At 72.3% G+C, this 57,225-nt stretch carries 47 protein-coding genes, 1 tRNA gene and 1 pseudogene; 30 read left to right on the top strand and 19 right to left on the bottom strand.

The genetic code is table 11. The features are described from left to right. Positions 1-209: 209 nt before the first annotated feature. The gene (gene crgA, locus ACFRFC_RS12475) at positions 210-470 is read right to left on the bottom strand and encodes a cell division protein CrgA (RefSeq protein WP_382682696.1); all 261 of its coding nucleotides are present in this window, start codon (positions 468-470) and stop codon (positions 210-212) included. Between the two features lie 142 nt (positions 471-612). Here crgA and ACFRFC_RS12470 point away from each other — a divergent pair, with 142 nt between their 5' ends. The 5 genes from ACFRFC_RS12470 (at position 613) to ACFRFC_RS12450 (ending at position 4,695) form a co-directional block, all read left to right on the top strand. Next, entirely contained in the window at positions 613-1,404 is a 792-nt protein-coding gene (locus tag ACFRFC_RS12470) for a DUF881 domain-containing protein (protein WP_382682699.1), read from the top strand. Between the two features lie 218 nt (positions 1,405-1,622). Beyond that, positions 1,623-1,784 (top strand): hypothetical protein, encoded by a 162-nt coding sequence (locus tag ACFRFC_RS12465; RefSeq protein WP_382682701.1) that lies wholly within the window; start codon positions 1,623-1,625, stop codon positions 1,782-1,784. Then, a complete protein-coding gene (locus ACFRFC_RS12460) occupies positions 1,781-2,419 on the top strand; it encodes an aminodeoxychorismate/anthranilate synthase component II (RefSeq protein ID WP_382682704.1) in 639 nt (212 codons plus the stop codon). The genes ACFRFC_RS12465 and ACFRFC_RS12460 overlap by 4 nt, the downstream gene beginning before the upstream one ends. Positions 2,420-2,889: 470 nt before the next feature. Next, the gene (locus ACFRFC_RS12455; RefSeq protein ID WP_382682882.1) at positions 2,890-3,891 is read left to right on the top strand and encodes a class E sortase; all 1,002 of its coding nucleotides are present in this window, start codon (positions 2,890-2,892) and stop codon (positions 3,889-3,891) included. A gap of 6 nt (positions 3,892-3,897) precedes the next feature. Continuing rightward, a complete protein-coding gene (locus ACFRFC_RS12450; RefSeq protein ID WP_382682707.1) occupies positions 3,898-4,695 on the top strand; it encodes a class E sortase in 798 nt (265 codons plus the stop codon). Positions 4,696-4,813: 118 nt separating this feature from the next. On the opposite strand, the gene pknB is transcribed toward ACFRFC_RS12450, so the two are convergent. From pknB to ACFRFC_RS12420, 6 genes are all read right to left on the bottom strand, one after another. Next, the gene (pknB, locus tag ACFRFC_RS12445; RefSeq protein ID WP_382682710.1) at positions 4,814-6,820 is read right to left on the bottom strand and encodes a Stk1 family PASTA domain-containing Ser/Thr kinase; all 2,007 of its coding nucleotides are present in this window, start codon (positions 6,818-6,820) and stop codon (positions 4,814-4,816) included. Positions 6,821-6,990: 170 nt separating this feature from the next. Continuing rightward, complete coding sequence (locus ACFRFC_RS12440; RefSeq protein ID WP_382682713.1) at positions 6,991-8,460, bottom strand: peptidoglycan D,D-transpeptidase FtsI family protein; 1,470 nt, start codon at positions 8,458-8,460, stop codon at positions 6,991-6,993. Further along, entirely contained in the window at positions 8,457-9,896 is a 1,440-nt protein-coding gene (locus ACFRFC_RS12435) for an FtsW/RodA/SpoVE family cell cycle protein (protein WP_382682715.1), read from the bottom strand. Before ACFRFC_RS12435 ends, ACFRFC_RS12440 begins: the two co-directional genes overlap by 4 nt. A 27-nt stretch (positions 9,897-9,923) precedes the next feature. Beyond that, positions 9,924-11,489, bottom strand: a complete 1,566-nt coding sequence (locus ACFRFC_RS12430) for a Stp1/IreP family PP2C-type Ser/Thr phosphatase (RefSeq protein WP_382682885.1) — start codon at positions 11,487-11,489, stop codon at positions 9,924-9,926. 140 nt (positions 11,490-11,629) lie between these two features. Further along, positions 11,630-12,139, bottom strand: coding sequence for an FHA domain-containing protein (locus ACFRFC_RS12425; RefSeq protein WP_382682718.1), 510 nt, complete (start codon positions 12,137-12,139; stop codon positions 11,630-11,632). A 10-nt stretch (positions 12,140-12,149) separates the two neighbouring features. Then, positions 12,150-13,019 (bottom strand): FhaA domain-containing protein, encoded by an 870-nt coding sequence (locus ACFRFC_RS12420; protein WP_382682720.1) that lies wholly within the window; start codon positions 13,017-13,019, stop codon positions 12,150-12,152. Positions 13,020-13,654: 635 nt separating this feature from the next. Between ACFRFC_RS12420 and ACFRFC_RS12415 the strand changes: the two genes are divergently transcribed. Next, a tRNA-Leu gene (locus ACFRFC_RS12415) sits at positions 13,655-13,741 on the top strand. 115 nt (positions 13,742-13,856) lie between these two features. On the opposite strand, the gene ACFRFC_RS12410 is transcribed toward ACFRFC_RS12415, so the two are convergent. After that, positions 13,857-14,501: a response regulator gene (locus ACFRFC_RS12410; protein WP_382682722.1), complete on the bottom strand. Its 645-nt coding sequence runs from the start codon at positions 14,499-14,501 to the stop codon at positions 13,857-13,859. Next, the gene (locus ACFRFC_RS12405; protein WP_382682724.1) at positions 14,489-15,784 is read right to left on the bottom strand and encodes a sensor histidine kinase; all 1,296 of its coding nucleotides are present in this window, start codon (positions 15,782-15,784) and stop codon (positions 14,489-14,491) included. Before ACFRFC_RS12405 ends, ACFRFC_RS12410 begins: the two co-directional genes overlap by 13 nt. A 258-nt stretch (positions 15,785-16,042) precedes the next feature. On the opposite strand from ACFRFC_RS12405, the gene ACFRFC_RS12400 reads away from it, so the two are divergent. From ACFRFC_RS12400 to ACFRFC_RS12365, 8 genes are all read left to right on the top strand, one after another. After that, on the top strand, positions 16,043-16,780 hold the full coding sequence (locus ACFRFC_RS12400; protein WP_382682726.1) for an ABC transporter ATP-binding protein: 738 nt from the start codon (positions 16,043-16,045) through the stop codon (positions 16,778-16,780). Then, entirely contained in the window at positions 16,774-19,278 is a 2,505-nt protein-coding gene (locus ACFRFC_RS12395) for an FtsX-like permease family protein (protein ID WP_382682729.1), read from the top strand. Before ACFRFC_RS12400 ends, ACFRFC_RS12395 begins: the two co-directional genes overlap by 7 nt. 157 nt (positions 19,279-19,435) lie before the next feature. After that, positions 19,436-20,911 carry a DUF2252 domain-containing protein gene (locus ACFRFC_RS12390; RefSeq protein ID WP_382682731.1) on the top strand — a complete coding sequence of 492 codons (1,476 nt, stop codon included), beginning with the start codon at positions 19,436-19,438 and terminating at the stop codon, positions 20,909-20,911. A gap of 263 nt (positions 20,912-21,174) precedes the next feature. Beyond that, positions 21,175-21,972: a J domain-containing protein gene (locus ACFRFC_RS12385; RefSeq protein ID WP_382682734.1), complete on the top strand. Its 798-nt coding sequence runs from the start codon at positions 21,175-21,177 to the stop codon at positions 21,970-21,972. Between the two features lie 80 nt (positions 21,973-22,052). Continuing rightward, positions 22,053-22,382 (top strand): rhodanese-like domain-containing protein, encoded by a 330-nt coding sequence (locus ACFRFC_RS12380; RefSeq protein ID WP_382682887.1) that lies wholly within the window; start codon positions 22,053-22,055, stop codon positions 22,380-22,382. A gap of 1,243 nt (positions 22,383-23,625) precedes the next feature. Further along, positions 23,626-24,540 (top strand): DUF5819 family protein, encoded by a 915-nt coding sequence (locus ACFRFC_RS12375; protein WP_382682739.1) that lies wholly within the window; start codon positions 23,626-23,628, stop codon positions 24,538-24,540. Then, complete coding sequence (locus tag ACFRFC_RS12370; RefSeq protein WP_382682741.1) at positions 24,537-25,835, top strand: HTTM domain-containing protein; 1,299 nt, start codon at positions 24,537-24,539, stop codon at positions 25,833-25,835. The genes ACFRFC_RS12375 and ACFRFC_RS12370 overlap by 4 nt, the downstream gene beginning before the upstream one ends. Beyond that, a complete protein-coding gene (locus ACFRFC_RS12365; protein ID WP_382682744.1) occupies positions 25,832-26,614 on the top strand; it encodes a TrmH family RNA methyltransferase in 783 nt (260 codons plus the stop codon). Before ACFRFC_RS12370 ends, ACFRFC_RS12365 begins: the two co-directional genes overlap by 4 nt. A gap of 167 nt (positions 26,615-26,781) precedes the next feature. Here ACFRFC_RS12365 and paaN read toward each other — a convergent pair whose 3' ends face one another. Next, positions 26,782-28,476 (bottom strand): phenylacetic acid degradation protein PaaN, encoded by a 1,695-nt coding sequence (gene paaN, locus ACFRFC_RS12360; protein ID WP_382682747.1) that lies wholly within the window; start codon positions 28,474-28,476, stop codon positions 26,782-26,784. 160 nt (positions 28,477-28,636) lie between these two features. On the opposite strand from paaN, the gene ACFRFC_RS12355 reads away from it, so the two are divergent. Then, a complete protein-coding gene (locus ACFRFC_RS12355; protein ID WP_382682750.1) occupies positions 28,637-30,166 on the top strand; it encodes a 3-hydroxyacyl-CoA dehydrogenase in 1,530 nt (509 codons plus the stop codon). Beyond that, complete coding sequence (locus ACFRFC_RS12350) at positions 30,163-30,753, top strand: TetR/AcrR family transcriptional regulator (RefSeq protein ID WP_382682752.1); 591 nt, start codon at positions 30,163-30,165, stop codon at positions 30,751-30,753. The genes ACFRFC_RS12355 and ACFRFC_RS12350 overlap by 4 nt, the downstream gene beginning before the upstream one ends. A gap of 70 nt (positions 30,754-30,823) precedes the next feature. Here the strand turns inward: ACFRFC_RS12350 and ACFRFC_RS12345 are convergent, their stop codons facing one another. Beyond that, positions 30,824-31,462 (bottom strand): hypothetical protein, encoded by a 639-nt coding sequence (locus ACFRFC_RS12345; RefSeq protein WP_382682755.1) that lies wholly within the window; start codon positions 31,460-31,462, stop codon positions 30,824-30,826. 214 nt (positions 31,463-31,676) lie between these two features. Here ACFRFC_RS12345 and ACFRFC_RS12340 point away from each other — a divergent pair, with 214 nt between their 5' ends. Further along, on the top strand, positions 31,677-32,816 hold the full coding sequence (locus ACFRFC_RS12340) for a sensor histidine kinase (RefSeq protein ID WP_382682759.1): 1,140 nt from the start codon (positions 31,677-31,679) through the stop codon (positions 32,814-32,816). After that, positions 32,813-33,481: a response regulator gene (locus ACFRFC_RS12335; RefSeq protein ID WP_382682762.1), complete on the top strand. Its 669-nt coding sequence runs from the start codon at positions 32,813-32,815 to the stop codon at positions 33,479-33,481. The genes ACFRFC_RS12340 and ACFRFC_RS12335 overlap by 4 nt, the downstream gene beginning before the upstream one ends. 60 nt (positions 33,482-33,541) lie before the next feature. On the opposite strand, the gene ACFRFC_RS12330 is transcribed toward ACFRFC_RS12335, so the two are convergent. Then, positions 33,542-34,060 (bottom strand): Lrp/AsnC family transcriptional regulator, encoded by a 519-nt coding sequence (locus tag ACFRFC_RS12330; protein ID WP_382682890.1) that lies wholly within the window; start codon positions 34,058-34,060, stop codon positions 33,542-33,544. A gap of 191 nt (positions 34,061-34,251) precedes the next feature. Here ACFRFC_RS12330 and pdhA (ACFRFC_RS12325) point away from each other — a divergent pair, with 191 nt between their 5' ends. The 5 genes from pdhA (ACFRFC_RS12325) (at position 34,252) to ACFRFC_RS12305 (ending at position 41,332) form a co-directional block, all read left to right on the top strand. Continuing rightward, the gene (pdhA, locus tag ACFRFC_RS12325) at positions 34,252-35,448 is read left to right on the top strand and encodes a pyruvate dehydrogenase (acetyl-transferring) E1 component subunit alpha (RefSeq protein ID WP_382682764.1); all 1,197 of its coding nucleotides are present in this window, start codon (positions 34,252-34,254) and stop codon (positions 35,446-35,448) included. Further along, positions 35,448-36,455 carry an alpha-ketoacid dehydrogenase subunit beta gene (locus ACFRFC_RS12320; RefSeq protein WP_382682767.1) on the top strand — a complete coding sequence of 336 codons (1,008 nt, stop codon included), beginning with the start codon at positions 35,448-35,450 and terminating at the stop codon, positions 36,453-36,455. Before pdhA (ACFRFC_RS12325) ends, ACFRFC_RS12320 begins: the two co-directional genes overlap by 1 nt. Next, positions 36,455-38,092 carry a 2-oxo acid dehydrogenase subunit E2 gene (locus tag ACFRFC_RS12315; RefSeq protein ID WP_382682769.1) on the top strand — a complete coding sequence of 546 codons (1,638 nt, stop codon included), beginning with the start codon at positions 36,455-36,457 and terminating at the stop codon, positions 38,090-38,092. The genes ACFRFC_RS12320 and ACFRFC_RS12315 overlap by 1 nt, the downstream gene beginning before the upstream one ends. A 781-nt stretch (positions 38,093-38,873) precedes the next feature. After that, complete coding sequence (locus tag ACFRFC_RS12310; RefSeq protein ID WP_382682772.1) at positions 38,874-39,938, top strand: NTP transferase domain-containing protein; 1,065 nt, start codon at positions 38,874-38,876, stop codon at positions 39,936-39,938. Further along, positions 39,935-41,332 carry a molybdopterin molybdotransferase MoeA gene (locus ACFRFC_RS12305; protein ID WP_382682774.1) on the top strand — a complete coding sequence of 466 codons (1,398 nt, stop codon included), beginning with the start codon at positions 39,935-39,937 and terminating at the stop codon, positions 41,330-41,332. The genes ACFRFC_RS12310 and ACFRFC_RS12305 overlap by 4 nt, the downstream gene beginning before the upstream one ends. A gap of 94 nt (positions 41,333-41,426) precedes the next feature. Here the strand turns inward: ACFRFC_RS12305 and ACFRFC_RS12300 are convergent, their stop codons facing one another. Next, positions 41,427-42,539: a potassium channel family protein gene (locus ACFRFC_RS12300; protein ID WP_382682776.1), complete on the bottom strand. Its 1,113-nt coding sequence runs from the start codon at positions 42,537-42,539 to the stop codon at positions 41,427-41,429. A 160-nt stretch (positions 42,540-42,699) separates the two neighbouring features. On the opposite strand from ACFRFC_RS12300, the pseudogene ACFRFC_RS12295 reads away from it, so the two are divergent. Then, positions 42,700-43,386: pseudogene (locus ACFRFC_RS12295) on the top strand (potassium channel family protein); the annotation flags it as partial. 30 nt (positions 43,387-43,416) lie between these two features. On the opposite strand, the gene ACFRFC_RS12290 reads toward ACFRFC_RS12295, so the two are convergent. Together ACFRFC_RS12290 and ACFRFC_RS12285 are read right to left on the bottom strand one after the other, a co-directional pair. Continuing rightward, positions 43,417-44,265, bottom strand: a complete 849-nt coding sequence (locus ACFRFC_RS12290) for an ABC transporter permease (protein WP_382682778.1) — start codon at positions 44,263-44,265, stop codon at positions 43,417-43,419. After that, positions 44,262-45,287, bottom strand: coding sequence for an ATP-binding cassette domain-containing protein (locus ACFRFC_RS12285; RefSeq protein ID WP_382682781.1), 1,026 nt, complete (start codon positions 45,285-45,287; stop codon positions 44,262-44,264). The genes ACFRFC_RS12290 and ACFRFC_RS12285 overlap by 4 nt, the downstream gene beginning before the upstream one ends. Positions 45,288-45,518: 231 nt before the next feature. Here ACFRFC_RS12285 and ACFRFC_RS12280 point away from each other — a divergent pair, with 231 nt between their 5' ends. Next, positions 45,519-46,502, top strand: coding sequence for an NAD(P)H-quinone oxidoreductase (locus tag ACFRFC_RS12280; RefSeq protein ID WP_382682783.1), 984 nt, complete (start codon positions 45,519-45,521; stop codon positions 46,500-46,502). Positions 46,503-46,533: 31 nt separating this feature from the next. Here ACFRFC_RS12280 and ACFRFC_RS12275 read toward each other — a convergent pair whose 3' ends face one another. Beyond that, on the bottom strand, positions 46,534-47,049 hold the full coding sequence (locus tag ACFRFC_RS12275) for a hypothetical protein (protein WP_382682786.1): 516 nt from the start codon (positions 47,047-47,049) through the stop codon (positions 46,534-46,536). Positions 47,050-47,270: 221 nt separating this feature from the next. Here ACFRFC_RS12275 and ACFRFC_RS12270 point away from each other — a divergent pair, with 221 nt between their 5' ends. Further along, positions 47,271-47,795, top strand: a complete 525-nt coding sequence (locus tag ACFRFC_RS12270) for a bacterial proteasome activator family protein (protein WP_382682788.1) — start codon at positions 47,271-47,273, stop codon at positions 47,793-47,795. 120 nt (positions 47,796-47,915) lie between these two features. Here the strand turns inward: ACFRFC_RS12270 and ACFRFC_RS12265 are convergent, their stop codons facing one another. Beyond that, positions 47,916-49,637 (bottom strand): protein kinase, encoded by a 1,722-nt coding sequence (locus ACFRFC_RS12265; RefSeq protein ID WP_382682791.1) that lies wholly within the window; start codon positions 49,635-49,637, stop codon positions 47,916-47,918. 460 nt (positions 49,638-50,097) lie between these two features. Here ACFRFC_RS12265 and ACFRFC_RS12260 point away from each other — a divergent pair, with 460 nt between their 5' ends. Continuing rightward, the gene (locus ACFRFC_RS12260; RefSeq protein WP_382682893.1) at positions 50,098-51,669 is read left to right on the top strand and encodes a protein kinase; all 1,572 of its coding nucleotides are present in this window, start codon (positions 50,098-50,100) and stop codon (positions 51,667-51,669) included. A gap of 85 nt (positions 51,670-51,754) precedes the next feature. On the opposite strand, the gene ACFRFC_RS12255 is transcribed toward ACFRFC_RS12260, so the two are convergent. Together ACFRFC_RS12255 and ACFRFC_RS12250 are read right to left on the bottom strand one after the other, a co-directional pair. After that, positions 51,755-52,192 (bottom strand): pyridoxamine 5'-phosphate oxidase family protein, encoded by a 438-nt coding sequence (locus ACFRFC_RS12255; protein ID WP_382682794.1) that lies wholly within the window; start codon positions 52,190-52,192, stop codon positions 51,755-51,757. 135 nt (positions 52,193-52,327) lie between these two features. Continuing rightward, a complete protein-coding gene (locus ACFRFC_RS12250) occupies positions 52,328-52,984 on the bottom strand; it encodes a response regulator (RefSeq protein ID WP_382682797.1) in 657 nt (218 codons plus the stop codon). A gap of 358 nt (positions 52,985-53,342) precedes the next feature. Between ACFRFC_RS12250 and pdhA (ACFRFC_RS12245) the strand changes: the two genes are divergently transcribed. The 3 genes from pdhA (ACFRFC_RS12245) to ACFRFC_RS12235 are packed head-to-tail and all read left to right on the top strand — an operon-like array spanning position 53,343 to position 57,076. Further along, positions 53,343-54,521, top strand: a complete 1,179-nt coding sequence (gene pdhA, locus ACFRFC_RS12245; RefSeq protein WP_382682799.1) for a pyruvate dehydrogenase (acetyl-transferring) E1 component subunit alpha — start codon at positions 53,343-53,345, stop codon at positions 54,519-54,521. 1 nt (position 54,522) lies between these two features. Further along, entirely contained in the window at positions 54,523-55,503 is a 981-nt protein-coding gene (locus ACFRFC_RS12240) for an alpha-ketoacid dehydrogenase subunit beta (RefSeq protein ID WP_382682801.1), read from the top strand. A 10-nt stretch (positions 55,504-55,513) separates the two neighbouring features. Continuing rightward, a complete protein-coding gene (locus ACFRFC_RS12235) occupies positions 55,514-57,076 on the top strand; it encodes a dihydrolipoamide acetyltransferase family protein (protein ID WP_382682803.1) in 1,563 nt (520 codons plus the stop codon). Positions 57,077-57,225: the final 149 nt, after the last annotated feature.

Raw genomic sequence — 57,225 nt, 5'->3', positions numbered from 1 at the left:
GAACAGCTGTGCCCCCTGTCACCGACCAGTGTTTATGCAGGTCAGGCAGGGGGCGAACAAGCTTGCGGGGCGTGGTCCGACAGTCGTACCGGCGTCAACCCCCGAGAGGTTATCCACAGATCTTCGTCTTTTCCCCAGGCGAGATGTGGAAATTCCGCAAGGGCTGTGGATAACTCAGCGGATACCCCTGGGCAGAGGTATGGCCGGTGCTACTTCCACTGGGTGGAGACACCGAATCCGGCGGCGATGAAGCCGAAACCGACCACGATGTTCCAGTTGTCCAGCTGATCGATGGGAAGTGAGCCGTCGGTGACATAAAAGACGACAATCCAGGCCAGACCGATGAGGAACATCGCCAGCATGACGGGCGCGACCCAGGCACGGCTGTTGAGCTTGATGGTCGTCGTCTGCTTCGTCGACGACGGCGGCGGCGTGTAGTCGGCCTTCTTGCGGATACGTGACTTCGGCACGAGGGTCTCTCCTGTCGATGCGCTGCGTGGCCGCGCAGGGAACTCGGGTCGGGCTCGGGGCAGCGTACAAGGGGACACTGAGTGCTCCCCCGGGCGTCCGTTAGCGTAGTGCTTCCGTGGCTCCGAAGGAGATAAGGGTACGTTGAGCAATTCCGCCGACTCCCCCGAGGGCGGCTCCGCGAATGGCTCCGGCGCCGGCCGCAGGGGCCGTTTCCGCCCGGTGCGGGTCCTTACGGTAGGCGTCTTCGCACTCGCGGGCCTTATTTTCTTCACCAGCTTCAATACTGCCAAGGGTACGGACATCCGCACGGACGCCTCCCTGCTGAAGCTCTCCGACCTGATCCAGGAGCGCAGCCGGGAGAACGGCGAGCGGAGCGATGCCAACGCGGCCCTGCGTGACCAGGTGGAGTCGCTGGCCGAGCGGGACGACGGCCGGACCGAGGCGCAGGACGACGCACTCGCCGCCCTGGAGCACGACGCCGGCACCCAGAAGCTCACAGGCGAGGCCCTCACGGTCACGCTGAACGACGCCCCGCCCGACGCCACCGCCAAGCTTCCCGGGTATCCCGAGCCGCAGCCCGACTACCTGGTGATCCACCAGCAGGATCTCCAGGCCGTGGTGAACGCCCTGTGGCAGGGCGGCGCCGAGGGCATCAAGGTCATGGACCAGCGGCTGATCTCCACCAGCGCCGTGCGCTGCGTCGGCAACACCCTGATCCTCCAGGGCCGGGTCTACTCACCGCCGTACAAAATCACCGCGATCGGTGACCCGGAGAAGCTTCAGCAGGCGCTGTCCGAGAGTGAGGCGATCCAGAACTACATGGTGTACGTCGATGTGTACGGGCTCGGCTGGGAAGTCGAGGAGAACGGCACGGTGACTCTTCCCGGCTACTCGGGCACGGTGGACCTGCACTACGCGGAGCCCGTGGAATAGCGCCTGGTTTCACGTGGAACAAGCCGGTCCTTGAGAGGGCGGGTACCTCGCGCTGCCCACCTGCGAACCCGAGCGGGGGCACAGCCACCGGCTGATCGTCTGTACGCAGCCGGACTCGACCCAGCCTGCGGGAGGCCGGGAAACCGGGGGCCCTGCGCCGTTAGTCTGGTGCGGGTACGGCGTGAGCGGCGGTGCCGTGGGTCGACGGAAGGGACGGCATGTACGGCTGGATCTGGCGGCATCTGCCGGGGAACGCGTGGGTGAAGGCGCTGCTGTCACTCATGCTGGTCGTGGCCGCGGTCTACGTTTTGTTCCAGTACGTCTTCCCGTGGGCGGAACCGCTGCTTCCCTTCAACGATGTGACGGTGGACAACCAGTGAGCGCGCGCATTCTCGTCGTCGACAACTACGACAGCTTCGTCTTCAACCTGGTCCAGTACCTGTACCAGCTGGGCGCCGAGTGCGAGGTCCTGCGCAACGACGAGGTCGCCACCGCGCACGCGCAGGACGGCTTCGACGGCGTCCTGCTCTCCCCCGGCCCCGGCACCCCCGAGCAGGCCGGTGTCTGTGTCGACATGGTCCGGCACTGTGCCGCCACCGGCGTCCCCGTCTTCGGCGTCTGCCTCGGCATGCAGTCCATGCAGGTGGCGTACGGCGGGGTCGTGGACCGCGCGCCCGAGCTGCTGCACGGCAAGACCTCACCGGTCGAGCACGAGGGCAGGGGTGTCTTCGCCGGGCTGCCCTCGCCGTTCACCGCGACCCGCTACCACTCGCTGGCCGCCGAGCCCGCCACCGTCCCGGCCGAGCTGGAGATCACGGCCCGCACCCACGACGGGATCATCATGGGCCTGCGCCACCGGGAACTGCCCGTCGAGGGGGTGCAGTTCCATCCCGAGTCGGTGCTGACCGAGCACGGGCACCGGATGCTGGCCAACTGGCTCGTGGACTGCGGCGACCAGGGTGCGGTGGCCAGATCGGCGGGGCTGGCCCCGGTGGTGGGCAGGGCCACGGCGTGACCGCCCTGCGCCCCGAGCGCGAGTCCGGCACCGGCTACGGGGACGACCCCGGGTACGGCGCCGACGACCAGGGCACCTCGTACGGGCAGCAGCCGTACGGGGGGCCGGGTGCGTTCGGGAGCGCGTACGACGGTTCGGCGGTGCCGTACGACTATGGGGGCCGGCCCTCCCGGCCCGACCAGCCCGCTCAGCCCGACCAGCCCGCTCAGCCCGCTCAGCCCCAGCAGCCCGGGCCCGCTCAGCCCGCCCGGCTCGGCCGCCCTGACCAGCCCGCCCGGCCTGACCTGCGCGCCCAGCCCCAGCAGCCCGCTCAGGCTCAGCAACCGGCGCCGACTCATCCGTACGAGGAGACTCCGTCCGGCACCCGGATCCTCCCGACGATTCCGGCGGGCGAGGGCCGGCCCCGGCACCACCGCCCGCCACGGCCTCGCCCCCAGCCGCAGCCGCAGCCGCAGGCCCAGGCCCACCCCCTGCCCCAGCCTCACCCCCAGCCCCACCCGCACGCCCACCCCCGGCCCCACCCCCGGCCCGCCCCCCCGCCCGCCGACGACGAGACCGTCGCCCTCCGGATAGCCGAGCCTCCCGGCGCCGACGGGGCCATATCCGTCTCTGGAGCCTCAACGGCCCCCTCCGGCACCGATCCCGCGCTCGGCGGCCGTGCGGCCCGCAGGAAGGCCGCCAAACGGCGTAGCGGGCGCCGCGGCGGCAATGGCGCGGTCGCCGGACAGCCCACCGGGGACGAGACTCCCGCCGCCCCCCTCTCCCGGGTGGAGGCCCGCCGGCAGGCCCGCGCCCGCAAGGCGAGCCCCGCCGTGCTCGCGAGCCGGGCCGTCGGCGAGGTGTTCATCACGACCGGCGTCCTGATGCTGCTGTTCGTCACCTACCAGCTGTGGTGGACCAACGTCCGCGCGCACGCCCAGGCCGGACAGGAGGCCAGCGATCTCCAGGAGGACTGGGCCAGCGGCAAACGCGCCCCCGGCACCTTCGAGCCCGGCCAGGGCTTCGCCATCCTGCGCATCCCCAAACTGGACGTGGTCGTGCCGATCGCCGAGGGCGTCAGCACCGAGAAGGTCCTCGACAAGGGCATGGTCGGCCACTACGCCGAGGGCGAGCTGGACACCGCGATGCCCGGCGACCAGACCGGCAACTTCGGGCTCGCGGGCCACCGCAACACCCACGGCGAGCCGTTCCGGTACATCAACAAGCTCCAGCCCGGCGATCCCATCGTGGTCGAGACCCAGGACACGTACTACGTCTACAAGATGGCCTCGATCCTGCCGGAGACCGCGCCGAGCAACATCGGCGTCCTCGACCCCGTCCCCAAGGACGGGGGCTTCACCGAACCGGGGAGGTACATCACGCTGACGACCTGTACGCCCGAGTTCACCAGCACGTACCGGATGATCGTGTGGGGCGAGATGATCGAGGAACGGCCGCGCAGCGAGGGGAAGCCCGATGCGCTCATCAGTTAAGGGCAGATGACAGTGGCAGCGACCACCGACGACACCGAGAAGCACACCGACGCGCCCGGGTCCGGGACGGCGACCGCACCACCGCGCCGCAGGGCCGGCCGGCTCGCCCTGGCGGTCAGCGTCTTCGGTGAACTCCTCATCACGGCCGGGCTGGTGCTCGGCCTCTTCGTCGCCTACTCCCTGTGGTGGACCAATGTCCTGGCCGACCGCAAGGCGAGCGAGGAGGGCGACAAGGTCCGCGACAGCTGGACCGCCGAGGACCCCGGTGGATCCGGCGGATCCGGCGGATCCACCGGGCCCGGCGCGCTGGACACCGCGGACGGCGTCGGCTTCCTGCACGTCCCCGCGATGAGCGACGACGAGATCCTGATCAAGAAGGGCACCGACACCCAGCTCCTCAACGACGGTGTCGCCGGGTACTACACCGACCCGGTCAAGGCCGCCCTGCCCACCAGCGGCAAGAACGGCAACTTCTCGCTCGCCGCGCACCGCGACGGGCACGGCGCGAAGTTCCATGACATCGACAAGATCGAGAAGGGCGACGCGATCGTCTTCGAGACCAAGGACAACTGGTACGTCTACAAGGTCTACGCCCTGCTCCCGGAGACCTCGAAGTACAACGTCGACACCATCGGGCCCATCCCCGAGGAGTCCGGCAAGACGGAGGCCGGCAAGTACATCACGCTGACCACCTGCACCCCGGTCTTCACCAGCCGCTACCGGTACATCGTGTGGGGTGAGCTGGACCGGGTGGAGAAGGTGGACGAGAACCGCACACCGCCGGAAGAACTGCGCCAGAGCTGAGCGGCCCGCGAGGAAACGCCCCCCACGGGTTCGCGCCCCGCAAGAAAGGGCCCCGCCGGAAAAATCCGGCGGGGCCCACTCACTCTCCAGAATCTTCGGGCCAGTCAGACACCCGAGGTCAGTCGCCCCCGTCCCCGCCCCCGAGGAACCCGCCGCCGTCCCCGTTGCCCCCGCCGTTGTTCTGGCCGATCCCGGCGGTCGTCAGGGTGATCTGGGTGGCCGCGGGGTCGTCCACCTCGTTGCCGCCGCCCGGGTCCTGGCTGAGCACGAACGCCGTGTCGCTCTGGTCGCTGCCCGGGGCGAACTGGATGTTGGTGAAACCGGCCTGCTGGAGCAGCTGCCGGGCCTCGGCGACCGTACGGTTGGTGACGTCCGGCACCTGGACCTTCTGCTGCTCGAACTTGCCGACCTGGATCGTCACCGTCGAGCCCGGGTCGGCCGGGGTGCCGCCCGCCGGCGTGGTCGTGAGGACCTTGCCGTCCTGGTTCTGGTCCTGCGTCGGCACCTCCGTGCAGGTACCGGTGAGGTCGCTGGCCCCCATCTGGGCCACCGCCGCGTCACAGCTCTGGCCGATCACGTTCGGTACGACCGACTGCTCGACCTCCTTGGCGATGACCAGGGTGATGGTCGACCCCTTCTCCACCTCGGTGCCCAGCTCCGGCTTCTGTTCGAGGACGGTGTTCGGGTCCTCCGAGGACTCCTGCGTCTCCGTCTTGATCTCGAACTGGTACTCGTCGGCCTCCAGCTTCGACGTGGCCTCGTCGAGGCTGTCGCCGAGCACACTGGGCACGACCACCTTCGGCGCCCCGGTCGACACCACCAGACTGACCGTCGTGTTCTTGTCGACGCTCGTCCCCTGCGCAGGGTCCTGGTCGCAGACATTGCCCTTGGGCTGGTCCTCGCAGGGCTTGCTGCTGACCGAGATCTCCAGCTCGGCGTTGGTCGCCTGTTTCCGGGCGTCGTCCTCGGTCAGCCCGATGAAGTTGGGCACCGCGACCGTGTTGTTGCCGACGCCGTCGCCCGCGAACACCCACCGGCCGATCAGGATCGCGCCGACCAGCACCAGTACGGCGGAGACGGCCAGCAGGATCGTGGAGGTGCTGTTGCTCTTCTTCTGGCGGCGGCGGTCGGGGCGTTCGTCGTAGCCGTAGCCGCCGTCGTCCGGGTTCATCGGCGGCAGCATCGTCGTCACGCCGGCGTCCGCGGAGCGCAGGGCGGTGGTCGCCTGGTCGTCGGGATAGCCGCCGTAGCCGACCGAGCCCATCGCGGCCGTCGCCGCCACCGGCTGGCCGTCCAGACACGCCTCGATGTCGATGCGCATCTCGTCGGCCGACTGATAGCGGTAGTTGGGGTCCTTGACCAGCGCCTTCAGCACGATCGCGTCCATCTCCGGAGTGATCTCCGGGTCGAACACGCTCGGCGGCTGCGGCTCCTCGCGCACATGCTGATAGGCGACGGCGACCGGGGAGTCGCCGACGAAGGGGGGCCGTACCGTCAGCAGCTCGTACAGCAGGCAGCCGGTGGAGTACAGGTCGGAGCGGGCGTCGACCTGCTCGCCCTTGGCCTGCTCCGGGGAGAGGTACTGGGCGGTGCCGATGACGGCCGAGGTCTGCGTCATCGTCATACCGGAGTCGCCCATCGCACGGGCGATGCCGAAGTCCATCACCTTGACCTGGCCGGTGCGCGTCAGCATGACGTTCGCCGGCTTGATGTCACGGTGGACGATCTGGTTGCGGTGCGAGTACTCCAGCGCCTGGAGGATGCCGATGGTCATCTCCATCGACCGCTCGGGCAGCAGCTTGCGCCCGCTGTGCAGCAGCTCACGCAGGGTGGAACCCTCGACGTACTCCATCACGATGTACGGGATCGAGACCCCGTCGATGTAGTCCTCGCCGGTGTCGTAGACCGCCACGATCGCGGGATGGTTGAGCGAGGCGGCCGACTGGGCCTCCCGGCGGAACCGGGCCTGGAAGGACGGGTCGCGCGCGAGGTCCGCGCGCAGCGTCTTCACCGCCACGGTGCGGCCGAGCCGGGTGTCGTGCCCGAGGTAGACCTCCGCCATGCCACCACGACCGAGCACCTGGCCCAGTTCGTACCGGCCGCCGAGGCGACGCGGCTCTTCCATAGCTTCCTACCAGCCCTCTCCGTCGGTCCCGGTCCGCACATCTGTACGACCCGGAGGCTGCCGTCCGGGCCTACCGTACCCGGCTGGAATGGTGTGCCCCGGCCAAGCCCGTGACCCGATACCGGACCGGTATCGCACCGGGCACCGAGGTGAAAGGGACGTGACCGGGGTCACTGCTCGGCATCGATGACCGCCTCCATCACGCTCTTCGCGATCGGCGCCGCCAGACCGCCACCGGAGATGTCGCCGCGGTTGGCGTTCTCGTCCTCGACGACCACCGCCACCGCCACGGGGGAACCGGAGTCGGTCTTGGCGTAGGAGATGAACCAGGCGTACGGCTTCTCGCTGTTGTCCACACCGTGCTGGGCGGTACCGGTCTTGCCGCCGACGGTGACGCCGTCGATCTGCGCGGACTTGCCGGTGCCCTCGCTGACCACGGTCTCCATCATCGACTGGAGGATCTGCGCGTTCTCCGAGGAGAGCGGCCGGCTCAGCTCCTCCGGCTCGGTCTGCTCGATGGTGTCCAGGCTCGGCGCCTGGAGCTTGTCGACCATGTACGGGTTCATCAGCTTGCCGTCGTTGGCGATGGCGGCGGCGACCATCGCCATCTGGAGCGGGGTCGCGGCGGTGTTGAACTGGCCGATCGAGGACAGCGCCGTCTGCGAGGGGTTCATGTCGTCGGAGAACACCGAGGCGGTCGAGCGCACCGGCGTGAACTGCTCCGACGTGAACCCGAACTCGGTCGCCGTCTCCAGCATCTTCTCGTTGCCGAGGTCGGCGCCGACCTTGCCGAACACGGTGTTGCAGGACCACTGGAGCGCCACCCGCAGGGTCGCGTCCTCGCACGGGATGTTGCCGTCGTTGGGCAGCTCCGTGGTGGTGCCCTCCATGACCCACGGGTCCGGCGAGTCCGTCTTTGCGTCGGCGTCCTCGTACAGCCCGTGCTCCAGCGCCGCCGCCGCGGTGACCACCTTGAACGTCGAACCCGGCGGGTAGACCTCGCGCAGCGCCCGGTTCAGCATCGGGTCGTCGGGGTTCTCGTCCTTCTGGAGCTTGCCCCACGCCTCGGCGTCGGAGTCCGAGTAGCCCGCGATGGACGCCGGGTCGTACGACGGGTACGACGCCAGCGCCAGGATCTTGCCGGTGGCCGGCTCGATCGCGGCGACCGCGCCCTTGCCGCGCTCGGCGAGCCCCTCGTACGCCGCCTTCTGCGCGGCGGCGCTGAGGGTGGTGACGACGTTGCCGCCCTCCTTGGGCTTGCTGGTGAGCATGTCCAGGGTGTTGCGGAAGAACAGCCGGTCGTCGTTGCCGGTGAGGATGCCGTCCTCGATGCTCTCCAGCTGGTTGGCGCCGAACGCCTGCGAGGTGTAGCCCGTCACCGGCGCCCACATGGGGCCGTCGGTGTAGGTGCGGATGTACTGGAAGTCGCCGCCCTCGGCCTCGCGGTGGCCGGTGATCGCCTTGCCGTCCACGATGATGTCGCCGCGCGGGGTGGCGTACCGCTCGATGGCGACCCGGCGGTTCTTGGGGTCGCTCGCAAGTTCGTCGGCCTGGACGTACTGGAGCCAGTTGTCCCGCAGCAGCAGGGTCAGCACGAGCAGTCCGCAGAAGATCGCGATACGGCGCAGGGGCTTGTTCATGACGGGCGGACCACCTGGGTCATCTCGGCGTCGGGGTGGGGCGCCGGGGCCGGCGCCGGGCGGCGGGCGGTGTCGCTGATCCTGATCAGGATGGCGATCAGCGCCCAGTTGGCGATCACGGAGGAACCACCGGCCGCGAGGAACGGCATGGTCATACCGGTCAGCGGGATGAGGCCCATGACACCGCCGGCGACGACGAAGACCTGGAGCGCGAAGGCACCGGACAGGCCGATGGCGAGCAGCTTGCCGAACGGGTCGCGGGCGGCGAGCGCGGTGCGCACCCCGCGCTCCACGATCAACGCGTAGATCAGCAGGACGGCCATGAGCCCGGCCAGGCCCAGCTCCTCGCCGAAGGTGGCGAGGATGAAGTCGGAGTTGGCGGCGAACCGGATCAGATCGGAGTGGCCCTGCCCCCAGCCGGTACCCAGCGTGCCGCCGGAGCCGAACGCCCACAGCGCCTGCATCGCCTGCTCGGAGTGGCCGGCCACGCCCTCCTGGCTGAGCGTGTACTCGCGCATCGGGTCCAGCCAGGCGTCCACGCGCTGCTGGATGTGTGTCTCGAAGGAGGCCACGCCGACCGCGCCGACCGCGGACATCAGCAGACCGAAGACGATCCAGCTGGTCCGCTCGGTGGCGACGTACAGCATGATGACGAACATTCCGAAGAACAGCAGCGAGGTGCCGAGGTCCGTCTCGAAGACCAGGATCAGGATCGACATCGCCCAGACCACCAGGATCGGGCCGAGGTCGCGCCCGCGCGGCAGATACAGGCCCAGGAAGCGGCGGCTGGCCAGCGCCAGCGCGTCCCGCTTGACCATCAGATAGCCGGCGAAGAACACCGCCAGCACGATCTTGGCGAACTCACCGGGCTGGATGGAGAATCCGGCGACCGAGATCCAGATCTTCGCGCCGTACAGATCCTGGCCGAGCCCCGGCACCAGCGGCAGCAGCAGCAGGATCAGCGCGCCGACCATGGAGATGTAGGTGTAGCGCTGGAGGACCCGGTGGTCCTTGAGGAAGATCAGCACCACGATGGCGAGCGCGATGCCGAGCGCCGTGTACATCAGCTGGTTCGGTGCCGCGCTGCCCGCCTGCCCGATCTCCTGGAGCAGCGGCGACTGGTCGAGCCGCCAGATGGCGACCAGCCCGAGTCCGTTCAGCAGGGTGGTCAGCGGCAGCAGCAGTGGATCCGCGTACCGGGCGAACTTGCGTACGACGAGATGGGCGACGCCCGCCAGCAGACCCAGGCCCAGACCGTAGCCGAGCAGGCCGGCCGGCACCTCGTCGTTGATCGCGAGGCCCACATTGGCGTAGGCGAAGACCGGGATGGCGACGGCGAAGACCAGCAGCGCCAGCTCGGTGTTGCGCCGGCTGGGCGCGCCGATCGCGCCGATCGTGGACGTGTGCTGCGTCGACGGGTTGGTAGTACTGCTCATCGTGTGACAGGGCCTCTCACGGCGTGCCTACTGCGTACCGCAATTGGAGACGACCTTCTGCTCTTCCTCCGACAGGCTCGGGCCGGGGCTGGGAGTGGTCGCGGGCGGGGACGTGGACTGGTCGGGGTTCGGGGACGACGACTCCGCCGGTTCGGTCGATGGACCGGCCGACGGGGTCGGCGTCGGTGTCGCCTTTGACGTGAAGGAGGCAGGCGTGGTTCCCGTGGTTCCGCCGGCCTCGCCCTCGCCGGTCTCGGCGTTCTGCGCGCTCTCGGCCGCCTGGCGCTCCGCCTGCTTCTGGCACGCGGACGCCTGGAGGGCCAGCTCGTCGATCTTCGCCTGGGCGTTCTTCAGATCGCCCTCGGCGATGGTGGCCTCCACCATCTTCTGCTGGTAGGGCGGCAGGTACTTGAGTTCGATCTCGGGGTGGTCGCGCTCGACCTCCGACAGCGAGACCCAGGCCAGATCCTGGCTGATGCCCCGGTACAGGGCGACATGCTCGCCGTTGGTGCCGACGTAGTACTGGGTCTGGGTCCAGCGCCAGCCGCCGTACAGCCCGCCGCCGATCACCGCCAGCGCCAGCACCCCGTAGATCGAGCGCTTGAGCCAGCGGCGGCCCTTGCGGGGCTTGATGAAGTCGTCGTCGCCGTACTCGCCGAAGCCGTCGGTGGGGACGTAGCCGGTGGTGTCGCCGGAGCCGGGCGGGCCGAACTCGCCGCCGCCCTGTCCGGGCACCTGGCGGCCGAGGCCGGAGGCGCGGCCGGCCGGGGTCTGCATGATGCCGTTGTCGTTGAGCTGGTGCTGGGTCTCGGCGACCGCGCCGACGATCACCGGGGCGTCGGAGAGCTGCCCGGCGAGGGTGTCGGGGGTGTCCAGGTCCAGCACGTCGGCGATGATCACCGTGATGTTGTCGGGGCCGCCGCCGCGCAGCGCGAGCTGGATCAGCTCGTGCACGGTCTCCTGCGGGCCCTGGTAGCTGGCGAGGGTGTCCTCCAGCGTCTGGTGCGAGACCACGCCGGACAGCCCGTCGGAGCAGATCAAGTACCGGTCGCCCGCCCGGACTTCCCGGATCGACAGATCCGGCTCGACATGGTCGCCGGAGCCCAGCGCCCGCATCAGCAGGGAGCGCTGCGGATGGGTGGTGGCCTCCTCCTCGGTGATCCGGCCCTCGTCGACGAGCCGCTGCACCCAGGTGTGGTCCTGCGTGATCTGGGTGAGGACGCCGTCGCGCAGCAGATACGCGCGCGAGTCGCCGACATGGACGAGACCGAGGCGCTGGCCGGTCCACAGCAGGGCGGTGAGCGTGGTGCCCATGCCCTCCAGCTGGGGGTCGTCCTCGACCATCGCGCGCAGCTGGTCGTTGGCCCGCTGCACGGCGGTGCCGAGCGAGGTGAGGATGTCGGAGCCCGGGATGTCGTCGTCGAGGGCGACGATGGTGGAGATGGCCTCGGAGGAGGCGACCTCCCCGGCGGCGGCGCCGCCCATGCCGTCGGCGATGGCGAGCAGCCGCGGACCGGCGTAACCGGAGTCCTCGTTGCCCTCCCGGATCATGCCCTTGTGCGATCCGGCGGCGAAGCGCAGTGACAGGCTCATGCCCACCTCGCCCGTCGGCTCCGGGTACAGCCGGTCGTGTCGAGCCACACTGCCCACCCTCCGGTCGGGAGCGTGCGAGGGTCCCGGGTGAGGGCCGCCGCCGCGCGCTCGCTCCGCTCGCGCTCACTCATGATGTAGCACTACTTCCGCAGCTCGATGACCGTCTTGCCGATGCGGATCGGCGCACCCAGCGGAATCGGCGTGGGGGTCGTCAGCCGGTTCCGGTCGAGATACGTGCCATTGGTGGAGCCGAGGTCCTCCACGATCCACTGGCCGTCCCGGTCCGGGTAGATCCTGGCATGGCGGCTGGAGGCGTAGTCGTCGTCCAGCACGATGGTGCTGTCGTGCGCGCGGCCCAGCGTGATGGTCTGGCCCTGGAGCGCGACGGTGGTGCCGGTGAGGGTGCCCTCCGTCACCACCAGCTTGGTCGGTGCGTTACGGCGGGACCGGCCGGCGGCCGGCTGCTGGCGCTGCTGCGGAGGCGCCTGGCGGGCCGCTTGCTGCGGCCGGCCGGAATCTCGTCGGGACCCGCGCTGAGTGACGCGCGTACCGAACAGATCGCTGCGGATGACCTGCACGGCCACGATCACGAACAGCCACAGTACGGCCAGAAAACCCAGCCGCATGACCGTGAGGGTCAGCTCTGACATTGCCCCCGGTTCACCCTTCGGCTTGCCTATAGATAACGGTGGTACTGCCCACGACGATCCGCGAGCCGTCGCGGAGCGTAGCGCGGGTGGTGTGCTGCCCGTCCACCACGATGCCGTTGGTGGACCCGAGATCCTGGATCGTCGAGGGCGTTCCGGTCCGGATCTCGCAGTGCCGGCGGGAGACGCCGGGGTCGTCGATCCGCACGTCGGCTTCGGTGCTGCGGCCCAGCACGAGCGTCGGGCGGGAGATCTGGTGGCGGGTGCCGTTGATCTCGATCCAGTGTCTGGTACGGCCGCCCGCGCCGGCGCCCGTGCTCGGTCCGGCGGGGACCGCCGCGGGCGGCGGATACCCGTACCCCCCGCCCTGGCGCGCGCCGCCGGGTGGCGGGGCGGCGGGCATGGGGGGAGCGCCGGCGGGCTGGGCCGGATAGCCGGGGCCGCCGGCGGGCCGCTGCGGGCCGGGGGGCGGAGGCGTGATCGGCCCCGAGGGGCCGGGCTGGCTGGTGGAGGAGGCGAGCGTCCGGCTGCGCACCCGGTACAGGCCGGTGTCGAGATCCTCCGCCTTCTCCAGATTGACCTTGATCGGCCCCAGGAAGGCGTACCGCTGCTGCTTGGCGTAGTCGCGCACCATCCCGGCCAGCTCGTCCCCGAGCTGCCCGGAGTAGGGGCTGAGCCGCTCGAAGTCCGGCGCGCTCAGCTCCACGATGAAGTCATTGGGTACGACGGTCCGGTCCCGGTTCCAGATCGTGGCGTTGTTGTCGCACTCGCGCTGGAGCGCACCGGCGATCTCCACGGGCTGGACCTCGGACTTGAACACTTTGGCGAAGGTGCCGTTGACCAGACCTTCGAGACGCTGCTCGAATTTCTTCAGGACTCCCATGGGGCACCTCCTCCGTCGTTGCCACTGTGGGTACTGCGGGTACTACGGGTGTTGCATGAAATACGGGTACTGCGAGTAGTGCGGGTGTCACGGACGGTGCGCGCGGTGCGCGTGCCGCTCTGTGTGGTGCTCTGCTTACCAGTACTGCTTACTTGGTAGTGCTTACTGATCGTATCCACGCGCGGCTCAATCGGCTGGTTCCCCCTGTCGGGCCGGTCGACGGGTTTCGTCGACGGATTGTCGACGCCTGCGACCGTTCCCGCTGGAGCGCCTCTTCGAACTCCTTCCGGCTTCCCCTCCGGCCCTTTCCGGCTCCTTCCGGCCCTTCCGGGGCGTGGCCCTGCCCAAAGGATCGTAGAGGCGGCCGGTGACCAGTGTCCCGCACTGGGCTGTGGAGACCGCCCGGCTCCGGGCGGGACGGGGTGGACCGGTACGAGGTTGATACGTGGGCGGGGGGTTTGTCGGGGGCGGTGGGGAGGGGTGGGGCGGAGGTGTCGGGACGGGGCGGGGCAGGGCCCTCACAAGGGCTCCTGCTCGGGATGAGCGATGTGAATCCACCGGGTCCAGCATGCTAATGTTCTGCGTGTCGGAAGGCGCCAGCCCCCAGCGGGGCGAGGCCCGAGGACACACCCAATGCGCGGGTGGCGGAATAGGCAGACGCGCTGGATTCAGGTTCCAGTGCCCGCAAGGGCGTGGGGGTTCAACTCCCCCCTCGCGCACCACGAAGAACCGACGAACGGGTCTTCACCAGTGACGGAAGTCACGGTGAGGGCCCGTTTTTCGTTGGTGGGGTGGGTGGGGGGAAGTGGCGGTGAGGTATGTCACGGTCGGGGACGGTCACGAGCGTAGGTATGCCAGTACCGCCAGGACTCTGCGGTGGGTTTCCGTTGTGGGGGGTAGGTCGAGTTTCGTGAGGATGCTGGTGATGTGTTTGCCTATCGCCGCTTCCGAGACGAACAGGGCGCGGGCGATGGCGCTGTTGGAGCTGCCCTGGGCGATGAGGGCGAGGACTTCGTGTTCTCGGGGGGTGAGGCGTTCCAGGGGGTCTCGGCGGCGGCGGAGGAGTTGGCGGACGACCTCCGGGTCGACGACCGTGCCGCCTGCGGCCACCTTGGTCAGGGCCTCGGTGAATTCCGCTACCTGGCCCACTCGGTCCTTGAGGAGGTAGCCGACGCCGGTGCCGTCGCCGGAGTCGAGGAGGTCGGCGGCGTAGGTGCGCTGGACGTACTGGCTGAGGACCAGGACCGGGAGGGTGGGGCGGTGTTCGCGGAGGCGGATCGCGGCCCGGAGGCCCTCGTCCTGGAAGCCGGGGGGCATGCGGACGTCGGTGACCACGATGTCGGGGGCGTGGTCGGTGACCGCGGTGATCAGGGACCGCGCGTCGCCGACGGCTGCGGCGACCTCGTGGCCGCAGCGTTCCAGGAGGGCGATGAGGCCGTCGCGGAGCAGGACGCTGTCCTCGGCCAGTACTACGCGCAGCACTCGGTCTCGGTCCGCTCGCAAGGGATCTCCACACGCAACAGGGTCGGTCCGCCCGGCGGACTGGACAGCGCGAGTGTGCCATTCAGGACCGATACGCGGTCGGCCAGGCCCGTCAGGCCCGTGCCCCTCGCCGGGTCGGCGCCGCCGTTCCCGTTGTCCTGGATGGTCAGGAGGAGGCGGGCCGCCCGGTGCGCCCCGGTGACCCGCGCCCGGGTCGCGGCGCTGTGCCGGGCCAGGTTGGCGAGCGCCTCGCAGACCACGAAGTACGCGGCGGCCTCCACCGACCGGGGGAGGCGCCCCGGCAGGTGGAGTTCGACGTCCACGGGGACGGCCGAGCGGTCGGCGGCGTCGGTGACGGCGGCCTCCAGGCCGTAATCGGCCAGCACCTGGGGGTGGATGCCGTGGATCAGTTCGCGCAGTTCCGCCAGGGCCTTGCCCGCCTCCTCGTGGGCCCTCGCCAACTGGTCGGCCAGCGGGCCCGGCGGGACGTCCAGGCGGGCCAGGCCCAGGGTCATCGACAGGGCCACCAGGCGCTGCTGGGCCCCGTCGTGCAGATCGCGCTCTATGCGACGCCGTTCGGCCTCGAAGGCGTCCACCAGACGGAGGCGGGAGCGGGACAGTTCGACCAGCCGGGCGCCCAGTTCGGCGTCGCGCGGGGCGATCAGCAGCCGGGCCAGTTCGGCGCGGGCGCCCGCGGCGGCGCCGAGCGCGTAGCCGCCCAGCGCCAGCAGCACCAGGCCGACGACGGCCACGCCGAACGCCGTCGGCCAGTCCGTCACCGTCCACTGCTTGAGGACCTTCGCCTCCTCGCCCCCGCCGATGACGGCCAGTTGGAGGGGAGTGGTGATCAAGGAGAGGGGGCAGAGGAGGGCCGCCGTGAGGATCAGGGCGTCCGCCGGCCAGAGGATCAGGGCGAGGAGGAAGGTGTATCCCAGTTCGCGCCAGGTGGTCTGGTCGCGCAGCCGGGTGCGCAGCCATGGCCAGGCGCCGGGTTCGGTGACCGGCTGGTGCGGGTTTCGTGCTGGGTCCTGGTCGACCAGGCGCAGCCGGTGCCGTTCCAGCCGGGCCACCGGCAGGCCCGCCAGCGCCGTCAGCACCAGCAGCGGCAGCCCCACCAGCACGATCGCCAGCAGCCCGCCGACGGTCACCGCGGTCGCCATGGCCGCCAGCGCGACTAGCCCGGCCAGCGCCCCGGTCAGCAGGTAGGCGGCCGACCGCCACGGCCACCAGGACGTGACGAAGCCGGGGCCGGACATGGCCTGCCAGACGTTGCGTGGGTGCATGCCCGTCACCGTAGGACCGGTTCGGCGGCGGGCACCATCGGGTCGGGGGGTGGGGTGGGGGTAGTGCCGGCCCTACCTCGGGTCTCGGTTCTGCCGCAATGCGCCGGGGTGGCTTCGGGGGGTTTGGTGGGGCTACCCGGGCCGGGCCGGTCGGGTTGGCCCGGTGGGTCGGTTTCCCACTCCGACCCCGGTTCTCGCCCTTCTCCGTTCCGGTCCGGTTCTCACTTCCGTCCACCCGTCCGACACGCAAGGGGAACGATGAACGACGACGCGATCCGGCTGCGGGCCGTCAGCCGGTCGTACGGGGTCGGCGGCAGTGCCGTCACCGCGCTCGACCGGGTCTCGCTGGGCTTTCCCCGGGCGACCTTCACCGCCGTCATGGGGCCCTCTGGGTCCGGCAAGTCGACGCTGCTCCAGTGCGCGGCGGGGCTGGACCGGCCCACCTCGGGGTCGGTGACCGTGGGGGAGACCGAGCTGACCGGGTTGAGCGAGACCCGGCTGACGCTGCTGCGGCGCGAGCGGATCGGGTTCGTCTTCCAGGCGTTCAACCTGCTGCCGTCGCTGACCGCCGAGCAGAACGTGTTGCTGCCGCTGCGGCTGGCCGGCCGGCGGGTGCCCCGGGCCCGGGTGCGTGAGGTGCTCGACCGGGTCGGCCTCGGCGACCGCGCCCGGCACCGGCCGGCCGAACTGTCCGGTGGCCAGCAGCAGCGCGTCGCGCTCGCCCGCGCCCTGATCACCCGGCCCGAGGTGCTGTTCGCCGACGAGCCGACCGGCGCGCTCGACTCGCGTACCGGCCGTGAGGTGCTCGGCCTGCTGCGGGGCATGGCCGACCGGGAGGGCCGGACGATCGTCATGGTCACCCACGACCCGGTCGCCGCCGCCTACGCCGACCGCGTGGTCTTCCTGGTCGACGGCCGCGTCGACGGCGAACTGGCCGGGGCGGGCGCCGACCGGATCGCCGCCCGGATGACCGGGCTGGAGGCCACGCCGTGCTGAGCGTCGCCCTGCGCACCCTGCGTACCCGCTGGGTCACCTTCGCCGGCAGTTTCGTCGCCCTGTCGCTGGGCGTGGCGCTGATCGCCGTCATGGGGCTGGCCCTCGCCTCCTCCCTGGACGCGCCCGAGCGGGTGCCGGAGCGGTTCGCCGCCGCGCCGGTCGTCGTCCAGGGGCAGGACACCCTGACCGTGTCCACGCCGATCGGCGACCGCAGCCAGGAACTCGCCCTGCCACGGGCCGTGCCCGCCGCGACGGTCGCCGCGCTGCGCGGCCTCGGGACCGTCGTCGAGGACCGGTCGTTCGCCGTACGGGCCGTCGGCGGGCCCGCCGATCTGGTGGGCCACCCCTGGTCCACGGCCGCCTTCGCCCCGTACGAGATCGACCAGGGGCGGGCGCCCGTGGCCGCCGACGAGGTCGTCGTCAGCGGGGACTGGGTGCGGCCGGGCGGGGAGGTGCGGACCGGTGACGGGACCCTGCGGGTCGTCGGTACGGTGACCGGGCTCGGTTTCGAGAACGCCGTGTTCTCCACCGACGCCCGCGCCGCCGAACTGGCGCCGGTCAGCCATCAGCTGGTCGTGGACGCCGATCCGGCGGCCGTGCGGGAGGCGGTGCGCGGCAGCGGCGCCGAGGTGCTCACCGGGAACGCGCGCCGGTACGCCGACGCCGACCCGGACCGCGACAGCGAGGCCCTCACCGCGATGAACGCCCTGTTCGGCACGGCCGGCGGGGTCACCGGGTTCGTGTCGGTCTTCGTCGTCGCCTCCACCTTCGCCTTCGCCGTCGCCCAGCGGCGCCGTGAGTTCGGGCTGCTGCGCACCGCCGGGGCCACCCCCGGGCAGCTGCGCCGGATGGTCGTCGCCGAGGCGCTGGGCGTCGGGGTGCTCGCCTCCGCCGCCGGGTGCGTGCTCGGCTGGTACGGGGCGCCGAAGCTCGCCCGGTGGGCGGTGGGGGAGGGGCTCGCGCCGCGCTGGTTCGGCATCGGTGACCATGTCTGGCCGTACCATCTGGCCTTCTGGACCGGGCTGCTGGTGGCGCTGTGCGGGGTGCTGGCCGCGTCCTGGCGGGCCGGGCGCACCAGTCCGGCCGAGGCGCTGCGCGAGGCGTCCGTGGACAGCCGGGCGATGACCCGGGGGCGTCTCCTGTGCGGCGCGGCCCTGCTGGCGACCGCCGTCGTGATGCCGGTGCCGGCCCTGGTGGGCGATCCGGGCGAGCTGTTGCAGCGCAAGACCTATGTGAGCCGGCCGATGCTGCTGATCACCGCCGTCGCGCTGCTCGCGCCGGTCGTGGTCCGGCCGCTGACCCGGCTGATCGCCTGGCCGCTCGCCCAACTGCCCGGCGCCACCGGGATGCTGGTACGGGAGAACGCCGCCGCCGGGGTGCGCCGTACCGCCGCCGTCGCGGCGCCCGTGCTGGTCACCGTCGCGCTGGCGGGCTCGCTGCTGGGCGCCACCGCGACCCTCGACGCGGCCGAGGCCGCCGAGGTCCGGGAGCGGACCGCCGCCGACCTCGTGGTCGTCCCGGCCGGGGGCACCGGCTTCGACGCCGCGACCGTCGCGCGGCTGGCGGCGGTGCCGGGCGCCGAGATCGCGGCCGGTGCGTCCAGTGCCGTGTATGTGCTGGAGGACGGCGTCGCGCTGGTCCGGTCCGACGCCCGTGCCGTCGAGCCCGGACCGCTCGCGGCGACCGCCTCGCTCCCGCTGGCCGCCGGGAAGGTGAGCGACCTTGACGATGGCTCGATCATCGTCAATGAGGAGTGGGAACGGCACACCGTCGGTGACCGGGTGGACGTGTGGCTCGGGGACGGGACGCCCACCTCCCTGACGATCGCCGCCGTCATGACCGTCGGGACCGGTGACAACGGGGTGTACGTCACTCCGCGCAACGCCCCCGCCGCGCCCGTCGACCGGGTCGACGTGCGCCTTGAGGACGGGGGCGACGCGGGTGCCGTGGCCGCCGGGCTGCGGGAGGCCGTGGGGGGCTCGGGGGCCTCGGGCGGGGAGGTGTTCGGGCGGGACGCCTGGGTGGCTTCGGCCCAGCCCGAGGCCAACCCCACCACCCGTACGGGCTTCTTCCTGGTCCTCGGTATCGCCCTGCTCTACACCGGCATCTCCCTCGCCAACACCATGGTCATGGCCACCTCCGACCAGGTCCGTGAGCTGGCGGCGCTGCGGCTGGCCGGGGCCACCACCTGGCAGGTGCTGCGGCTGGTGGGCGCCGAGGCGCTGATGGTCGTCACCGTCGGCGGGGTCCTGGGCGCGCTGGTCGCCGCCGTCAATCTGCTCGGCATGTGGGGCGCGCTCGGCCTGCTGTCGGTGTGGACGCCGGTCGAGATGCCCTGGGGCGCGCTCGGCGTGGTCATGGCCGCGTGTGCGGTGCTCGCGGTCGGGTCGGCGGTGGTGTCGGTGGTGGTGTCGGGCGTGGTGTCGGGGGTGGTTCCGGCCGGGCTTCGCCTGCGGCGGCGGGCGGTGCGGCGGGCGGGTGGGGCGCTGCGGGAGTGATCCGCCGTCCGCCGGCCGGGTCTGGCTGCGACGCTCCCCCCTGTCCTCCGGTGGACCCCGGGCCCTGGGCCTGACGCAAAACGCTCGTCGGCTGTACGGTTCCCGGGTTGAGGTTCGTGTGGATGTGCGTGTGTACGTACGGGGGAGGCGGTTTCTCGTGGGTGAGTCCGGAGTGCGGATTCCTCAGGTCGCGGGGTTTGCCGAGCGGGCCGCCCAGGGGCCGGGTTCGGCCAAGGAGTCGGTCAAGGGTTCGGCGAAGGATCCGGCCAAGGGCTTGGCGAAGGATCCGGCGAAGGATTCGGTCAAGGAGGAGGGCAAGGCGCTGCGGGAGCGGGTGCCCAGGCGCACGCACGCCCTGTTCGACCTCGACGCCGGACGCCCCGACGCGGTGACGGCGGTCGAGGAGTCGAACCGGGGCCGGATCCCGGAGCTGACCCCGATCAGGGTCGGGCGGATGGCGGCCACGCCCTTCGCGTTCCTGCGCGGCTCGGCCGGGCTGATGGCGTACGACCTCGCCCGCACCCCCATGACCCGGGTCCGCGCCCAGATCTGCGGGGACGCCCACGCGGCGAACTTCGGGCTGTACGGCGACGCGCGCGGCCGGCTGGTCATCGACCTCAACGACTTCGACGAGACGGTGCACGGCCCCTGGGAGTGGGACCTCAAGCGGCTCGCCACGTCCCTGGTGCTGGCCGGGCGGGAGGCGGGCGCGGCCGAGGACGTCTGCCGTGCGGCGGCGCACGACGCGGTCGGCGCCTACCGGCGCACCATGCGGCTGCTGGCCCGGCTGCCCGTCCTCGACGCCTGGAACGCCATCGCCGACGAGGAACTCGTCTCCCACACCGACGCCCACGATCTGGTGGGCACCCTGGAACGGGTCTCGGAGAAGGCGCGGGGCAACACCAGCGGACGGTTCGCCGCCCGGTCCACGGAGCCGACGCCGGACGGCGGACGCCGGTTCGTGGACGCGCCGCCCGTGCTGCGCCGGGTGCCGGACGCGGAGGCGGCGGCCGTGGTCGCGTCGCTGGAGGCGTACGTCGGCTCCCTCGCCGAGGACCGGCACCCGCTGCTCGCCCGGCACGCGGTGCACGACGTGGCGTTCCGGGTGGTCGGCACGGGCAGCGTGGGGACCCGGTCGTACGTCGTGCTGCTCCTGGACCACCAGGGCGAGGCGCTGATACTCCAGGTCAAGGAGGCCCGTCCGTCCGTGCTGGTGCCCCATCTGCTGACCGCCGGGTTCGAGGTGCCGGACGTGGCGCACGAGGGGCGCCGGGTGGTCGCCGGGCAGAAGCGGATGCAGGTCGTCAGTGACATCCTGCTGGGCTGGACCAGCGCCGACGGACGGCCCTTCCAGGTGCGCCAGTTCCGCAATCGCAAGGGGAGCGTGGATCCCGCCGAGCTGTCCGCCGACCAGCTCGACGACTACGCCCGGATGACCGGCGCGCTCCTCGCCCGCGCCCACAGCCACAGCACCGACCCCCGCCTCCTGGCCGGTTACTGCGGCAAGAACGAGGAACTCGACGAGGCCATGGCCGCCTTCGCCACGTCCTACGCCGACCGCACCGAGGCCGACCACGCCGACCTGACGGCGGCGGTGCGGGCGGGGCGGGTGGCGGCGGAGGTGGGGGTTTGAGGGCTCAGGGCTGAGGGCTGAGCTGAGGGCTCAGGGCTGAGGCTGAGGGGGTGCCCGTTGGGGCGGGGGCCTGGGGGGCGGTCGCCTTCGCGTCCGGACTGGGGCCGCCTTCGCCTTCGTACTCCGGCCGCCTTCATCCCCGTATCCCGGCCGACCTGACCCCCGTATCCCCCAGGTCATCACCCCCGTACCCCGCCGTCCTCCCGTCTGTTGTGGACGACCGCCCCGGCTCGTCCCGTGCAGCCGTGGCCTACGCTGGGCGGGTGACGACCCCGGAAGCTGATCATTCACGGCCCGAGGCCCGGCTGGAGAAGGCCGTGCGGGCCGCTGAGCAGGCGCTGATCGAGTTCGAGATCGCGGTGGAGACCTTCCGGGTCGAGGTGGAGAACTTCTCCCGGCTGCACCACCAGCGACTCGGCCCGATGTACGCGCGGCTCGAAGAGCTGGACGCGCAGCTCGCCGAGGCCCGGGCAGCCCGCAGCGGCGACCCGGCCGACCTGGCCAAGGCCCGGGAACTGCGGGCGCGGGTCATGCCCATGCCGGACGTGGAGGAGCTGTTCCACGGCTGGATGGACGGCGACGGGCTCTTCCCGGAGGCCGTGGCGATGCTCACGGACCAGCCGGTACGGCCCCCGCAGCGGGTCCGCCCCAGCGACGAGGCCCGCCGCCGCTACCGCGAGCTGGCCCGCAAGGCCCACCCCGACCTGGCCCAGGACGAGGCCGAGCGCGCCCGGCGTGAGGAGTTCATCACGCGCGTGAACGCCGCCTATGCCCGCGGCGACGAGACGGAACTGGCCGAACTGGCCGAGGAGTGGGCCGCCGGGCCGCTGCCGAAGGAGCCGGGGCCGATCGAGAACGAGGAGCTGTACGCCCGCCTCGACTGGCTCGCCCGGCGCAAGGAGCTTCTCAGCGTGGTGGTGAGGGAGCTGGAGGAGAGCGCGATCGGCTCGATGCTGAAGCTCGCCCCCGACGACCCCGACCGGCTCCTCGACGAGATCGCCGACCAGCTGATCGCGGAGGTGGCCCAGCGGGAGGCCGAGCTGGCGGAGGCGGCGACTTAGGGCGTCCCTGGTCGGGTGGCAGGCCGCCCTTGGCCGGGGCGCGGTCGGGTAGCGTCGGTGCCATGAATTTCGGAGCTGGTGTGCCCACGGTCCAGGTCAGCGACCTCAAGGACGGCGACTTCCTGCTGGACGTCCGTGAGCATGACGAATGGCAGGCCGGTCACGCCGCGGCGGCGCTGCACATCCCGATCGGCGAGTTCGTCGCCCGCTACGGCGAGCTGACCGAGGCGGCCCCGCAGGACGGCCGGGTGCATGTCATCTGCCGCTCCGGCGCCCGCTCGGCCCAGGTCGCCCAGTACCTCGTCCAGCAGGGCATCGACGCCGTGAACGTGGCCGGTGGGATGCAGGTCTGGGAGGCGGCGGGGCACTCCGTGGTGACCGACAAGGGCGAGGCGGGTTTCGTCCTCTAGCCGCGTCTCGCCGCGTCTCGCCGCCTCTAGCCGCGTCTCGCCGTTGGCCGTCTTTGGAGCGTCGCTCGGCCCAGGGGGTGGGGCGCCGGCAGGTCGGCCAGCGACTCGTCGTGCGCCGCCGCCGGGGCGAGCGACAGCCGTCCAGGTGCTTGGGCGGGGTGTGGTGCCGGTGCGGGGGGTATTCCACGTCGGCGCCGTCCCCCGGGCAGGTGCTGCGCCGTCTGCATCACCCGCCGTACCTCGTCCGCCGCCATATCGCCGGACACGGGCAGCGCGCCCGAGTCGCCTGGAACGGGGCGATCGGATGCCCGAACTGCTTCGGCTCGCTTGCGTGCGCACTTGTCATCCGCAGCATCCGGGTACCTAGCGCGAGCGGGCATGTCCCGGTGGCCAGTACGTCGCGCAGCCACTTCCGTGATCTGGGCCCCGTCCGGCCGCAGTTCGCCGAGCCGTTCACCGGAGGTCGAGACCTGCTCGGCCGGCGCGGTCCCCGGATGCCCGCGCGGCACCAGCACCAGCGCGGGCACGGCCCGGTCGTCGTCGGTGTGCGCGGGTACGAGGGTCCAGTCGGCCTCGTACGCCCAGGGCACCGCCGTCTGAATCCCGTCCAGCACTCGGCGGCCGCCGTCCCGCCGGGTGGTCACCGTGCGCGGATCGGCGTCGGCGCTCTCGCCCACAACGCGCGGTCCAGGTTGTCGGCGACCGGCTCGGAGGTGAGCGGCGGACTCGGTACGGCGTCCGGGGCCACCCTCGGGAAGGGGTGCGGGAACGGGTGCGGGCGGCGCCTGGACACTTGGCCTGCGGGGGTGTGCGGGGCGGGGTGGGGCTGAGTACCGTTCGCGTTCGAGCATCGTCGGCGAGCACTGGCGGCGAGGGGCGCGGTGCGGGTGGCATCGGAAACCGGGACGGAATTCGGAAACCGGGACGGAATCGGAATCGGGGCGGAATGGACGCGCACGGCGCGGAGGACGCGGAGCGGGTGCCGCCCGGTGGGGATCGGGTGCCGTCGGATGCGGACCGGGTGTCGCCGGGCGTCGAAGGGGTTCCGCCGGAGGTGGACCGGGTGCCGTCGGGCGTGGATCGGGTGTCGTCGGGCGTGGACGTGGGGGTGCGTGGCGCGGGGCGGGGGGCAGGGGGCTCGGGCCACAGGGCGCGGGGCGCGGGGCAGGGGACGCCGGGCGAAGACGTGGGGGCGCCGGGCGCGGATCGAGGGTCGCGGGGTGCGGACCAGGACCCGCGGGGCGTGGGCGACGCGGCACCGGACGTCGAAGACGGGGTACCGGGCGACGATCTGGAGGCGCGAGGCGCGGGCCAGGGCGCAGCGGGCGCGGATCAAGGGTCGCGGGGTGCGGGCCAGGAAGCGCCGGGCGCGGGCGACGCGGCGCCGGGCGTCGAAGGCGCCGCCCCGGGCGTCGACCCAGACCAACCCACCCCCGCCGGGAAAGCCACCCCCGTACCCCCCGTACCCCCACCACCCCCTCCCCCCTCCCCCCGCACCGGCATATCCGCCCTCACCCTCCCCTATCAGGTGGGTGTCGCTCTGGTGGTGGCGGTGGTGGGGGTGGCCGTGTGTGTGCATGTCGGGATGGTGTTTCTGCATGTGGCGCCCTCGAACACGGTGACCAAGCAGCACGGTGAGGCGATAGACGACTGGATCTATCCGGAGTTCGAGCAGAACTGGAAGCTGTTCGCCCCGAACCCGCTCCAGCAGAACGTCTCCGTCCAGGTCCGCGCCCAGATCCGGACGCCCGACGGCAGTGAGCGGACCACCGACTGGTACGACCTGTCCGCCGCCGACGGCCGCGCGATCGACGGCAATCCGCTGCCGAGCCACACCGACCAGAACGCGCTGCGCCGCGCCTGGGACTTCTACGTCGCCACCCACGACGGCGACAACCGCTCCACCGGCCCGCGCGGCACCCTGGCGGAGACCTATGTGCGCCGGCTGGTGGTGCTGCGCCTTGAGCGGACGGGCGCGACGGGGGAGCAGGGGGTGGTGGAGCGCGTGCAGGTGCGCTCCGGCACCACCACTGTCCGGCCGCCGCAGTGGAGCGAGGAGCAGATCTCGCTGGACCCGGTGTACCGGACGCTGCCCTGGTGGCAGGTACCGGCCGCCGGGGCCGGGGCCGGGACCGGGGCTCAGGGGGACGCCGGATGAACCGCCTCTCCCTCGCCGTCTCGCGCGGCATCGCGCGGGTCACCGAGAGCCCGCTCGGCCCGTACCAGAGCGCCGTGATCCGGATCGGCTTCGCCGCGACCTGGCTGCTGTTCCTGCTGCGCGAGTTCCCGCACCGGCAGGAGCTGTACGGCCCCGACGGTCCCTGGAGCTGGGGTCTGGCGGAGGAACTGGTCGGGCTGAACGGGGCGTTCACGGCGCTGCTGTGGTCCGACGGCCAGGTCTGGTTCGAGATCGTGTACGCGGGGTCCGCGCTGGCGAGCCTGCTGCTGTTGCTGGGCTGGCGCACCCGCACGATGACCGTGCTGTTCATGGTGGGGGTGCTGTCGCTCCAGAACCGCAGTGTGTTCGTGGGCGACGGCGGTGACAACGTCCTGCATCTCATGTGCCTCTACCTGGTGTTCACGCGCTGCGGCCAGGTCTGGTCGCTGGACGCGCGCCGGGCGCGGCGGACGCGGCGAACGGACGCGGCACGCGCGCGGGGCGAGCGGGTGACCGACCGGACCGGGCCGGTGCTGTGGGGCGTGTTCGCGCTGACGCTGCTCGCGGTCACCGTGTCGGGGCGGCTGGACAGCGAGTGGACCGTGCCGGTGCTGATGTGGGGCGCGCTGCTGGGGACGGCCCTGTGGTGGGCGGCGGGCCGGCTGCCGGACCACCGCGCGCAGCCGAGGGTGCTGCTCGATGTCGTCGCCAACGTCCTGCACAACGGCGCCCTGCTGGTGATCATGGCCGAGGCGTGTCTGATCTACGCCACCGCCGGCTGGTACAAGATCCAGGGCTCGCGCTGGCAGGACGGCACCGCCGTCTACTACCCGCTGCACCTGGACTACTTCTCGCCCTGGCCCGCGCTGAGCGACCTGCTCACCGCGAGCGGCACGTTCGTGATGCTGGTGACGTACGGGACGGTCTTCGTGCAGATCGCCTTCCCGTTCGCCCTGCTCAACAGGCGGGCGAAGAACGCCCTGCTCGCCGCCATGATCACCGAGCACGCGGTGATCGCGGTGGTGCTGGGGCTGCCGTTCTTCTCGCTGGCGATGATCGCGGCGGATCTGGTGTTCCTGCCGACGGGTTTCCTGCGTGGGGTGGGGCGGGGGGCGGCACGCGCGCGTGCGGCTGTTTTCGGGCGGGGGGCTGTTTTCCGTGGGCGTGGCGTGACGGGTGGGGCGTCGGGCCCTGAGGCGGGTACGGCGTCGGGCGCGGCGCCCGCTGGATCCCCTGCATCCTCCGGCTCCTCCGCCACGGACCCCGACGGCACCCACGTAGGCTTCCCGGCATGAACGACCCGCTGAGTGCCTGGCACCGGGCGGCGGACACCTCGGTGCTGCTGGACGGTTTCCACGCCCTCAAGCACGCCCTGCGCTTCGGCGCCGAGGTGCCGGTGGCGGTGACCACCGACCGCGCGGCGACGCTGTCCCTGGCGGCCGACCTCGCCCCCGACCTGGGCGGGGCGCTGGCCGCGCTGCTGGCGGAGATCCCGGAGACGTCGTACCGCACGCTGGTCGCGCGCCCCCATCCCACGGGGGTGGCCGCCCTGGCGGTACGGCCGTCGCGGGCAGGCAATCTGGAGACGCTCGCCCGGCTTCCGCGCCGGGCCCCGATCGTGGTCCTGGACCACCCGCGCAACCTGGGCAACGCGGGCGCGGTGATCCGTCTGGCGGCCGGTTTCGCGGCGACGGGCGTCATCACCACGGGGACGCTCGACCCCTGGCACCCGACGGTGGTGAGGGCCGGTGCGGGCCTGCACTTCGCGACGCCGGTGGAGCACCTGGAGGCGTCGGAACTGCCGCCGGGCCCGTTGTTCGCCCTGGACCCGGAGGGCGAGGACCTCAGGGGCGTGAAGCTCCCGGACGACGCCCTCCTGGCCTTCGGCTCCGAACGCACCGGCCTGTCCCAGACGCTCCGCACCCGCGCCGACCACCTCCTAGCCCTCCCGATGCGCCCCCAGGTCTCCAGCTACAACCTGGCGACGAGCGTCGCGATGACCCTGTACCACTGGAGCCTGGGCGGCGGGGGCGCGGGCGGGGGCGGGCAGGTGGCCGGGGGCGGCGGCGCGTAGCGCCCGCCCTCCAGGGGCGCGGGGAACTGCGCGACCAGCCACACTCGACCCGCACCCGAACGCTTCCTTGAGGGGCGCGGGGAACTGCGCGACCAGCCCCCACCGCCCGGCAGCCGCACAACAACCCCCGCCCCCCACCCCCTCATGCGCCCGCCAACCCCCCACCGTCACGCATCCCGCCGCACCTCCACCACCCTGAACCGCGTAGCGACAAACGCCCCGTCGGTCAGCGCGGCGTTGGCCGCCGGGTTGCCCCCCGACCCATGGAAGTCGGAGAACGCGGCGGTCTGGTTCACATACACCCCGCCCGTCAGATTCAGCGACAGCTGCGCCGACTCCTCCAGGCAGACCTCCTCCACCGCCCGCTCGACCTCGGCGTCGGTCGTGTACGCGCCCACCGTCATCGCCCCCTTCTCCCGCACGGTCCGCCGCAGCAGCGCCACCGCGTCGGCGGCGGAGTCGACGGCGACGGCGAAGGACACCGGCCCGAAGCACTCGCTCAGATACGCCGCCTCGGCATCCGGCTTGGCCCCGTCCAGCTTCACGATCACCGGCGTACGCACCACCGCGTCCGGGAAGTCCGGATTGACCACCTCGCGCGTGGCGAGCGCGACCTCCCCCAGCCCGGCGGCGGCCTCGACGCGGGCTTTGACGTCCGGGTTGACGATCGCGCCCAGCAGCGCGTTCGCGCGCGTGTCGTCGCCGAGCAGCCCGGAGACGGCCGCCGCGAGGTCGGCGACCACCTCGTCGTACGTCTTGGGGCCCTGGTCGGTGGGGATGCCGTCGCGCGGGATGAGCAGGTTCTGCGGGGTGGTGCACATCTGGCCGCTGTACAGGGACAGGGAGAACGCCAGGTTGGACAGCATGCCCTGGTAGTTGCCGGTGGAGTCGACGAGGACCGTGTTGACGCCGGCCTTCTCGGTGAAGACCTGCGCCTGGCGCGCGTGGGTCTCCAGCCAGTCGCCGAAGCCGGTGGAGCCGGTGTAGTCGATGATCCGGATCTCGGGGCGGACGGCCAGCGCCTTGGCGATGCCCTCGCCGGGCCGCTCGGCGGCGAGCGCGACGAGGTTGGGGTCGAACCCGGCCTCGGCGAGCACCGCGCGGGCGACGGCCACGGTCAGCGCGAGCGGCAGCACCGCGCGCGGGTGCGGCTTGACCAGCACGGCGTTGCCGGTGGCGAGGGAGGCGAACAGGCCCGGGTAGCCGTTCCACGTCGGGAAGGTGTTGCAGCCGATGACCAGGGCGATGCCGCGCGGGGCGGCCGTGAAGGTCTTGGTGAGGGTGAGCGGGTCGCGCTTGCCCTGCGGCTTGCTCCAGTCGGCGGCGGCGGGCGTGCGCATCTGCTCGGCGTACGCGTACGCCACCGCCTCCAGGCCGCGGTCCTGGGCGTGCGGGCCGCCCGCCTGGAACGCCATCATGAATGCCTGCCCGGACGTGTGCATGACCGCGTGGGCGAACTCGTGGGTGCGGTCGCTGATCCGCTGGAGGATCTCGATCGAGACCACCGCGCGGACCTCCGGCCCCGCGTCCCGCCAGGCGCGCTGCCCGGCCTTCATCGCGGGCAGCAGCACATCGAGGTCGGCGTGCGGGTAGCTCACGCCCAGCCCGATGCCGTACGGGGAGATCTCGTCGCCCGTCCAGCCGTCCGTGCCGGGCTGGCCGAGGTCGAGGCGGGTGCCGAGCAGGGCGTCGAAGGCGGCCTTGCCGGCGGCGGCGTCCAGGCTGCCGTTCTCGCCGTACGCCTTGGGGTGCTCGGGGTGGGGGGACCAGTACGCGCGCGTGCCGATCGCCTCCAGCGCGCGGTCGAGCGTGGCGCGGTGGCGGGTGATCAGCTCGTTCGCCGAGAGGGCGGCGGCGGCCATGGGGGACCAACTCCTCGTCTCAAGAACTCTCCGGCGAGTTCATGACCTGGGCACAAGCAGGGACAGAAACAGCACGACAGAGTTAGAGTAACCGAACGATCGGTCGGTGCAAGGGGGTCCGCCGTATCTGTGGACAACCGAGTACGGGAGGATCGCGCACATGACAGCACTCGACCTCAGCAGCCCCGTCGCCGTCGTGGGCGCCGGCACCATGGGCCAGGGCATCGCCCAGGTCGCGCTGGTCGCGGGCCATCCCGTACGGCTGTACGACGCCGTACCGGGGCGTGCTCGGGACGCGGCCGACGCGATCATCGCCCGGCTCGACCGGCTCGTCGAGAAGGACCGGCTCACGCCCGCGCAGCGGGACGCCGCCCGGGCGCGTCTCCTGCCTGTCGACGGGCCCACCGACGGCCTCGCCGCCCTCGCGGACTGCGCGCTGGTCGTGGAGGCCGTCCTGGAGCGGCTGGAGGTGAAACAGGGGCTGCTGCGGGAGCTGGAGGGCATCGTCGCCGAGGACGCCTTGCTCGCGACGAACACCTCGTCCCTGTCGGTCACCGCCATCGGCGGCGGGCTGCGCGCCCCCGGGCGCCTGGTCGGCCTGCACTTCTTCAACCCGGCGCCGGTGCTGCCGCTGGTCGAGGTGGTCTCCGGGTTCGCCACCGACGTGTCGTCGGCCACGCGCGCGTACGAGACGGCACGCGCGTGGGGCAAGACCCCGGTGGCCTGCGCCGACACGCCGGGCTTCATCGTCAACCGCATCGCGCGGCCCTTCTACGCGGAGGCGTTCGCCGTCTACGAGGCCCAGGGCGCCGACCCGGCCACCATCGACGCGGTGCTGCGCGAGTGCGGCGGCTTCCGCATGGGCGCGTTCGAGCTGACCGACCTCATCGGGCAGGACGTCAACGAGTCGGTCACGCACTCCGTATGGCAGTCCTTCTTCCAGGACGCGCGCTTCACGCCCTCGCTGGCCCAGCGCCGCCTGGTGGAGTCCGGCCGCCTCGGCCGTAAGACCGGACAGGGCTGGTACGACCATCAGGACGGCGCCGAGCCCGCCGAGCCGCACACCGCCGAACCGGCCGACGCGCCGCCCTATGTCGTCGCCGAGGGCGATCTGGGCCCCGCGTCCGAGCTGCTCGCGCTGATCCGCGAGGCGGGCGTCCAGGTTCGTAGGGAAGACGAGGACCACGGCACCCGGCTGGTGCTGCCCAGCGGCGGCCAGCTCGCGCTCGCCGACGGGCAGACCTCGGTCGAGTTCCGGGACGTGGTCTATTTCGACCTGGCCCTCGACTACCGGCGGGCCACCCGGATCGCCCTGTCCGCCTCCCAGGACACCGCCCCGCAGACCCTCGCCGAGGCCATCGGCCTCTTCCAGGCGCTCGGCAAGAAGGTCAGCGTCCTCGGGGACGTCCCCGGGATGATCGTCGCCCGCACGGTCGCGCGGATCGTGGACCTCGCCCATGACGCGGTCGCCAAGGGCGTGGCCACCGAGGAGGACATCGACACGGCGATGCGCCTGGGCGTCAGCTACCCGCTCGGCCCGTTCGAATGGAGCCGCCGCCTCGGCCGCAACTGGGCGTACGCCCTCCTGGACGATCTGCACCTGCGCGATCCGTCCGGACGCTACGCCCCGTCGCTCGCGCTCTACCGCCACGCGTACGCCACCGACAAGCGGGAGGGCAGCACCTCATGACCACGGCCAAGCGGGACACCTACACCCCCGAGACGCTGCTCTCGGTCGCCGTCCAGGTCTTCATCGAGCGCGGCTACGACGGCACGTCCATGGAGCATCTCTCCCGCGCGGCGGGCATCTCCAAGTCGTCCATCTACCACCACGTGGCCGGCAAGGAGGAACTGCTGCGCCGCGCCGTGAGCCGCGCCCTCGACGGCCTCTTCGCCATCCTGGAGGAGCCGCCCGCGCGCGAAGGCCGCGCCGCCGACCGCCTCGAACACGTCGTCCGCCGCATGGTCGAGATCCTCATCACCGAACTCCCCTACGTCACCCTGCTGCTGCGCGTCCGCGGCAACACCGACACCGAGCGCTGGGCCCTGGAGCGCCGCCGCGACTTCGACCACCGGGTGGCCGAACTCCTCAAGGCCGCCGCCGCCGACGGCGACGTACGCGGCGACATAGAGGTCCGCCTCGCCACCCGCCTGGTCTTCGGCATGGTCAACTCCATCGTCGAGTGGTACCGCCCGGCCTCGCGCGGGGCCGACGCGCACGAGGTGGCGGAGGCGGTGTCGCGGCTGGTGTTCGAGGGGCTGCGCCGGCAGCCCTGAGGAGCGGGCCGCCGCGCGCGGTGCACCGCGCGCGGGCGCGGCGGCGGGCCGAAGGCACCCCCGCGTCCCCTCACCGCCCCGCAGCTGTACCCGCCGCCCCCGCTGCCCCCGTAGCCCCCCGCGAGGCACCGGCCCCCTCCCCGTCCCGCGCCAACGCCCCCGCCAGCCACACCAAGATGCCCCCCACCGCCACATGCAGCGCGCTGGACAGCAACGAGTCGGGCAGCGCCGTCACGAAGGCGAACACCGGCAGCACCACCGCGTACCCCCACGACGGCACCCGCGGAAACACCCGCGCCCGTACCAGCGTCGTGCCGAACAGGGCGCAGCCCACCGCGAAGACGGCCGCGGAGCCGATCAGCACAGGAACCGTGGGGCCGGTCAGCGTGGCCTCGATCACCGCTTCCTCGAAGTAGAACAGCACGAGATTGGCGGCGAACGCGGCCCCGCCGAACAGCCCGAGGCCGATCAGGTTGAGGGCGTGCGCGCTCTCCCCGAAGCGCCCGGTGACCGCGGCCTGCCGCCCGTGGAGCGCGGGCAGCAGCGGCAGCGCCAGCGCGGGCGCGAGCGCGAGGAGCAGGCTGGTCGCGGCGGTCTCCCCGGTGAACGCCTCGATCAGGCCGGGCAGGGCGATCAGCAGGCCGGACAGGGCCCCGCAGAGGGCGCCGGTACGACCGGTACGACCGGTACGAATGGACGGTGAGGGCATTTCGCGCACCTCCGGGTGCTGGGACGGCGGGTCGACGCCCGAAACGTAGGCGGCGGAGCGCCCTCGCCATCAGATGCACAACGGCGACTTCACCGGCCGGAAGTCACCCCGCACGGCCCCCGCTCCGGCCGTTCGGCATGTGCCGTACGGCAGGGTCCGCACCGTCGGGCCCACGGGCTAGCCTGGCCGCGACGGGGGCAGGGGGTGGTCGCGGATGGCGGCGGATCGCACACCGGTGCGCTGGGTGGCACCACTGCTGTACGGGGCGGTACTGGCCGGCGGGCTCTACTCCACGGCCGCCGGACTCGGCGACGAGGGACGCCCGCCGCTCTGGCGCACGGCGGGCTTCGTCGTGGCGCTCGGCGCGCTGTGCGCCCTGGAGGCGCTGGAGCGGGCGCGTCCCACGCCCCGCCTGCCGCTGCTGCTGACCCGGCTCGCCCTGATCGGCGCGGTGGTGGTGCTCGACACCTCGGGCCTGGCCCAGGTGCTGTTCCTGCTCCTCCCCTTCACCGCCTACTTCTCGTACGGCCGTACGATCGCCCTGGTCCTGGCCGGACTGTCCCTGGCCGGGCTGGTCGCCGGGTACGCGCTGGCCGTGCCCGCCTGGTACCGCGACCCCGAGCGGGTGTCGGACGTGCTGATGCTCTTCGTCGGCCTGGTCCTGGCCCTCGCGATGGCGGCGGTGGCGGTGGGCGAACAGCGGGCGCGGCGGGCCCTGGAGGGGTACGCGGCCCGGGTCGCCGAGCTGTCCGCGGCCGGTGAGCGCAACCGGGTCGCCCGGGACCTCCACGACAGTCTCGGCCACCATCTCACCGCGATGTCGGTGCAGTTGGAGATGGCCGCAGAGTTCCGCGCCCTGGACCCGGACGCGGCCGAGCGGGCCCTGGGCGAGGCCCGCCACTCGGTCACCCTCGCGCTGACCGACGTACGCCGGTCCGTGCGGACCCTGCGCAGCGAGGGCCCGGCGCTCGCGGACGAACTCGCCGCGCTGGCCCGGGGCGGCGAGGGGGCCGGGCCCCGGGTCACCGTCGAGGTCACCGGCACCGAGGACGGCTACGGCACCGCCGAACGGACCGCCCTCTACCGGGCCGCCCAGGAGGCCGTCACCAACGCCCGCCGGCACGCCCGCGCCTCCCGGGTGACGGTGACGCTCCGGCTGACCGGGGACGAGGCGCGGCTCGTCGTCGCCGACGACGGCTGCGGGTTCGCGCCGCGGGACACGGACGGCGGCTTCGGGCTGCCGGGCATGCGGGAGCGGGTGCACCTGGTGGCGGGACGCCTGGACGTCGACAGCGGCCCCGGCGCCGGTACGCGGCTGACGGTGACCGTACCGAGGGGAGGTATGACGACATGACGGATATGGCGGACGGGACCGTGCCCGAGGAGCCCGGCGTGCGCGTTCTGGTCGTGGACGACCAGCGGCTCATCCGCGAGGGCATCGCCTCGCTGCTCCGTGCCCGGCCCGGCGTCACGGTCGTCGGCACGGCGGTGGACGGCCGGGACGCGGTGGCCCAGGCACTCGAACTGCGCCCGGACGTCGTCCTGATGGACGTCCGCATGCCCGAACTGGACGGCGTGGAGGCCGCCGCCGTCCTTCGCGCGCGGGCGCCCGAGTGCCGGGTGGTGATGCTGACGACGTTCGACGACGAGGAGTACGTCGTCCAGGCCCTGCGCGCGGGCGCGAGCGGGTATCTGCTCAAGGATCTGCCCGCCGACCGGCTCGCCCAGGCGGTACGGCTGGCGCACGCGGGGGTCACCCAGCTCGACTCGTCGGTCGTCGGGCACCTCACCGCGGCCCTCCCGGCCGCCCCGGAGCCCCCGCCCGCTGTCCCCCTCAGCCCGAGGGAGACGGACATCCTGCGGCTGCTGGCGCGCGGCCACACCAACCGGGAGATCGCGACCCGCCTCCACCTCAGCGAGGGCACGGTCAAGAACCACGTCTCCCGCATCCTCGGCCGCCTGTCCCTGCGCGACCGCACCCAGGCGGCGCTGAGGGCCCGGGATCTGGGGTTGCTCTAGGGACCGCCGTCGCGTTCACCTGCGCCGGGCCACGCCACGCACCGTGGCGCCGCCGCTCCCTCATCCAGGCGGCTCCAGGTTCTCCTCCTCGAACACCAGCAGGGTGCGGGTGCTGAGGATCTCCGGGAGGGCGTGCAGGCGGGTGAAGACCAGCTCGCGCAGGGCCCGGTTGTCCGCGACATGGACCAGCAGCAGGACGTCGAAGTCCCCGCCGACCAGGGACATGTGCGCGGCGCCGGGCAGCTCCCGCAACTGCTCGCGCACGGTCCGCCAGGAGTTCTGGACGATCTTCAGGGTGATGTACGCGGACGTGCCCTGCCCGGCCCGCTCATGGTCGACCCGTGCGCCGAACCCCCGGATGACCCCGTCCTCGATGAGCCGGTTGATGCGGGCGTAGGCGTTCGCGCGCGAGACATGCACCCGCTCGGCGACCGACCGTATCGAGGCCCGCCCGTCCGCCTGGAGCATCCGCAGGATGTCCTGATCGATGGCGTCCAGTGGCCGTGGCGGCGGAATCTCCGCGTCCGGCGCGGGCGCGGCGGCCACGGGAGGGTCGCCGGACTCCGGCCCGTCGGCCATTTGTTCAGATGCCATGTCCCCCCGCCTCCATCCCATGGACGTACTGCATCCATCTCAGGCTGTGGAGAACCGTTTGTCCACAGCCTGAGGCCGTCCGTAGCCAAAATGTGCCGACTACCGAACAATCGGTAGGTGAGACGGGTCATCGCCGACACGTCTGTCCGAGCCGCGCCCACCGAGGAGGTGCCGCAATGACGGTCATGGAGCAGCGGGGTGCGTACCAGCCCGCACCGCCGCCGGCCTGGCAGCCCCGTACGGATCCCGCCCCTCTGCTGCCCGACCCCGAGCCCTACCGTGTCCTCGGCACCGGGAAGGCCGCCCAGGCCGACCCCGAGCTGCTGCGCCGGCTCTACGCGGAAGCGGTCCGCGGCCGTCGCTACAACGCGCAGGCGACCGCCCTCACCAAACAGGGCCGCCTCGCCGTCTACCCCTCCAGCACCGGCCAGGAGGCGTGCGAGATCGCCGCCGCGCTGGTCCTCCAGGACCGCGACTGGCTCTTCCCCAGCTACCGCGACACGCTCGCCGTCATCGCCCGCGGCGTCGATCCCGTGCAGGCCCTCACCCTGCTGCGCGGCGACTGGCACACCGGCTACGACCCGCACACCCACCGCGTCGCCCCGCTGAGCACCCCGCTCGCCACCCAGCTGCCGCACGCGGTCGGTCTCGCGCACGCCGCTCGCCTGAGGGGCGACGACGTGGTCGCGCTCGCCATGGTCGGCGACGGCGGCACCAGCGAGGGCGATTTCCACGAGGCGCTGAACTTCGCGGCCGTCTGGCGGGCCCCGGTCGTCTTCCTGGTCCAGAACAACGGCTTCGCCATCTCCGTCCCGCTCGCCAAGCAGACCGCCGCGCCCTCCCTCGCCCACAAGGCGGTGGGCTACGGCATGCCGGGCCGCCTGGTCGACGGCAATGACGCCGCCGCCGTCCACGAGGTCCTCACCGACGCCGTGCGCCGCGCGCGCGAGGGCGGTGGTCCCACGCTCGTCGAGGCGATCACGTACCGCATGGAGGCGCACACCAACGCCGACGACGCCACCCGCTACCGCACCGACGCCGAGATCGACGCCTGGCGCGATCACGACCCGATCCTGCTGCTGGAGCGGGAGCTGACCGCGCGCGGGCTGCTGGACGAGGCGGGCAAGGCCGCCGCGCGGGACGCCGCCGAGGCACTCGCCGCCGATCTGCGCGCCCGGATGAACGCGGACGCGGTGCTCGACCCCATGGATCTGTTCGCCCATGTGTATGCCGAGCCCACCCCGCAACTGCGCGAGCAGCGGGCCCTGCTGACGGCCGAACTCGCCGAACTGGCCACACCGGCCACACCGGCCGCACCCGCCGCGCCGGTCACGGAGCAGGGCGGCCCCGGCCGGCCGGAAGGAGCCCGGTGATGACCACCGTCGCCGCCGTCAAACCGGTCACCATGGCGCACGCCCTCAACCGCGCGCTGCGCGACGCGCTGGCCGCCGATCCGGCGGTACACGTCCTGGGCGAGGACGTCGGCGCGCTCGGCGGTGTCTTCCGGATCACCGACGGCCTCACCAAGGAGTTCGGCGAGGACCGGGTGACGGACACGCCGCTCGCCGAGGCCGGCATCCTCGGCACGGCCGTCGGCATGGCGATGTACGGGCTGCGGCCGGTCGTGGAGATGCAGTTCGACGCGTTCGCCTACCCGTCGTTCGAGCAGCTGCTCAGCCATGTCGCCAAGATGCGCAACCGCACCCGGGGCACCCAGCCGCTGCCGATCACCATCCGGGTCCCCTACGGCGGCGGCATCGGCGGCGTCGAACACCACAGCGATTCCTCCGAGGCGTACTACATCGCCACCCCCGGCCTCCATGTCGTCACCCCCGCGACCGTCGCCGACGCCTACGGCCTGCTGCGCGCCGCCATCGCCTCCGACGACCCGGTGGTCTTCCTGGAGCCCAAGCGGCTCTACTGGTCGAAGGACACCTGGAACCCGCAGGAGCCGCCGAGCGTTGAGCCGGTAGGCCGCGCGGTGGTGCGGCGCTCCGGCCGGAGCGCCACGCTCATCACGTACGGCCCGTCGCTCCCGGTCTGCCTCGAAGCCGCCGAGGCCGCCCGTGAAGAGGGGTGGGACCTCGAAGTGGTCGATCTGCGCTCCCTGGTGCCGTTCGACGACGACACGGTCTGCGCCTCGGTGCGGCGGACCGGGCGAGCGGTCGTGGTGCACGAGTCGGGCGGGTTCGGCGGACCGGGCGGAGAGATCGCGGCCCGGGTCACCGAGCGCTGCTTCCACCACCTGGAGGCACCGGTGCTGCGGGTGGCCGGGTTCGACATCCCCTATCCGCCCCCGATGCTGGAGCGGCACCATCTGCCCGGCGTCGACCGGATCCTGGACGCGGTGGCACGTCTGCAATGGGAGGCCGAGAGCTGATGGCACAGGTGCTGGAGTTCAAGCTCCCCGACCTCGGCGAGGGGCTCACCGAGGCGGAGATCGTGCGCTGGCTGGTGGAGGTCGGCGATGTCGTCGCCATCGACCAGCCGGTGGTCGAGGTCGAGACGGCCAAGGCGATGGTCGAGGTGCCCTGTCCCTACGGCGGGGTGGTCACGGCCCGCTTCGGCGAGGAGGGCGCCGAACTGCCGGTGGGGGCGCCACTGCTGACGGTCGCGGTGGGCGCGGAGGACTCCGGGGTCACGCCGGGTACGGCGAGTGGCCTGGTGGCGGGCTCTGCGGTGCCTGGGCGGGCTGATGCCGCCCCGGGCGGGGCGAGTGCGTCGTCGGCCACGGCGGTGCCTGCGCGGGCTGATGGCACGCCGGGTACGCCGAGTGCCCCGGCGGTATCTGCGCGGGCTGACGCCACCCCGGGCGCGGCGAGCGCGTCGCCCGCCACGGTGGGCCCTGCGCGGGCCGACGGCACCCCGGGTACGGCGAGTGGACCGGCGGCCCCGGCGCTGGGCGACGCCACCCCGCCCGCCGGGACCCGCAACGGCTCCCGCGCGCCCGCCGCCGAGGGCTCCGGCAACGTCCTGGTGGGGTACGGCACGGGGGAGGCCCCCGCCCGTCGCCGCCGGATCCGCCCCGAGGCCCGTACGACGGCCGCCGTCCCCCGCCCTGCGACCACCCCGGACCGGGCCCCCGCCGACGACACCGGGCCGGGCGAGGGACCCGTCCCCGTGATCTCCCCCCTGGTCCGGCGGCTCGCGCGCGAGCACGGCCTGGATCTGCGCGAGCTGACCGGCTCCGGTCCGGACGGGCTGATCCTGCGCGCGGACGTGGAGTACGCGGCGCGCGCGGCCCAGTCCCAGTCCCGGGGCCGTACGGCCGCGTCCGGTACGGCGGTGACCGCGTCCGGCCCCGCCCCGGTCGCCGCCTCCGTCGCCGACGGCAGCCGTGTGCCTCTCAAGGGCGTCCGGGGTGCCGTCGCCGACAAGCTCTCCCGCAGCCGGCGGGAGATCCCGGACGCCACCTGCTGGGTGGACGCCGACGCGACCGAGCTGATGCGGGCCCGCGCGGTGATGAACGCCGCCACGGGGCCGAAGATCTCCGTGCTCGCGCTGCTGGCCCGGATCTGTGTCGCCGCCCTGGCCCGGTTCCCCGAGCTGAACTCCACCGTCGACGTGGCGGCCAGGGAGATCGTGCGGCTCGACCGGGTGCACCTCGGTTTCGCCGCGCAGACCGACCGGGGGCTCGTCGTCCCGGTCGTCCGGGACGCGCACACGCGGGACGCGGAGGGGCTGAGCGCCGAGTTCGCGCGACTGACGGAGGCGGCCCGCGCCGGGACGCTGACCCCGGCCGACCTGACCGGCGGCACCTTCACGCTGAACAACTACGGCGTGTTCGGGGTCGACGGCTCCACGCCGATCATCAACCACCCCGAGGCCGCGATGCTCGGCGTCGGCCGCATCGTCCCCAAGCCTTGGGTGCACGAGGGCGAACTGGCCGTCCGCCAGGTCGTCCAGCTCTCCCTCACCTTCGACCACCGCGTCTGCGACGGCGGCACAGCGGGCGGCTTCCTCCGCTTCGTCGCGGACTGCGTGGAACAACCGGCGGTGTTGCTGCGCAGGTTGTGAGGCGGGGGGTGGCGGGGTGGTGCCGGGTGCCGGGTGCCGTCTGCCCGGTGCCGGGTGTCGGCAGTAGGTGCGGGGTGGGCCGGGTGGCGGGTGTCGTCCTTGAGCGCCGGGCGGGCCGCGTGACCATGGGTCTGCGTGCGCCGGGCGGGCCGTGGGGGGCGGGTGTTCCGTGCGTGCCGGGCGGCCTGCGGGGGCGTGCGGTCGGTACGAGCCAGGTCGGCTGAGCGACCCACGTGAGAGGTGCGGGCGATGTTGTTCGCGCGAGGCAGGCGGGCCATCTGAGCCGTGCGCGCTGTGCGGCCACGCGGGCCGTGCGTGCCCTACGGGCTACGTGATCTGCGTGAGTCGTGCCCGCCGCGCCAGCCGTGCCCGCCGCGCGGCAGTGTCATCCGCGTCGGCCGTGTGACGCGTGCAGCTATGCGATGCCTACGAGCCCTGTGACCGGCACGAGCCCAATGACCGGCGCGAGCCCGTGACCGACATGAGCCCTATGACTCGTGCGAGCCCTGTGCCCCTCACGACATCTGCCCTCTGTGCCCCGGGCCTGTCCCCCGTATCCCCTGCGCCCCACCCAGCCGTTGCGCCCCATGCCACCCCCACGCCCCACCCCGCCCCCGCACCCCACACAGCCCCCACACCCATGCACCCCCTCGCGACCCCCACACCCCCTACGACCCGCATGACCCGCATGACCCCCGATTCACCCGGGAACCGTCGCGTCCGGCAGGGAAGGCCCCGCTTCGCCGTTCCCTGTGATCACGGCCGCCCGCATACTCGGAGTGTGACCTCACCGGAGCGCTCCGAGACCGTGCACAAGCCCCCCGTGGCCTACGACGCCGTCGTGCTCGCCGGTGGCGCCGCGCGTCGGCTCGGGGGGGTGGACAAACCGGGGGTGCGGGTCGGCGGCCGGGCCCTGCTGGACCGGGTGCTCGGGGCCTGCGCCGACGCCCGGATCACCGTGGTCGTCGCCGATCCCCGCCCCACCGCCCGCCCGGTGGCCTGGGCCCGCGAGGACCCGCCCGGCGGCGGCCCGCTCGCCGCGCTCGACGCGGGCGTCCGGCACGCGGACGCCGACCTGCTCGTGGTCCTCTCCGCCGATCTGCCGTTCCTCCAGGAGCGGACCGTCCGGCGGCTGCTGGACGCCCTGGCGCAGGCCCCGGCGGACGGGGCGCTGCTGACCGACCCCGACGGCCGGGATCAGCCGCTGGTCGCCGCTTACCGCGCGGGACCACTGCGCCGCACCCTCGCCGGCCTCGCCGCCGAGCATGGCGGGAGCCTCACCGGCCTCCCGCTGCGCCGGCTCACCGCCACGCTGGACCTCATCCGGATCGCCGACCCGGTCGCGTCCTTCGACTGCGACACCTGGGACGACATCGCCACCGCCAGGGCACGCATCAGGGAGCATGGGCACGTGCTGGAAGAATGGATCTCCGTAGTCAAGGACGAACTCGGTATCGACCTGGACGTCGACTTCCGCGGTCTGCTCGACGTGGCGCGCGACGCCGCCCACGGGGTGGCCCGCCCGGCGGCCCCGCTGACCACCTTCCTCGTCGGTTACGCAGCCGCGCAGGCAGGCGGCGGCCCGGAGGCGGTCGCCGAGGCGTCCCGCAAGGCCACCGCCCTCGCCCTGCGCTGGGCGGAGGAGAACGCCGACGACAAACCCGGCCAGAAACCCGACGGGAAACCCGGCGAGAAGTCCGGCCAGGAGTCCGGCCAGAAGACCGACGAGCAGCCGGACCAGGAAGCCGCCCCCCAAGCCGACCAGCGGACCGGCCGCCGGACAGGCGAACAGCCTGACACCGGCCACTCGAACCAGGCCGACCCCGCCCCCGGTGCCGCCGGATGACCGCCCCCGCCGCCCGGGACGGCCACGGCGCCCCGGACGCCGACTTCGACGTCGAGGAGGTGCTCGCCCTCGTGAAGCACGCAGGCGACCCCCGCCGGGACCCCTCCGCCGCACCCGCACCCCCCGGCACCCCCGAACCGGCGCCCGCCCCCCACGCCCAGACCCACGCCCAGGCCCGTCACCAGGCCACCCACTGGCCACACGCCCGTGAGACCGCCGCCCGCGCGGCCCGCACCGGCGCCCGGTCCGGCGCCCGCCGCACCCCCGTCGCCGTCCCCCTGGACGCCGCCCTCGGCCTGGTCCTCGCCACCCCCCTCGACGCCCTCACCGACCTCCCGTCCTTCGACACCTCCGCGATGGACGGCTGGGCGGTCGCCGGACCGGGCCCCTGGACGGTCCGGGCGGAAGGCGTGCTGGCCGGACACGCGGCGAGCGAACCCCTCGGCGACGGGGAGGCCGTACGGATCGCGACCGGCGGCCGGATCCCGCCCGACACCACCGCCGTGATCCGCAGCGAGCACGGCCGTCTCGACGGCAAGGACCGGCTCCACCCGACCCGCGAGGTCGGCCACGGCCAGGACATCCGCCCGCGCGGCCAGGAGTGCCGCACCGGGGACCAGTTGCTGCCGCCCGGCACGCTCGTCACCCCCGCGGTCCTCGGCCTCGCCGCGGCGGCCGGTTACGACGCCCTCACCGCCGTCCCCCGCCCCCGCGCCGAGGTGCTGATCCTCGGCGACGAACTGCTCACCGAGGGCCTGCCGCACGACGGGCTGATCCGCGACGCGCTCGGCCCCCTGCTGCCGCCCTGGCTGCGCGCGCTCGGCGCGGAGGTCACCGCCGTGCGACGGCTCGGCGACGACGCCGACGCCCTGCACAAGGCGGTCACCACCTCCGACGCCGACCTGATCGTCACGACCGGCGGCACCGCCTCCGGCCCGGTCGACTTCGTCCACCCCACCCTGGACCGGATCGGCGCCGAACTCCTCGTGGACGGCGTCAAGGTCCGCCCCGGCCACCCCATGCTGCTGGCCCGCATCCGCCCCGACCAGCACCTGGTGGGCCTCCCCGGCAACCCGCTCGCCGCCGTCTCCGGGCTGCTCACCCTCGCCGAGCCACTGCTGCGCACCCTCGCGGCCCGCCCGGCGCCCGAGCCGTACACGCTGCCGCTCCAGGACGCCGTCCAGGGGCATCCGTACGACACCCGGCTGGTGCCGGTGGTGCTGCGCGGGGACGGGGCGGTGCCGCTGCGCTATCACGGTCCGGCGATGCTGCGCGGCATCGCGTCGGCCGACGCGCTGGCCGTCGTACCGCCGGGCGGAGCGGCGGCGGGGCAGGAGACGGAACTGCTGGACCTGCCCTGGGCGAGCGCCGGCATCGCCGCGTGTTTCACGTGAAACATCCCCGCCGGACACCTGCTCGGCCACCATCGACCAGCCGGACACCTGCTCGGCCACCATCGACCGACTACTCGTTCGACTACTCGTTCGACTACTCGACCGGTTGCACCGGCCTGCTCACCGTGATCACCCGGTCCCCCGGCCGCAGTTGGGAGAGCCGCGGGTCGGTGTAGTCGAGGACCTGTTTGTCGCGTACGGCGGCCACCACCAGGTCGGCGCAGTCGCGCGGGGAGCGGCCGATCTCGTCCCGGCGCACGGGCCGGTCGATGAGGTCCAGGCCGCTGCCGAGGGTCATCAGATCCTCCAGCAGCCGGGCCACGGACGGGCTGATCATGGCGACCCCGAGCAGCCGTCCGGCGGAGCTGGAGCTGGTGACCACGGTGTCGGCGCCGCTCTGCTGGAGCAGCGGGACGTTCTCGTCCTCGCGCACGGCGACGACGATGGTGGCGCGCTTGTTGAGCTGGCGGGCGGTGAGGGTGATCAGCGTGGCGGTCTCGTCGCGCTGCGGGGCGACGATCACCTGGGCCGCCGTCTGCACCTCGGCCTTGCGCAGGGTGTCGGTGCGGGTGGCGTCGCCGGTGACCGAGACCAGGCCGTCGTCGGCGGCGGACCCGGCCGCCTTGGGATGGGCGTCCACGACCACGATCCGGTCCCGCTCGATGCCCTGTCCGGTCAGGGTCTGCACGGCGTGCCGGCCCTTGGTGCCGTAGCCGATGACGACGATGTGGTCCCGGGTGCGGGAGCGCCAGCGGTGGATGCGGACCTGCTGGCGGGTGCGCTCGGTGAGCACCTCCAGGGTGGTGCCGACCAGGATGATCAGGAACATCACCCGAAGTGGGGTGATCACGAAGATATTGGTGAGCCGGGCCGCGTCGCTGACCGGGGTGATGTCGCCGTAGCCGGTGGTGGAGAGGGTGACGGTGGCGTAGTAGGCGGCGTCGAGCAGGTCGACCTTGCCGTCGGAGTTGTCGGTGTAGCCGTCGGCGTCGGCGTAGACGATCAGGACCGTCACCACGAGCACCAGCAAGGCCATGGCCAGCCGGCGCAGCACCTGGAGGAGCGGCGGGCTGGCGGTCACGGTGGGCATCGCGATGGACCGGCCGGCCTCCGCGTCGTCGTGGGCCTCGATACGCGAGCGGTACCACAGGGAGCGCAGGATGGGCAGCCGCGTGGTGCGGTGGGGCGGTCGCTCGTCCGCGGTCATCGCGTGCCCCCTGCTGCGGTGATCGTGGCGGTGATCGTTACGGTCGGCCCCATGCTGTCGGACGCTACCCCACGGCCATGACGGCGGCGCGCGACGGAGGGAGCGCGGGGCGTAGGTTCGGGAGCACGGCTCGGACATCGCAGGCTTCGGAGGGGTTCTCGTGCGGGATCATGTGGTGGTCGTCGGGTTCGGCACCAAGGGGCGGTCCGCGATCCGGGCGGTGTGCGCGGCCGGGGTGAGCAAGGACCAGGTGGTGGTCATCGACCCCAGCTCGAAGGCGATCGCGGCGGCGCAGGCCGAGGGTTACGAGGGAGTGGTCGGGGACGCGACCCGCAGCGCGGTGCTGCGCAAGGCCGAGGTGCAGCGGGCCGGGAAGATCATGGTGGCGCCGCAGCAGGACGACACGGCCGTGCTGGTCACCCTCACCGCCCGGCAGCTCAACCCGAACGCGAAGATCGTCGCGTCGGTGCGGGAGGAGGAGAACGCGCCCCTGCTGAGGCACTCCGGCGCGGACGAGGTGATCACCAGCGCGGGCGCGGCGGGCCGGCTGCTGGGCCTGTCCGTGCTCAGCCCGGCCGCCGGGCTGGTCATGGAGGACCTGATGCGGCAGGGCAGCGGGCTGGACATCGTGGAACGCCCGGTCACCCGCGCGGAGACCGGCAAAAAGCCGCGCGAGATCGAGGACCTGGTGGTGAACGTCGTACGCGGGCACCGGGTGCTGGCGTACGACGACGAGGCGGTCGGCACGCTGGAGCTGACGGACCGGGTGATCACGATCGTGCGGGTCGAGCCGACCACGGACGAGGCCCCCGGGTGGATGACCCGGGGGCCGGAACGACGGCCGTAGCACCGTGGGGACCGCGAGGACCGCGGTCGGCTACTTGCGGTTGTAGAGCCGCATGGTGATCGGGCCGAAGACCAGGATCAGCGCGGCGGCCCAGCCCAGCGACCAGGCGACGTCGGCGGCGGGCCAGTCGCCCGCCATCAGATCGCGCACGGCCGAGGCCACATGGGTCACCGGGCTGTTGTTGACGAACGCCTGGAGCCAGCCCGGCATGGTGCTCGGGTTGACGAAGACGTTGGACAGGAAGGTCAGCGGGAAGATCACCATCATGCTGACGCCCATCACCGACTTCTCGCTGCGCAGCATCAGACCGAACATGGTCCAGATCCAGGAGAACGCGAACGCGAAGACGATCAGCAGCGCTATGCCCGCCAGCACGCCGACGACCCCGCCGTCCGGGCGGTAGCCGAGGATGATGCCGACGGTGAGCATCACGATCGAGGCGATCGCGTAGCGCAGGGCGTCGCCCAGCAGATAGCCGACCATGACCGACGGCCGCCAGATCGGCAGGGTGCGGAACCGGTCGAAGACGCCCTTCTCGATATCGGTGTTGACCGAGACGCCCGTGTACATCGTGATCATCACGACCGACATCACCAGGATGCCGGGCAGCAGGAACTGGATGTACTCCTTCGGCGAACCGGCCAGCGCCCCGCCGAACAGGTACGTGTACATCAGCACCATCATGATCGGGAAGGCGGTGACGTCGAAGAGCTGCTCGGGGACGTGCTTGATCTTCAGGATCGCGCGCCAGCCGAAGGTCAGCGACGCCGACCAGGCGCTGGGCCGGGGCGGCCGATCCTTGGCGACCAGCAGGTCGGCCAGCGACTCGGCGCTGACGGGGGCGAGATCCTTGGTGTCCGTGGTCGTCGCGGTGCTCATGCGGCCACTCCGCCTTCCGTCTTCGAAATCTTGCCGTCGTCGGTGTGGGTCTGGGTGTCGTGCCCGGTCAGGGCGAGGAAGACCTCGTCCAGGCTGGGCTGGCCGAGGGAGAAGTTGTCGACCGTGATGCCGCTGCGGGCCAGTTCGGCGAGCGCGCGGGCGGCCTGCTCGGCGCCGCCGTGGCCCCCGGCCGCGCCACCGACGCGGGCGGTCAGCGCCACCGGGTCGGGTTCGAGCTTCACCTCGGCGTCCAGCGCGATCCGCAGCACCTGCTGGGCCTCGGCCCGCTGGGTGGCGTCCCGCAGCCGCAGATGCACCGAGCCGGCCCCGACGGACGCCTTCAGTTCGCCCTTGGTGCCCTCCGCGATCACCTTGCCCCGGTCGATCACCGCGATGCGGGACGCCAGCTGATCGGCCTCGTCCAGATACTGCGTGGTCAGCAGCACGGTGGTGCCGTGGGCGACGACCGCGCGGACGATGTCCCACACCTGATTGCGGCTGCGTGGGTCGAGCCCGGTGGTCGGCTCGTCGAGGAAGAGCAGATCCGGCGTGTTGAGGATGGAGGCGGCGATGTCGATCCGCCGCCGCATCCCGCCGGAGTAGTTCTTGACCTGCTTCCCGGCGGCCTCGCTCAGTCCGAACGCCTCCAGGAGCTGATCGGCGCGCGCCTGCGCGGCCCTCTTGCCGTGACCGAGGAGACGGCCCAGCAGCACGAGGTTCTCGCTGCCGGTCAGGTCCTCGTCCACGGAGGCGTACTGCCCGGTGAGGCTGACCCGCGCGCGCACCGCGTCGGCCTCCCGTACGACGTCGTGGCCGAAGACGCGCGCGTTGCCGCCGTCGGGCCGGAGCAGCGTCGCGAGCATTTTCACGGTGGTGGTCTTACCGGCGCCGTTCGGGCCGAGAACGCCATAGACCGTGCCGGTGGGCACCGCGAGGTCGACACCGTCGACGGCCTTGGTCTCGCCGAACGTCTTCACCAGACCGGCGGTCTCGATCGCGAGCCCGGAGGTCGACTTACTCATGGTGGGATGTCCTTCCGGAGGTCCTTCCCCGTTCATGGGTTACGCATGGGAAGACCTTTACCGTGACTCAAACTCATCGGTTCCGCACAGCCTTTTTCCCGGGGACCCGACCAAAGGTGTAGCGGGGGAGAACGGTCCTAGGTCCGGGGGACCAGGGAAGGCGAGGCCCGCACACCCCCACTGTCGGCAAGCACGGTGGCAGCCGGAGCCGCTGGCGGTAGCGTCGGGCCCATGCATGCGATCACGATTTCTGAACCCGGTGGGCCCGAGGCGCTCGTGTGGGGCGAGGTCTCCGATCCGGTGCCCGGCGAGGGCGAGGTGCTGGTCGAGGTGGCGGCCAGCGCCGTCAACCGCGCCGACATCCTCCAGCGCCAGGGCTTCTACAACCCCCCGCCCGGCGCCTCTCCCCACCCCGGCCTGGAGTGTTCCGGGCGGATCTCCGCCCTCGGCACCGGCGTCTCCGGCTGGGCCGTCGGCGACGAGGTGTGCGCCCTGCTCGCGGGCGGCGGCTACGCCGAGAAGGTCGCCGTCCCCGCCGGACAGCTGCTGCCCCTCCCGGCCGGCGTCGACCTCACCCAGGCCGCCGCCCTCCCCGAGGTGACCTGCACGGTCTGGTCCAACGTCTTCATGATCTCCCACCTGCGCCCCGGCGAGACCCTCCTCGTGCACGGCGGATCCAGCGGCATCGGCACCATGGCCATCCAGCTCGCCAAGGCCGTCGGCGCCCGGGTCGCCGTCACCGCCGGCACCAAGGAGAAGCTGGAGCGCTGCGCCGAACTCGGCGCCGACATCCTCGTCAACTACCGCGACCAGGACTTCGTGGAAGAGGTCAAGAAGGCCACCGACGGCGCCGGTGCCGACGTCATCCTCGACAACATGGGCGCGAAATACCTCGACCGCAACGTCCGCACCCTCGCCGTCAACGGCCGCCTCGCGATCATCGGCCTCCAGGGCGGCGTCAAAGCCGAACTCAACCTCTCCGCCCTTCTCACCAAACGCGCCGCCATCAGCGCGACCTCCCTGCGCGCCCGCCCGCTCGGCGAGAAGGCGGCCATCGTGGCCGCCGTCCGCGAGCACGTCTGGCCGCTGCTCGCCGCCGGCCGGGTCCGCCCCGTCGTCGACCGCGAACTGCCCATGCACGAGGCCCCGGCCGCCCACCGGGTGGTCGAGGCCAGCGGCCACATCGGCAAGGTCCTGCTGGTCACGCCCTCCTGAGCCCCTACCCCCCCATCCCCTCCCATCCCTCTCACCCCCGCCGCAGCCGCAGCCCCACGAAGGCGAGGCCGAGCCCGAGCCCGATCAGCACCAGCCCGCTTCCCAGCGGCAGGATTTGAGGCACGGGCCCGGCCCGCCGCCCACCGTCCCCCACCTCGTCCGCAGCGCCGGCGTCTCCATCCGCCCCATCAGCCCCACCCTCTCCACCCTCCCCACCCGGCTTCTTCACCGGAGCGGAGACCAGCGGGCTCGCCACCGGCACCTCGGGCACCCCGGCCGCCGTCTCACCCACCTCCGTCTCACCCATCTCCCGCCCCGGCCGCTGCCGCCCCTCCCCGGGCAGACTCCCGGCCCGGCTCTCCCCGGCGAGGGGCCCGCTCCCGGTACCCGAAGGCCGGGGCCGCGCCCGCTCGGCATACGGGACCGGAGTGTCGTACGGCACCATCGCCCCGTACGCCACCATGGGCTCGGACGACACCATGGGCTCGGACGACACCCCCGCAGCCCTCCCGGCACCGACGCCCCCACCGGCATCCGTGGTGGCCACCGCCCCCCACCCCACCCCCACGCACAGCACCACCGCCCCGAGCCCCAACCGCACCCGGGACCCGACCGATGGCCTGGACGGCACGGGAGGCGTCACGGGACAAGCGTCACATCCGGCGCACAGACCGGCATTTCCAAGGCGTCCGACGGGGCGAAGCGCCGGTTCGGCCCGCATGGGGGGCGGCACGGTGATGAGGTGTACGGGTGCGAGAGAATGACGGCATGGAAATGCCGAGAAACGATAGGTCGCCGGAGAACGCCCAGCGGATCCTGGTCGTGGGCCAGGACGGCATGGCACTCGGCGGCGGAGACGACGAACCCCGAGAGATCCCGGTCACCGAGCAGGTCGAACAGCCGGCGAAGGTCATGCGGATCGGCAGCATGATCAAGCAGCTCCTGGAGGAGGTGCGCGCGGCTCCGCTGGACGAGGCGAGCCGGGTACGGCTGAAGGAGATCCACGCCAGCTCGGTGAAGGAGCTGGAGGACGGCCTGGCGCCGGAGCTGGTCGAGGAGCTGGAGCGGCTCTCCCTGCCCTTCACGGACGAGGGCACCCCCTCCGACGCGGAACTGCGGATCGCGCAGGCCCAGCTGGTCGGCTGGCTGGAGGGTCTCTTCCACGGGATCCAGACCACGCTGTTCGCCCAGCAGATGGCCGCGCGGGCCCAGCTGGAGCAGATGCGCCGCGCGCTGCCCCCGGGCGCCGGGCCGGAGGGCGATGACCCGCACACGGGCGGCCCGTACCTCTGAGGACCCTGCCCCGAAGTACCCCCGTACACCACTGACACCTCAGACAAAGGGCCCGGCGGCCAACCCCGCCGGGCCTTGCTCATGACCCCACGACTTCCCGAGGCTCCCGCGAAGCCCCCCCTACGCCGGATTCCCCGTGGACACACTCAGCTGGATCTCCGGCATGTCCTCCGGGTCCACATCCGTCCCCGGCGCCGGGAACTGCTGCATGACCGCGCCCTCGCCGTACGTGTTCTCGTCGACGCTCTCCAGCTTCTGCCCCCAGCCCGCCGCCTGGAGGCACTTCTTCACCGAGTCGATGTGCTTGTACCGGAAGTCCGGCATCTGGATCATGTCCGGGTCGTTGTACGCCTCTTCCGGCTCGGTGCACTCGGTGCTGTCGATCGTCTTGGCCGGGTCCGGCCCCCGGTAGCCCGGCTCCGCCGACGCCGACACGGACGCGCTCGCGTCGCCCTCGCCGGCGGGTTCGCCCCCGCCCGGGTCGCGCAGCGCGAGCGCCGCGACCAGGCCGCCGATCGCCAGCAGCGCCACCACGACCGAACCGATGATCACCGGCCGGTTGCCCCGCCCCCCGCCGGAGCCGGGCGCGGGCTGCTGCGGGTTGATCCGGTACGGCGGTGGCGTCGACGGCGGGCCCGGCTGCGGGGCGTATCCCGCGGGCGGCGTCTGGTACCCGCCCTGCTGCGGATACCCGTACGCCGGGGAATGCGCGGGACCGGGGGCAGGGGCCGGAGCGCCGTACGGATGCGGCGGCTGCTGCTGCGGCGGGATCGGCTGGTACGGCAGCTGGACGCCACCGGGATGCCCCTGAAGCCCCGGCCCGCCTGGCTGGCCCTGGTGGCCCGGATACCCCTGGGATACCGGGGCGCCGCTCTGGCCGACCGGTGGGAAGACGGCCGAGCCGACGCCCGCGCCGCTCTGGCCGGGGGCGCCCGGCACGATGTTCGGCGGGGTGGCCTGGAAGGAGGCGGCGACCCGCAGACACTCGTCCCGCATCGATTCGGCGGTCGGGAAACGCTCGTTCGGGTTCTTCTTCAGCGCGCGGGTGATCAGCGCGTCCACGGCCGGCGGCAGCGCCCGGTTGACCGAGGAGGCGAGGACCGGCTCCTCCTGCACATGCGCGTACGCGATGGCCAGCGGCGAGTCCGCCTCGAACGGCAGCCGCCCGGTGACCAGCTGGAACAGCATGATCCCGACCGAGTAGAGGTCGGAGCGGGCGTCCACCGCGCGCCCGAGGGCCTGCTCCGGCGACAGATACTGCGGGGTGCCCACGACCATGCCGGTCTGGGTCATCGACGTCACACCGGACTGCATGGCCCGCGCGATGCCGAAGTCCATCACCTTGATCACATGCCGCTTGGTCACCATGACATTGCCGGGCTTGATGTCCCGGTGGACCAGCCCCATCTCATGGCTGATCTCCAGCGCCGCGAGCACATCCGCGGTGATCCTCAGCGCCCGGTCGGCGGGCATCGCGCCGAACCGCCGCACGTCCTCGTCGAGCACGGAACCGAGCGGGCGGCCCTCGACGTACTCCATGACGATGTACGGGGTCGTCATCCCGTCGACATCGTCCTCGCCGGTGTCGAAGACCGAGACGATATTGGTGTGCGTGAGCTTCGCCACCGCCTGGGCCTCGCGGCGGAACCGCTCGCGGAATGCCTGTTCGCGTCCGAGATCGGTGTGCAGGGTCTTGACCGCGACCTGCCGGTCGAGCACCGCGTCGTAGGCGAGATGGACCGAGGCCATTCCGCCCTGGCCGAGCAGATCGCGCAGCTGATAACGCCCGCCCGCGAGCGCCCGCCCCGCATACCGGCCCTGAGCGCCGTCCTGCTGGCTCATTTTTCCGCGTCCCCCATGGCCGCCGTGAACCCCATGGCCCCCGTGAACCCCACGGCCCGCATGGCCCCACGCCCCCGTCCGCACAGGCGGCAGCGGCCGTGCTCCCCGCGATCCGCCGGTGATCGAATGTGTTATTCCCGGCCAAGTCTGCCCGAGGGCACTGACACGTCAAGTGAGGTGCCCGTTCCGTGACCGTACGCGGGGCAAGAGCCGCGCAAGCGTTACCGCGTCTCTACCACCGGTGCACAGGATTTGCACGACGATATGGCCGCGGGGTTTCATGGCCGGTCCCCCGGCGAGCGGCACCAGGGCCGTACGGGCCCGTTCGGTGAATCCCCGCATCTCCGCGGGCCGGTTCGGGGCGCCCGTCTCGCACCGATGGCCTACGTGGAGGCTGTAGCGTGGCCGACGGAGACCGTGACAACACCGCGCGCACCGCGGGCAGAAACGACGGCGAGGACTGATGGCACAGCAGCGCGCTCAGGGCCCGTCCGACCCCGAGGCGGCGGGCGGCGGTATGTCGGACGCGCCGGACATGTGGGGTAACGGCGGATTGGTCGGCGATGGCCGGTACCGGCTGACCGGCAGGCTCGGCCGGGGCGGCATGGCCGAGGTGTTCGCGGCCGAGGATGTACGCCTGGGGCGGACCGTCGCCGTGAAGCTGCTGCGTTCCGATCTCGCCGAGGACCCGGTGTCCAAGGCCCGCTTCACCCGCGAGGCCCAGTCGGTGGCCGGGCTCAACCACCACGCCATCGTCGCCGTGTACGACTCCGGCGAGGACATGATGGGCGGCCAGAGTGTGCCGTACATCGTGATGGAGCTGGTAGAGGGGCGCACGATCCGTGATCTGCTGCTCAACGCCGAGGCGCCGGGCCCGGAGCAGGCGCTGATCATCGTCTCCGGCGTCCTGGAGGCGCTCGCCTACTCCCACCAGCACGGCATCGTGCACCGCGACATCAAGCCCGCCAACGTGATCATCACCCACAACGGCGCCGTCAAGGTGATGGACTTCGGCATCGCCCGCGCCCTGCACGGCGCGTCCACGACGATGACGCAGACCGGCATGGTCATGGGCACGCCCCAGTACCTCTCGCCCGAGCAGGCGCTCGGCAAGGCCGTCGACCACCGCTCCGACCTGTACGCGACCGGCTGCCTGCTCTACGAACTCCTCGCGCTGCGTCCGCCGTTCATCGGCGAGACCCCGCTGTCGGTGGTCTACCAGCACGTCCAGGACATCCCGACCCCGCCGTCCGAGGTCTCCGACGCCTCGCCGCCGGAACTCGACGGGCTCGCCATGCGCGCCCTCGCCAAGGAGCCCGACGACCGCTTCCAGACCGCCGAGGAGATGCGCGGCCTGGTCCAGTACGGGCTCCAGATGCTGTACGACCAGGGCGGCCACACCGGCACCTGGAACACCGGCCCGGTGGCCGCCCACGACGGCCGGCACACCCCGCCGATGGGCACGGCCGGCACCGCGGCGCTGTCGCACCCCAGCGACGGCACCTCGCAGATCCCGCAGCCGATCATCCCGCCGTACGGCGGCGGCCGGGACGACGGCGGTTTCGAGGGACACGGCAACCGCGGGCGGGGCTCCGGCAAGCTCTGGATACTCGCGGTGCTCGGCGTCGTCGCGATCGTCGCGGGCGTGGCCCTGGCGCTGAACAACGGCAACTCCGCGGGTGACTCACCCTCCACCACCCAGTCGCCGACCACCTCGCAGACCAGCGAGGAGAGCACGCCGAGCGAGTCGCCGAGCGACGAGGCGACCGAGCAGCCCACGGAGAGCAACACACAGGAGGAGGACGGCTCCGGCCAGGACTGGGAGTACACCCCCTCCCAGGAGCCGACGCACACGCCGTCCGAGGAGCCCACGGACACGGAGCCGACGGACACAGAGCCGACGCAGACCGAGACGACGGACCCGGGACCGACGGAGTCCGAGACGACGGACCCGGGACCGACGGAGTCCGAGACGGGCGGCACGGATCCCCCGCCGACCACCGAGGGTCCGCTCGACCCCCTCGGCGACTGACGGGGCCGACCGGCACACGATTGATCCCACGCGCGCGCGGGGCCCTGGAAACAGGCCCTACGCGCGCGTGGCGCGTTCTACGGCCCTACGGGCCGAACTGCCGGCGCAGCCCGTCGTCCGTCGAGTGGACCGTGGCGAACTGGGGGGTCACGCTCAGATAGACCGGCTCGTAGGGCCGGCCGTCGACCGCGCGCGGGGCGGGGCCCAGGCGGTCGAGTTCGGCGGCGCTCGGATCGGCCGCCTCGCACGCGCCCACGATCTGCACGGACCACTGGCCGCCGGGTGTCGGGGGACGGACCGGGTCCACGCTGTCGGCGCCATAGGCGACGACCTGGCCCACACACGCCTGGGGGTAGCCGTGGCGGCCGTGCATCCGCAGCAGCACCCGCCCGCGGCTCACGATGTGCCGCGCGGGCACCAGAAAGGGCAGCGCGCGCATACTGGCCGCCACCCGGCCGTAGTCGATACGGCCGAGGAGGTCGGTGGCGAGGGACATGTCGGCCGGCGCGTTCTCGGTGGGCATCTGACCACTGTGTGCGACGGGGAGGGGCCGGGATAGGGGCGGCGGCCCCGAGCAGGAAGGGACGTAAGTCCCGAGCCGGACGAGCCGGACGAGCCGGACGGACAGGGGCAGGGGCAGGGGCCGGGGCCGTTCCGGTCAGTGTCTCTCGGCCTGTATGCGGGCGACATAGGCGGCGGCCTGGGAACGCCGCTGCATGCCCAGCTTGGAGAGCAGGCTGGAGACGTAGTTCTTGATCGTCTTCTCGGCGAGGTGCAATTGCTCGCCGATCTGCCGGTTGGTGAGCCCTTCCCCGATCAGGTCGAGGATGCGGCGCTCCTGGTCGGTGAGGCGGGCGAGGCGTTCGTCGCCCCTGGCGCCGCCGTCGCGCAGCCGCTCCAGCACCCGCGCGGTGGCCGCCGGGTCGAGCAGCGACTTGCCGGCCGCCACGTCCCGTACGGCACTCAGCAACTCGCCGCCCCGGATGGCCTTGAGGACATACCCGGAGGCGCCCGCCATGATCGCGTCGAAGAGGGCCTCGTCGTCGGCGTACGAGGTCAGCATGAGACAGCGCACGGACCGGTCCCGGGAGCGGATCTCGCGGCACACCTCGACGCCGCTGCCGTCCGGGAGCCGTACGTCGAGCACCGCCACATCGGGCCGGGTGGCCGGGATGCGGGCCAGGGCCTCGGCGGCCGTGCCGGCCTCGCCGACCACCTCGATGTCCTCCTCCACGGCGAGCAGCTCATGTACGCCACGCCGGACCACTTCGTGATCGTCAAGGAGAAATACCCTGATTTTTCCGTCTTCGTACACGCGGTCAGTCTCACATACGAACCCTTCCCGTGCCCGGCCTGGGCGGGATAACGTGCCGTTGTCCCGACCCCCTGCGACGCTGTTGACCAGGACTTGTTCCCGTCTTTCCGGATTTACTTGGAAATCCAAGCAAAATCCCAGGTCAGATGGGGTTTCCCAGAAATGTGGAGCACTGGGTAACGTGAGCGTCGCGGGGTGCTCGCCGGGGCACCTGTCACGCCTGCTTCTCCGACCGGCCGCACACCACCCCGTGCACCGGCCGGACAGCAGGTGAGCCTCCCCCAGGCTCCCGAAAGGAGCTGGGGGGACACCCAGCACCCGGCGAACCCGGGTACGCCGGACCGACGGAGGAGCACGAGTGACCGTGGAGAGCACTGCCGCGCGGAAGCCGCGACGCAGCGCCGGTACCAAGAGCACGGCCGGTAAGCGATCGACCCGGACGTCACCGGGAGCCGAGCCCGAACTGGTGCAGTTGCTGACACCCGAGGGTAAACGCGTCAAGAACGCCGAGTACGACAAGTACGTCGCCGACCTCACCCCCGAAGCCCTGCGCGGTCTGTACCGCGACATGGTCCTGACCCGGCGCTTCGACGCCGAGGCCACCACTCTCCAGCGCCAGGGCGAGCTGGGCCTGTGGGCCTCGCTGCTCGGCCAGGAGGCCGCCCAGATCGGCTCCGGCCGGGCCCTGCGCGACGACGACTACGTCTTCCCGACCTACCGCGAGCACGGCGTCGCCTGGTGCCGGGGCGTCGACCCGACCAATCTGCTCGGCATGTTCCGGGGCGTCAACAATGGCGGCTGGGACCCGAACACCAACAACTTCCACCTCTACACCATCGTCATCGGCTCCCAGGCCCTGCACGCCACCGGCTACGCCATGGGCATCGCCAAGGACGGCGCCGACTCCGCCGTCATCGCCTACTTCGGCGACGGCGCGAGCAGCCAGGGCGATGTCGCCGAGTCCTTCACCTTCGCGGCGGTCTACAACGCGCCCGTGGTGTTCTTCTGCCAGAACAACCAGTGGGCGATCTCCGAGCCCACCGAGAAGCAGACCCGGGTCCCGCTCTACCAGCGCGCCCAGGGCTTCGGCTTCCCCGGCGTCCGGGTCGACGGCAACGACGTCCTCGCCTGTCTCGCGGTCACCAAGGCGGCCCTTGCGCGGGCCCGCGACGGTGAGGGGCCGACCCTGGTCGAGGCGTACACGTACCGGATGGGCGCGCACACCACCAACGACGACCCGACCCGTTACCGCGCCGACGACGAGCGGGCCGCCTGGGAGGCGAAGGACCCGATCCTGCGCCTGCGCCGCCATCTGGAGTCCGCAAACCACACGGACGACGGATTCTTCGCGGAACTCGAAGCGGAGAGCGAGGCGTTGGGCAGACGAGTACGCGAAGTGATCCGGACCATGCCGGACCCGGACCATTTCGCCATCTTCGAGAATGTGTACGCGGACGGACACGCGCTGGTCGACGAGGAGCGCGCCCAGTTCGCCGCCTACCAGGCGTCGTTCGCCGACGCGCAGGACGGGGTCTGAGATGGCGGTCGAGAAGCTGCCCCTGGGCAGGGCGATCAACGCGTCGCTGCGGCGCGCACTGGAGTCGGACCCCAAGGTCCTCATCATGGGCGAGGACGTCGGCAAGCTCGGCGGTGTCTTCCGGGTCACCGACGGCCTCCAGAAGGACTTCGGTGAGAGCCGGGTCATCGACACCCCGCTCGCCGAGTCCGGCATCGTCGGCACCGCGATCGGTCTCGCCCTGCGCGGCTACCGCCCGGTGGTGGAGATCCAGTTCGACGGGTTCGTCTTCCCGGCCTACGACCAGATCGTCACCCAGCTCGCCAAGATGCACGCCCGCGCGCTGGGCAAGATCAAGCTGCCGGTCGTGATCCGGATCCCCTACGGCGGTGGCATCGGCGCGGTCGAGCACCACTCCGAGTCCCCGGAGTCCCTGTTCGCGCATGTGGCGGGCCTGAAGGTGGTCTCCCCGTCGAACGCGTCGGACGCGTACTGGATGCTCCAGCAGGCCATCCAGAGCGACGACCCGGTGATCTTCTTCGAGCCCAAGCGGCGGTACTGGGACAAGGGCGAGGTCAATGCCGAGGCCATCCCCGGCCCGCTGCACAAGGCGCGGGTGGTCCGCGAGGGCACCGATCTGACGCTCGCGGCGTACGGCCCGATGGTCAAGCTCTGCCAGGAGGTCGCCGACGCGGCGGCCGAGGAGGGCAAGTCCCTGGAGATCCTCGATCTGCGCTCGGTCTCCCCGCTGGACTTCGACGCGATCCAGACCTCGGTGGAGCGGACCCGCCGCCTGGTCGTGGTCCATGAGGCGCCGGTGTTCTTCGGCTCCGGCGCGGAGATCGCCGCGCGGATCACGGAGCGCTGCTTCTACCACCTGGAGGCCCCGGTCCTGCGCGTGGGCGGCTACCACGCGCCGTATCCGCCGGCCCGCCTGGAGGAGGAGTACCTCCCGGGCCTGGACCGGGTGCTCGACGCCGTCGACCGCGCCTTGGCGTACTGAGGAGAGGGTCGTGACGACGATGACCGAAGGGTCCGTACGCGAATTCAAGATGCCGGACGTGGGCGAGGGGCTCACCGAGGCCGAGATCCTCAAGTGGTACGTCCAGGTGGGCGACACGGTGACCGACGGCCAGGTGGTCTGCGAGGTCGAGACCGCCAAGGCCGCGGTGGAACTGCCCATCCCCTACGACGGGGTGGTCAGCGGCCTGCACTTCCCCGAGGGTACGACGGTGGATGTGGGCACGCCGATCATCGCGGTGGCGGTGGCGGTGGCCGGCGGGGGGGCTCCTGCGGGGGCTCCTGGGGTATCCGGGGTACCTGGGGTATCCGAGGTTCCCGAGGTATCCGCCCCCGTCGCCGGACCGGCGAAGCCGGAGGAGCGTCAGGCGGTCCTGGTCGGCTACGGAGTGGCGGCGTCCGCCACCCGTCGGCGCCCCCGCAAGGGCACCCCCGAGAGCGGGTCCGGCGCGGCGGCGGCGATCCAGGGCGAGTGGAGCGGCCATGGCCCGGCGACGCCGGTCGAGGCCCCACCGGCCGCCCAGGTGACTCCGACGGCCCCCGCAGCCCCGTCGGCTCCGGCAGCCGCGTCGGCCCAGTTGGCCCAGGCGACCCCCGCCCAGCGCCCCCGCCCGCTGGCCAAGCCGCCGGTCCGCAAGCTGGCGAAGGATCTGGGGGTGGATCTGACGACCGTGGCCCCGTCGGGCCCGGACGGCATCATCACCCGCGAGGACGTCCACGCGGCGGCGACCCCGCCCGCACCGGCCCCGCAGATCCCGGCCCCCGCCCCGCAGGTCCAGGCCCCGCAGGTCCAGGCCCCGCAGGTCCAGGCCCCGCAGATCCAGGTGCCGCAGCCCCTGCCCTCCACCGACTCCCCCCGGGAGACCCGCGTTCCCGTTCGGGGCGTCCGCAAGGCGACGGCGGCGGCGATGGTCGGTTCGGCGTTCACGGCGCCGCATGTCACGGAGTTCGTGACGGTCGACGTGACCCGGACGATGCGCCTGGTGGAAGACCTGAAGCAGGACAAGGAGTTCACCGGCCTGCGCGTGAACCCCCTCCTCCTGATCGCCAAGGCCCTCCTCGTGGCGATCCGCCGCAACCCGGACATCAGCGCGTCCTGGGACGAGGCGGCCCAGGAGATCGTGCTCAAGCACTACGTCAATCTGGGCATCGCCGCGGCCACGCCCCGTGGCCTGCTCGTCCCGAACATCAAGGACGCCCAGGCCCAGACCCTGCCCCAACTCGCCCGGTCGCTGGGCGAACTGGTGTCCACGGCCCGCGACGGCAAGACCTCCCCCGCGGCCATGCAGGGCGGCACGGTCACCATCACCAACGTCGGCGTCTTCGGCGTCGACACCGGCACGCCGATCCTGAACCCCGGCGAGTCCGCGATCCTCGCGGTGGGCGCGATCAAGCTCCAGCCGTGGGTCCACAAGGGCAAGGTCAAGCCCCGTCAGGTCACCACCCTCGCCCTGTCCTTCGACCACCGCCTGGTCGACGGCGAACTGGGCTCCAAGGTCCTGGCGGACGTGGCGGCGGTCCTGGAACAGCCGAAACGGCTGATGACCTGGACCTAGGAGGAGCGGGAAAGGCGGTGACCGCGCGGATCAGCGCGGTCACCGCCCCCCCCCGCACCCCCGCCCCCCACCCCCCCGCCGCCCCCCGCCCCCGGCCCCCCCGGCCCCCGGGTGGGGGGGGGCTACGTAAAAGGCCGCCCCCGCCCCGG

This window comes from Streptomyces sp. NPDC056734, assembly GCF_042790455.1.
In the GTDB taxonomy this organism is placed as follows: domain Bacteria; phylum Actinomycetota; class Actinomycetes; order Streptomycetales; family Streptomycetaceae; genus Streptomyces.
This window is presented reverse-complemented; position numbering and strand designations above follow the sequence as displayed.

Bases quoted from the DNA above. Each gene is read 5' to 3' on its own strand.
- ACFRFC_RS12430 (WP_382682885.1), bottom strand. From the start codon at position 11,489: ATGAGCCTGTCACTGCGCTTCGCCGCCGGATCGCACAAGGGCATGATC.
- ACFRFC_RS12355 (WP_382682750.1), top strand. From the start codon at position 28,637: ATGACAGCACTCGACCTCAGCAGCCCCGTCGCCGTCGTGGGCGCCGGC.
- pdhA (WP_382682764.1), top strand. From the start codon at position 34,252: ATGACGGTCATGGAGCAGCGGGGTGCGTACCAGCCCGCACCGCCGCCG.
- ACFRFC_RS12350 (WP_382682752.1), top strand. From the start codon at position 30,163: ATGACCACGGCCAAGCGGGACACCTACACCCCCGAGACGCTGCTCTCG.
- ACFRFC_RS12440 (WP_382682713.1), bottom strand. From the start codon at position 8,460: ATGAACAAGCCCCTGCGCCGTATCGCGATCTTCTGCGGACTGCTCGTG.
- ACFRFC_RS12450 (WP_382682707.1), top strand. From the start codon at position 3,898: ATGACAGTGGCAGCGACCACCGACGACACCGAGAAGCACACCGACGCG.
- pknB (WP_382682710.1), bottom strand. From the start codon at position 6,820: ATGGAAGAGCCGCGTCGCCTCGGCGGCCGGTACGAACTGGGCCAGGTG.
- ACFRFC_RS12240 (WP_382682801.1), top strand. From the start codon at position 54,523: ATGGCGGTCGAGAAGCTGCCCCTGGGCAGGGCGATCAACGCGTCGCTG.
- ACFRFC_RS12345 (WP_382682755.1), bottom strand. From the start codon at position 31,462: ATGCCCTCACCGTCCATTCGTACCGGTCGTACCGGTCGTACCGGCGCC.
- ACFRFC_RS12400 (WP_382682726.1), top strand. From the start codon at position 16,043: ATGAACGACGACGCGATCCGGCTGCGGGCCGTCAGCCGGTCGTACGGG.
- ACFRFC_RS12465 (WP_382682701.1), top strand. From the start codon at position 1,623: ATGTACGGCTGGATCTGGCGGCATCTGCCGGGGAACGCGTGGGTGAAG.
- ACFRFC_RS12425 (WP_382682718.1), bottom strand. From the start codon at position 12,139: ATGTCAGAGCTGACCCTCACGGTCATGCGGCTGGGTTTTCTGGCCGTA.
- ACFRFC_RS12365 (WP_382682744.1), top strand. From the start codon at position 25,832: ATGAACGACCCGCTGAGTGCCTGGCACCGGGCGGCGGACACCTCGGTG.
- paaN (WP_382682747.1), bottom strand. From the start codon at position 28,476: ATGGCCGCCGCCGCCCTCTCGGCGAACGAGCTGATCACCCGCCACCGC.
- ACFRFC_RS12270 (WP_382682788.1), top strand. From the start codon at position 47,271: ATGGAAATGCCGAGAAACGATAGGTCGCCGGAGAACGCCCAGCGGATC.
- ACFRFC_RS12285 (WP_382682781.1), bottom strand. From the start codon at position 45,287: ATGAGTAAGTCGACCTCCGGGCTCGCGATCGAGACCGCCGGTCTGGTG.
- ACFRFC_RS12315 (WP_382682769.1), top strand. From the start codon at position 36,455: ATGGCACAGGTGCTGGAGTTCAAGCTCCCCGACCTCGGCGAGGGGCTC.
- ACFRFC_RS12330 (WP_382682890.1), bottom strand. From the start codon at position 34,060: ATGGCCGACGGGCCGGAGTCCGGCGACCCTCCCGTGGCCGCCGCGCCC.
- ACFRFC_RS12305 (WP_382682774.1), top strand. From the start codon at position 39,935: ATGACCGCCCCCGCCGCCCGGGACGGCCACGGCGCCCCGGACGCCGAC.
- ACFRFC_RS12420 (WP_382682720.1), bottom strand. From the start codon at position 13,019: ATGGGAGTCCTGAAGAAATTCGAGCAGCGTCTCGAAGGTCTGGTCAAC.
- ACFRFC_RS12335 (WP_382682762.1), top strand. From the start codon at position 32,813: ATGACGGATATGGCGGACGGGACCGTGCCCGAGGAGCCCGGCGTGCGC.
- ACFRFC_RS12255 (WP_382682794.1), bottom strand. From the start codon at position 52,192: ATGCCCACCGAGAACGCGCCGGCCGACATGTCCCTCGCCACCGACCTC.
- ACFRFC_RS12265 (WP_382682791.1), bottom strand. From the start codon at position 49,637: ATGAGCCAGCAGGACGGCGCTCAGGGCCGGTATGCGGGGCGGGCGCTC.
- ACFRFC_RS12290 (WP_382682778.1), bottom strand. From the start codon at position 44,265: ATGAGCACCGCGACGACCACGGACACCAAGGATCTCGCCCCCGTCAGC.
- ACFRFC_RS12320 (WP_382682767.1), top strand. From the start codon at position 35,448: ATGACCACCGTCGCCGCCGTCAAACCGGTCACCATGGCGCACGCCCTC.
- ACFRFC_RS12300 (WP_382682776.1), bottom strand. From the start codon at position 42,539: ATGACCGCGGACGAGCGACCGCCCCACCGCACCACGCGGCTGCCCATC.
- ACFRFC_RS12435 (WP_382682715.1), bottom strand. From the start codon at position 9,896: ATGAGCAGTACTACCAACCCGTCGACGCAGCACACGTCCACGATCGGC.
- ACFRFC_RS12405 (WP_382682724.1), bottom strand. From the start codon at position 15,784: ATGCACCCACGCAACGTCTGGCAGGCCATGTCCGGCCCCGGCTTCGTC.
- ACFRFC_RS12280 (WP_382682783.1), top strand. From the start codon at position 45,519: ATGCATGCGATCACGATTTCTGAACCCGGTGGGCCCGAGGCGCTCGTG.
- ACFRFC_RS12340 (WP_382682759.1), top strand. From the start codon at position 31,677: ATGGCGGCGGATCGCACACCGGTGCGCTGGGTGGCACCACTGCTGTAC.
- ACFRFC_RS12370 (WP_382682741.1), top strand. From the start codon at position 24,537: ATGAACCGCCTCTCCCTCGCCGTCTCGCGCGGCATCGCGCGGGTCACC.